The sequence below is a fragment of the Acetobacter sp. P1H12_c genome (assembly GCF_018811975.1).
Taxonomy (GTDB): Bacteria; Pseudomonadota; Alphaproteobacteria; order Acetobacterales; family Acetobacteraceae; genus Acetobacter; species Acetobacter persici.
The window spans coordinates 1-57,156 of record NZ_JACRVR010000003.1 but is presented as its reverse complement, the minus strand read 5'-3'; the positions used below and the strand labels follow the sequence as shown (position 1 = coordinate 57,156).

53 protein-coding genes and 2 tRNA genes (1 of these 55 only partly in view) are annotated in these 57,156 nt (G+C 58.6%); 39 read left to right on the top strand and 16 right to left on the bottom strand.

Annotated features, from left to right (window positions below; all coding sequences use genetic code 11):
- The 7 genes in view from sufB to KP699_RS03795 are tightly spaced (at most 17 nt apart) and all read left to right on the top strand, a layout consistent with a single transcriptional unit that may run on beyond the window.
- Positions 1-442: the final stretch of a Fe-S cluster assembly protein SufB gene (gene sufB, locus KP699_RS03825; RefSeq protein ID WP_086656116.1), read on the top strand. The gene continues 1,049 nt to the left of window position 1, outside the view; the window shows 442 of its 1,491 coding nt (coding positions 1,050-1,491); its start codon lies off the left edge, out of view; it ends in the stop codon at positions 440-442.
- 13 nt (positions 443-455) lie between these two features.
- Positions 456-1,232 carry a Fe-S cluster assembly ATPase SufC gene (sufC, locus tag KP699_RS03820; RefSeq protein WP_025827603.1) on the top strand — a complete coding sequence of 259 codons (777 nt, stop codon included), beginning with the start codon at positions 456-458 and terminating at the stop codon, positions 1,230-1,232.
- On the top strand, positions 1,229-2,506 hold the full coding sequence (sufD, locus tag KP699_RS03815) for a Fe-S cluster assembly protein SufD (RefSeq protein ID WP_215761681.1): 1,278 nt from the start codon (positions 1,229-1,231) through the stop codon (positions 2,504-2,506). The genes sufC and sufD overlap by 4 nt, the downstream gene beginning before the upstream one ends.
- Positions 2,503-3,756 carry an aminotransferase class V-fold PLP-dependent enzyme gene (locus tag KP699_RS03810; RefSeq protein ID WP_215761680.1) on the top strand — a complete coding sequence of 418 codons (1,254 nt, stop codon included), beginning with the start codon at positions 2,503-2,505 and terminating at the stop codon, positions 3,754-3,756. The genes sufD and KP699_RS03810 overlap by 4 nt, the downstream gene beginning before the upstream one ends.
- A 5-nt stretch (positions 3,757-3,761) precedes the next feature.
- On the top strand, positions 3,762-4,211 hold the full coding sequence (gene sufU, locus KP699_RS03805) for a Fe-S cluster assembly sulfur transfer protein SufU (protein WP_215761748.1): 450 nt from the start codon (positions 3,762-3,764) through the stop codon (positions 4,209-4,211).
- Positions 4,198-4,806, top strand: a complete 609-nt coding sequence (locus KP699_RS16715; protein WP_308164835.1) for an SUF system Fe-S cluster assembly protein — start codon at positions 4,198-4,200, stop codon at positions 4,804-4,806. Before sufU ends, KP699_RS16715 begins: the two co-directional genes overlap by 14 nt.
- Before the next feature lie 17 nt (positions 4,807-4,823).
- Complete coding sequence (locus KP699_RS03795) at positions 4,824-5,192, top strand: iron-sulfur cluster assembly accessory protein (protein ID WP_025827593.1); 369 nt, start codon at positions 4,824-4,826, stop codon at positions 5,190-5,192.
- Here KP699_RS03795 and KP699_RS03790 read toward each other — a convergent pair.
- From KP699_RS03790 to KP699_RS03780, 3 genes are all read right to left on the bottom strand, one after another.
- Positions 5,140-6,468: a class I SAM-dependent RNA methyltransferase gene (locus KP699_RS03790; protein ID WP_215761679.1), complete on the bottom strand. Its 1,329-nt coding sequence runs from the start codon at positions 6,466-6,468 to the stop codon at positions 5,140-5,142. The genes KP699_RS03795 and KP699_RS03790 overlap by 53 nt on opposite strands.
- Entirely contained in the window at positions 6,465-8,501 is a 2,037-nt protein-coding gene (locus KP699_RS03785; protein ID WP_215761678.1) for a DEAD/DEAH box helicase, read from the bottom strand. The genes KP699_RS03790 and KP699_RS03785 overlap by 4 nt, the downstream gene beginning before the upstream one ends.
- 167 nt (positions 8,502-8,668) lie before the next feature.
- Positions 8,669-9,124, bottom strand: a complete 456-nt coding sequence (locus tag KP699_RS03780; RefSeq protein WP_215761677.1) for a hypothetical protein — start codon at positions 9,122-9,124, stop codon at positions 8,669-8,671.
- A gap of 161 nt (positions 9,125-9,285) precedes the next feature.
- Here KP699_RS03780 and KP699_RS03775 point away from each other — a divergent pair, with 161 nt between their 5' ends.
- The 27 genes from KP699_RS03775 to KP699_RS03645 all read left to right on the top strand — a co-directional run bounded on the left by KP699_RS03775 (position 9,286) and on the right by KP699_RS03645 (position 37,745).
- Positions 9,286-10,767: an NAD(P)H-hydrate dehydratase gene (locus KP699_RS03775; protein ID WP_215761676.1), complete on the top strand. Its 1,482-nt coding sequence runs from the start codon at positions 9,286-9,288 to the stop codon at positions 10,765-10,767.
- A 31-nt stretch (positions 10,768-10,798) separates the two neighbouring features.
- Positions 10,799-10,883: transfer RNA gene (locus KP699_RS03770), tRNA-Leu, on the top strand.
- 91 nt (positions 10,884-10,974) lie between these two features.
- Positions 10,975-12,309, top strand: a complete 1,335-nt coding sequence (tig, locus tag KP699_RS03765) for a trigger factor (RefSeq protein WP_215761675.1) — start codon at positions 10,975-10,977, stop codon at positions 12,307-12,309.
- 169 nt (positions 12,310-12,478) lie between these two features.
- Complete coding sequence (locus KP699_RS03760; protein ID WP_025827015.1) at positions 12,479-13,141, top strand: ATP-dependent Clp protease proteolytic subunit; 663 nt, start codon at positions 12,479-12,481, stop codon at positions 13,139-13,141.
- A 117-nt stretch (positions 13,142-13,258) separates the two neighbouring features.
- Positions 13,259-14,527, top strand: a complete 1,269-nt coding sequence (gene clpX / locus KP699_RS03755; RefSeq protein ID WP_025827013.1) for an ATP-dependent Clp protease ATP-binding subunit ClpX — start codon at positions 13,259-13,261, stop codon at positions 14,525-14,527.
- A gap of 186 nt (positions 14,528-14,713) precedes the next feature.
- Complete coding sequence (gene lon / locus KP699_RS03750; RefSeq protein ID WP_212375367.1) at positions 14,714-17,233, top strand: endopeptidase La; 2,520 nt, start codon at positions 14,714-14,716, stop codon at positions 17,231-17,233.
- Between the two features lie 143 nt (positions 17,234-17,376).
- Complete coding sequence (locus KP699_RS03745) at positions 17,377-17,661, top strand: HU family DNA-binding protein (RefSeq protein WP_025827010.1); 285 nt, start codon at positions 17,377-17,379, stop codon at positions 17,659-17,661.
- Positions 17,662-17,757: 96 nt separating this feature from the next.
- A tRNA-Val gene (locus tag KP699_RS03740) sits at positions 17,758-17,832 on the top strand.
- A 251-nt stretch (positions 17,833-18,083) separates the two neighbouring features.
- A complete protein-coding gene (locus KP699_RS03735) occupies positions 18,084-18,449 on the top strand; it encodes an NADH-quinone oxidoreductase subunit A (RefSeq protein ID WP_215761674.1) in 366 nt (121 codons plus the stop codon).
- 11 nt (positions 18,450-18,460) lie between these two features.
- On the top strand, positions 18,461-19,024 hold the full coding sequence (locus KP699_RS03730) for an NADH-quinone oxidoreductase subunit B family protein (RefSeq protein WP_025827008.1): 564 nt from the start codon (positions 18,461-18,463) through the stop codon (positions 19,022-19,024).
- Positions 19,017-19,682: an NADH-quinone oxidoreductase subunit C gene (locus tag KP699_RS03725; protein ID WP_215761673.1), complete on the top strand. Its 666-nt coding sequence runs from the start codon at positions 19,017-19,019 to the stop codon at positions 19,680-19,682. The genes KP699_RS03730 and KP699_RS03725 overlap by 8 nt, the downstream gene beginning before the upstream one ends.
- Positions 19,679-20,962 (top strand): NADH-quinone oxidoreductase subunit D, encoded by a 1,284-nt coding sequence (locus tag KP699_RS03720; protein ID WP_212375371.1) that lies wholly within the window; start codon positions 19,679-19,681, stop codon positions 20,960-20,962. The genes KP699_RS03725 and KP699_RS03720 overlap by 4 nt, the downstream gene beginning before the upstream one ends.
- Positions 20,959-21,600, top strand: coding sequence for an NAD(P)H-dependent oxidoreductase subunit E (locus tag KP699_RS03715; protein ID WP_215761672.1), 642 nt, complete (start codon positions 20,959-20,961; stop codon positions 21,598-21,600). The genes KP699_RS03720 and KP699_RS03715 overlap by 4 nt, the downstream gene beginning before the upstream one ends.
- Positions 21,601-21,611: 11 nt before the next feature.
- Positions 21,612-22,940, top strand: coding sequence for an NADH-quinone oxidoreductase subunit NuoF (gene nuoF, locus KP699_RS03710; RefSeq protein ID WP_077931457.1), 1,329 nt, complete (start codon positions 21,612-21,614; stop codon positions 22,938-22,940).
- A gap of 5 nt (positions 22,941-22,945) precedes the next feature.
- Positions 22,946-25,045: an NADH-quinone oxidoreductase subunit NuoG gene (gene nuoG / locus KP699_RS03705; protein WP_215761671.1), complete on the top strand. Its 2,100-nt coding sequence runs from the start codon at positions 22,946-22,948 to the stop codon at positions 25,043-25,045.
- 6 nt (positions 25,046-25,051) lie between these two features.
- Positions 25,052-26,080 carry an NADH-quinone oxidoreductase subunit NuoH gene (gene nuoH, locus KP699_RS03700; protein ID WP_215761670.1) on the top strand — a complete coding sequence of 343 codons (1,029 nt, stop codon included), beginning with the start codon at positions 25,052-25,054 and terminating at the stop codon, positions 26,078-26,080.
- Complete coding sequence (gene nuoI, locus KP699_RS03695) at positions 26,080-26,568, top strand: NADH-quinone oxidoreductase subunit NuoI (RefSeq protein WP_077931460.1); 489 nt, start codon at positions 26,080-26,082, stop codon at positions 26,566-26,568. Before nuoH ends, nuoI begins: the two co-directional genes overlap by 1 nt.
- A gap of 36 nt (positions 26,569-26,604) precedes the next feature.
- A complete protein-coding gene (locus KP699_RS03690; RefSeq protein ID WP_077931461.1) occupies positions 26,605-27,321 on the top strand; it encodes an NADH-quinone oxidoreductase subunit J in 717 nt (238 codons plus the stop codon).
- Positions 27,318-27,641 carry an NADH-quinone oxidoreductase subunit NuoK gene (gene nuoK / locus KP699_RS03685; RefSeq protein ID WP_035373926.1) on the top strand — a complete coding sequence of 108 codons (324 nt, stop codon included), beginning with the start codon at positions 27,318-27,320 and terminating at the stop codon, positions 27,639-27,641. The genes KP699_RS03690 and nuoK overlap by 4 nt, the downstream gene beginning before the upstream one ends.
- A gap of 8 nt (positions 27,642-27,649) precedes the next feature.
- Positions 27,650-29,590 carry an NADH-quinone oxidoreductase subunit L gene (gene nuoL, locus KP699_RS03680; RefSeq protein ID WP_215761669.1) on the top strand — a complete coding sequence of 647 codons (1,941 nt, stop codon included), beginning with the start codon at positions 27,650-27,652 and terminating at the stop codon, positions 29,588-29,590.
- An 81-nt stretch (positions 29,591-29,671) separates the two neighbouring features.
- Complete coding sequence (gene nuoN / locus KP699_RS03675; protein WP_215761747.1) at positions 29,672-31,099, top strand: NADH-quinone oxidoreductase subunit NuoN; 1,428 nt, start codon at positions 29,672-29,674, stop codon at positions 31,097-31,099.
- Positions 31,096-31,884 (top strand): biotin--[acetyl-CoA-carboxylase] ligase, encoded by a 789-nt coding sequence (locus KP699_RS03670; protein WP_215761668.1) that lies wholly within the window; start codon positions 31,096-31,098, stop codon positions 31,882-31,884. Before nuoN ends, KP699_RS03670 begins: the two co-directional genes overlap by 4 nt.
- Positions 31,868-32,680 carry a type III pantothenate kinase gene (locus KP699_RS03665; RefSeq protein ID WP_215761667.1) on the top strand — a complete coding sequence of 271 codons (813 nt, stop codon included), beginning with the start codon at positions 31,868-31,870 and terminating at the stop codon, positions 32,678-32,680. Before KP699_RS03670 ends, KP699_RS03665 begins: the two co-directional genes overlap by 17 nt.
- A gap of 8 nt (positions 32,681-32,688) precedes the next feature.
- Positions 32,689-34,335: a ribonuclease J gene (locus KP699_RS03660; RefSeq protein WP_025826991.1), complete on the top strand. Its 1,647-nt coding sequence runs from the start codon at positions 32,689-32,691 to the stop codon at positions 34,333-34,335.
- 167 nt (positions 34,336-34,502) lie between these two features.
- Positions 34,503-35,819, top strand: a complete 1,317-nt coding sequence (gene proS / locus KP699_RS03655) for a proline--tRNA ligase (protein ID WP_215761666.1) — start codon at positions 34,503-34,505, stop codon at positions 35,817-35,819.
- A gap of 2 nt (positions 35,820-35,821) precedes the next feature.
- A complete protein-coding gene (locus KP699_RS03650; RefSeq protein WP_215761746.1) occupies positions 35,822-37,069 on the top strand; it encodes a lipoprotein-releasing ABC transporter permease subunit in 1,248 nt (415 codons plus the stop codon).
- A complete protein-coding gene (locus tag KP699_RS03645; RefSeq protein WP_215761665.1) occupies positions 37,062-37,745 on the top strand; it encodes an ABC transporter ATP-binding protein in 684 nt (227 codons plus the stop codon). The genes KP699_RS03650 and KP699_RS03645 overlap by 8 nt, the downstream gene beginning before the upstream one ends.
- 47 nt (positions 37,746-37,792) lie before the next feature.
- Here the strand turns inward: KP699_RS03645 and KP699_RS03640 are convergent, their stop codons facing one another.
- Positions 37,793-38,278: a glutathione peroxidase gene (locus KP699_RS03640; RefSeq protein WP_308164831.1), complete on the bottom strand. Its 486-nt coding sequence runs from the start codon at positions 38,276-38,278 to the stop codon at positions 37,793-37,795.
- A gap of 278 nt (positions 38,279-38,556) precedes the next feature.
- On the opposite strand from KP699_RS03640, the gene KP699_RS03635 reads away from it, so the two are divergent.
- Positions 38,557-39,354: an IclR family transcriptional regulator gene (locus KP699_RS03635; protein ID WP_025826985.1), complete on the top strand. Its 798-nt coding sequence runs from the start codon at positions 38,557-38,559 to the stop codon at positions 39,352-39,354.
- Between the two features lie 21 nt (positions 39,355-39,375).
- Positions 39,376-40,212: a DUF3108 domain-containing protein gene (locus tag KP699_RS03630; RefSeq protein WP_215761663.1), complete on the top strand. Its 837-nt coding sequence runs from the start codon at positions 39,376-39,378 to the stop codon at positions 40,210-40,212.
- Positions 40,213-40,341: 129 nt separating this feature from the next.
- Here the strand turns inward: KP699_RS03630 and glmS are convergent, their stop codons facing one another.
- On the bottom strand, positions 40,342-42,165 hold the full coding sequence (gene glmS / locus KP699_RS03625) for a glutamine--fructose-6-phosphate transaminase (isomerizing) (RefSeq protein ID WP_077931469.1): 1,824 nt from the start codon (positions 42,163-42,165) through the stop codon (positions 40,342-40,344).
- A complete protein-coding gene (gene glmU, locus KP699_RS03620; protein ID WP_215761662.1) occupies positions 42,165-43,511 on the bottom strand; it encodes a bifunctional UDP-N-acetylglucosamine diphosphorylase/glucosamine-1-phosphate N-acetyltransferase GlmU in 1,347 nt (448 codons plus the stop codon). The genes glmS and glmU overlap by 1 nt, the downstream gene beginning before the upstream one ends.
- 110 nt (positions 43,512-43,621) lie before the next feature.
- On the opposite strand from glmU, the gene KP699_RS03615 reads away from it, so the two are divergent.
- Complete coding sequence (locus KP699_RS03615; RefSeq protein ID WP_215761661.1) at positions 43,622-44,293, top strand: HAD family hydrolase; 672 nt, start codon at positions 43,622-43,624, stop codon at positions 44,291-44,293.
- Positions 44,294-44,347: 54 nt separating this feature from the next.
- Here KP699_RS03615 and KP699_RS03610 read toward each other — a convergent pair whose 3' ends face one another.
- From KP699_RS03610 to KP699_RS03585, 6 genes are read right to left on the bottom strand one after another with little or no spacing between them, the layout of a single operon-like run.
- Positions 44,348-45,433, bottom strand: a complete 1,086-nt coding sequence (locus KP699_RS03610) for a glycosyltransferase family 4 protein (RefSeq protein ID WP_215761660.1) — start codon at positions 45,431-45,433, stop codon at positions 44,348-44,350.
- Positions 45,434-45,439: 6 nt separating this feature from the next.
- Positions 45,440-46,228, bottom strand: a complete 789-nt coding sequence (locus KP699_RS03605; RefSeq protein ID WP_215761659.1) for a nucleotidyltransferase family protein — start codon at positions 46,226-46,228, stop codon at positions 45,440-45,442.
- A complete protein-coding gene (locus KP699_RS03600; protein ID WP_025826977.1) occupies positions 46,225-47,028 on the bottom strand; it encodes a sterol desaturase family protein in 804 nt (267 codons plus the stop codon). Before KP699_RS03600 ends, KP699_RS03605 begins: the two co-directional genes overlap by 4 nt.
- Positions 47,025-48,119, bottom strand: a complete 1,095-nt coding sequence (locus KP699_RS03595; protein ID WP_215761658.1) for an LptF/LptG family permease — start codon at positions 48,117-48,119, stop codon at positions 47,025-47,027. The genes KP699_RS03600 and KP699_RS03595 overlap by 4 nt, the downstream gene beginning before the upstream one ends.
- Positions 48,116-49,333, bottom strand: a complete 1,218-nt coding sequence (locus tag KP699_RS03590; protein WP_025826973.1) for an LptF/LptG family permease — start codon at positions 49,331-49,333, stop codon at positions 48,116-48,118. Before KP699_RS03590 ends, KP699_RS03595 begins: the two co-directional genes overlap by 4 nt.
- Positions 49,330-50,229 carry a metallophosphoesterase gene (locus tag KP699_RS03585; RefSeq protein WP_252346775.1) on the bottom strand — a complete coding sequence of 300 codons (900 nt, stop codon included), beginning with the start codon at positions 50,227-50,229 and terminating at the stop codon, positions 49,330-49,332. Before KP699_RS03585 ends, KP699_RS03590 begins: the two co-directional genes overlap by 4 nt.
- A 129-nt stretch (positions 50,230-50,358) precedes the next feature.
- On the opposite strand from KP699_RS03585, the gene KP699_RS03580 reads away from it, so the two are divergent.
- Together KP699_RS03580 and KP699_RS03575 are read left to right on the top strand one after the other, a co-directional pair.
- On the top strand, positions 50,359-51,339 hold the full coding sequence (locus KP699_RS03580) for a diacylglycerol kinase family protein (protein ID WP_215761657.1): 981 nt from the start codon (positions 50,359-50,361) through the stop codon (positions 51,337-51,339).
- A 1-nt stretch (position 51,340) separates the two neighbouring features.
- The gene (locus KP699_RS03575; RefSeq protein WP_252346774.1) at positions 51,341-52,327 is read left to right on the top strand and encodes a hypothetical protein; all 987 of its coding nucleotides are present in this window, start codon (positions 51,341-51,343) and stop codon (positions 52,325-52,327) included.
- Here KP699_RS03575 and spt read toward each other — a convergent pair.
- From spt to KP699_RS03555, 4 genes are read right to left on the bottom strand one after another with little or no spacing between them, the layout of a single operon-like run.
- On the bottom strand, positions 52,324-53,532 hold the full coding sequence (gene spt, locus KP699_RS03570; protein WP_215761656.1) for a serine palmitoyltransferase: 1,209 nt from the start codon (positions 53,530-53,532) through the stop codon (positions 52,324-52,326). The two genes, KP699_RS03575 and spt, sit on opposite strands and share 4 nt — an antisense overlap.
- A 6-nt stretch (positions 53,533-53,538) precedes the next feature.
- Positions 53,539-53,790, bottom strand: coding sequence for an acyl carrier protein (locus KP699_RS03565; protein ID WP_025826965.1), 252 nt, complete (start codon positions 53,788-53,790; stop codon positions 53,539-53,541).
- A 23-nt stretch (positions 53,791-53,813) separates the two neighbouring features.
- The gene (locus tag KP699_RS03560; RefSeq protein WP_025826964.1) at positions 53,814-55,589 is read right to left on the bottom strand and encodes a fatty acyl-AMP ligase; all 1,776 of its coding nucleotides are present in this window, start codon (positions 55,587-55,589) and stop codon (positions 53,814-53,816) included.
- Positions 55,589-56,719 carry a sensor domain-containing protein gene (locus KP699_RS03555; protein WP_215761655.1) on the bottom strand — a complete coding sequence of 377 codons (1,131 nt, stop codon included), beginning with the start codon at positions 56,717-56,719 and terminating at the stop codon, positions 55,589-55,591. Before KP699_RS03555 ends, KP699_RS03560 begins: the two co-directional genes overlap by 1 nt.
- Positions 56,720-57,156: the final 437 nt, after the last annotated feature.

Here is a 57,156-nt window from a genome sequence, read left to right as displayed (position 1 = left end):
CAATAACCATCAGCAGGCGGATACCGGCACCAAGATGATCCATATCGGGCGCAATACCCGTTCGACCATCATCGCCAAGACCATCAGCGCCGGGCAGTCAGACAGCACCTATCGCGGTTTGGTGCGGGTGCTGCCCAAGGCCTCCGGCGCGCGGAACTTTACACAGTGTGACAGCCTGCTGATTGGTGATCAGTGCGGCGCGCATACCGTGCCCTATATTGAAAACCGCAATATGGGCGCGCGGATTGAACATGAGGCCACCACCTCCAAAATCTCGGAAGACCAGCTGTTTTACTGCCGCCAGCGCGGGTTGTCTGAAGAGGATGCGGTGGGGCTTATCGTCAACGGCTTCTGCCGTGACGTTCTGAAAGAGTTGCCCATGGAGTTTGCCGTGGAAGCTCAGAAATTGTTGCAGATCAGCCTCGAAGGCAGCGTAGGGTAAGGGAGTGCATGACATGACCCAGTTTTTGGATATTTCCGGTCTGTGCGCCCGGATTGATGCTGACGGGCAGGAAAAGGAAATTCTCAAGGGCGTGGATCTCAGCATCCCGCCGGGTGAGGTTCACGCCATTATGGGGCCGAACGGCTCAGGGAAATCCACCCTGTCCTATGTTCTGGCCGGGCGTGAGGATTATGAAGTTACCGCTGGCAGCGTAAACTTTCAGGGCAAGGATCTGCTGGAAATGGAGCCGGAAGAGCGCGCTGCGGCGGGCCTTTTTCTGGCGTTTCAGTCGCCTATCGAACTGCCGGGCGTGAACAATGCCAACTTCCTGCGCACCGCCGTTAATGCTGTGCGCCGCGCACGCGGGCAGGACGAGCTGGATGCCGTCACTTTTCTGAAAACAGCGCGCGCCGCCGCCAAGGAACTTTCCATGGCGCCCGACATGCTGAAGCGGAACGTGAATGTCGGCTTCTCCGGTGGTGAAAAAAAGCGGAACGAAGTGTTGCAGATGACGCTCCTTGAGCCATCCTTCGCCATTCTGGATGAAACGGATAGCGGTCTGGATGTGGATGCCCTGCGTATTGTTGCGGAGGGCGTGAACCGCCTGCGGTCCCCGAGTTTCTCAGCGCTGGTCATTACTCATCATCAGCGTCTGCTGGACTATCTGGTGCCTGACCGCATCCATGTGATGGCAAAGGGCCGCATTATCCATTCTGGCGGCCCGGAACTGGCGCAGCAGATTGACCGTGAAGGCTATACCCGGTTCCTTGCGGAGGCAGAGGCGGCGTGAACGCAATCACACAAGATCGGTCAGACACGCTTGCTCCGTTCGGCACACGGCTGGATGGGGTAACAGACCCGGTGCGCAAGGCCGCGACAGGCGCTTTGCACAGAAGTGGGTTGCCTGACCGCCGCGTTGAGGAATGGCGCTATACCAGCCTCCGTTTTCTGGCGGAAACGCCGCTGGCTGCTCCGGCCGACGTTTATGACGTCGCCCAGATTCAGGCGCAGCTTGAAGAGCTTGGACTGACGGATGGCCCGCTGGCGGATCTGCCGCGTCTGGTCTTTGTCAATGGGCGCTACGCCGAGGCATTTTCGGTTCTTCCGGCCGAACTGGACGTGTCTTTTTTTGCAAAGACGCAGACCTTCGGTCCGCTTTCCTGCCCGGACCGTGATCCTCTGACAGCCCTGAACACAGCTCTGGCGGCCGATGGCGCGCAGGTGCGCGTGCCTGCTGGCAAGAAGGGGGGAGACGTTCTTCTTGTCTCTCTTGGCCAGACGGATGCTTCTGTGTCCTTCCATCCGCGTCATTCCATGACGCTGGAGGATGGCGCGGACCTGACGCTGATCAGCATTCAGGCCGGGCGTGGGCGGTACCTGCATAATCCGGTGCTGGAAGTCAGCGTCGGGGCTGAGGCAAACCTCCGGCACATCACACTTCAGACGGAAGGCAAGGAAGCCGCCTGTCTGGCGACCACCTATGCGCAGGTTGCTGAGCGCGGCACCTATAACAGCTTTGTGCTGGGTCTGGGGGGTGTGCTCTCCCGGCAGGAAATTCATGCCCGGCTTGCCGCACCGTTTGCCACGGTGCACGTCAACGGGGCTCAGATGCTGGGTGGCCGGCAGATCGGGGATGTGACCAGTGTGATCACACACGCAGCCCCGGACTGCGTCTCCCGTCAGACCGTGCGGAACGTGCTGGATGGCCATGCGCGCGGTGTGTTTCAGGGCAAGGTATATGTGGACCGAGTTGCCCAGAAGACAGACGGCTATCAGATGAATCAGGCGCTGCTGCTGTCTGAAAACGCGGAAATTGACGCCAAGCCCGAACTCGAAATTTACGCGGATGACGTCAAATGCAGCCACGGCGCAACGGTTGGCGCGCTGGATGATGACCAGCTTTTCTATCTGCGTAGCCGTGGCGTGCCGGATTCTGAGGCCCGTCAGATCCTGATTCATGCTTTTCTGGATGAAGCGCTGGGTCTGATTGAGGATGACGTAGCCCGTACGGTCTGCACACAGATGCTGGCCCGGTCTTTCCCTGTTGCAGGAGAGAACGCATGACATCAGTTTTTGCACAGGAAAAAACGCGGCAGGATCTGGACGTCGCGGTTCTCCGCAAGCAGTTTCCCATCCTGTCTCAAAAAGTGCATGATCGTCCGTTCGTGTTTCTGGACAGTGCTGCGTCCGCGCAGAAGCCGGATGCGGTGATTGATGCGATGGCGCACACCATGCGCAGTCAGTACGCCAATATTCACCGTGGCCTCTACTGGATGAGTGAGCGCACGACGGAAGCGTATGAAGCTGTGCGTGATCAGGTCGCGCACTTCCTGAACGCGCCGTCTCGTGAAGAAATCATCTTCACGCGCAACAGCACGGAGGCCATCAATCTGGTGGCCCATTCGTTCGGCGCGCTGCTCAGACCGGGGCAGGCCGTGGTGATTTCTGAAATGGAACACCATGCCAATCTGATTCCCTGGCAGATGCTGCGGGATCGCGCCAGGATTGAATTACGGGTCGCCCCGATTACGGACGCCGGGGATATTGACCTCGAGGCGTTGCAGGCCCTGCTGGCAGACGGGGCGGTGGCACTGGTTGCCATCACCCATATGTCCAACGTGCTGGGCACGGTGACACCGGCAAAAACCATTGCCGATATGGCGCATGCCGCAGGTGCGCAGGTTCTGTTTGATGGCAGCCAGTCGGTTGTGCATCGCAAGACGGATGTGCAGGCTCTGGGCGCAGATTTCTACACTTTTACCGGGCACAAGCTGTATGGGCCGACCGGCATCGGTGTGCTCTGGGCGCGTAAGGATCTGCTTGAGGCCATGCCGCCGTTTCTGGGGGGCGGGGATATGATCTCCACCGTCTCCTTTGAAAAATCCACATGGGCGAACGTGCCGCATAAGTTTGAGGCTGGCACCCCCGCGATTATCGAGACAATTGGTCTCGGAGCAGCGATCTCATGGGTCGAAGCGATCGGGTTTGAGGCTATTGCTGCGCATGAAGCCGCTCTGACAACCCATGCGCTGGCTCGTCTGGCGGATGTTCCGGGGCTGAAAGTTGTTGGGCAGCCTGAAGAGCGGGGCGGGGTGATTTCCTTCACAATGGAGGATGTGCATCCGCATGATATCGCGACGCTACTGGACCGGAACGGCATTGCCGTGCGGGCCGGGCATCATTGTGCGGAGCCGCTCATGCGCCGCCTTGGCCTGACTGCGACAGCCCGTGCCAGCTTTGGCATTTACACCCTGCCGGAAGAAATCGACACACTGGCTGATACGCTGGTGCGTATCCGGAACTTCTTTGTGTGAACAGCATGGCGGACAGCGGTGCGCTGTATGACCGACTGATTGTCGATCGTGCCCGCACGCCTTTATATGCCGGGCGGTTGGAACAGGCTGACGGTCAGGGTGAAGGGAAAAATCCGCTCTGCGGGGATAAAACACGGGTGGAACTCCGGATGGCGGATACCCATATCGGAGAGGTCAGGCATCAGACCCGCGGCTGTGCCATTTGTCTGGCCGCAGCGGACCTGATGGCCGAGCGTGTCGCGGGGCAAACCGTGTTGCAGGCACGGGACCTTAGCCAGCGGTTTTCCGCCATGCTGGTGGGCGAACCCGCCAGCGCGCCGGATACGAATACGGATAAAACTGCACTGGGGCCGCTGGAAGCCTTTGCCCCGTTGCGCGCACACCGGGCCAGAATCCGCTGTGCAGAATTGCCCTGGGTTGCTTTGAAGGAGGCGCTTTCTCATGTCGACGTCTGAAAAGGTGCATGCTCCTGAATTGCAGGAACAGGATATAGTGCCGCAGCATCCCGCAACGGATATCCTGAATGCCGATGCGCCACAGCACCGGGCGGAGACGGCACGGGTTGAAAGCTGGACACCGGACTCTGCTAATGCGGGGCTTGCCAGTGCCAGTGCCAGTGCCAGTGCCAGTGCCAGTGCCAGTGCCAGTGCCAGTGCTCCGGCTGAGGATGCTGCCGCTGCCGCTCCAGACGCAGGGGGCACCGCCACCGGCGCTGCGACAGATTCCGTCGGGGACGTTGCAACAGGTCCGGCCTCTGAAGATGCCGTGATCGAAGCCATCGCAACCGTTCATGACCCGGAGATTCCGGTCAATATTTATGAACTTGGTCTGATCTACGCGATTGATCTGTATGACGATGGCCGGGTTAAAATCGAAATGACCCTCACCGCGCCGAACTGCCCGAGCGCACAGGAACTGCCGGTGCAGGTCAAAGAGGCTGTTGAGAAAGTTTCTGGCGTTGCCTCAGCGCAGGTCGAGGTCGTGTGGGACCCGCCATGGGATATGTCCCGCATGAGCGATGAAGCCCGCCTTGCCCTGAATATGTTTTAACCGGAAAGGACGGACCGATGTCTCAGACCAGTGTTGTGCCGCCCGCAAAAAATGCCCTGCCGCCGCTGATGCGTCTTTCAGATGCGGCGGCGGAGCGCCTTCAGCATCTTTATAAAACGGCGCATGCCGGGCAGGTGCTGCGCATCAGCGTGACCACAAAAGGCTGCTCCGGCAAAGCCTATGATATGCAGTTTGTTGAAGCCCCGACAGATGGGGATGAAGTGGTATCAGACAAAGGTGTCACGCTGCTGGTGGACCGCAAGGCCACCTTGTTCCTGATTGGAACGCAGATGGACTACCACCAGACTGAGCTTGAGGAAGGCTTTGTGTTTCTCAACCCGAATGAGAAAGGCCGGTGCGGCTGCGGCGAGAGCTTTCATGTCTGAAGCCGCAAACGGCCTCCACTTCGGCTGACCACAGGAACTGGTCAATCACCGTCAAGCTGTTCAGGCGATAGCCGGCGGCGTGCAGGGCGGCGGCATCTTTGGTCAGGGCGGCCGGGTTACAGCTCACATAAATCAGATGGCGCGGCTTCCCCATAGCGATCTGCTTCATTTGCAGCCTGGCACCGGTGTGGGGCGGGTCGAGCACCACGCAGCCAGCCTGAGCAAGCTCTTTTGCCATAATGGGCTGGCGGTTCAGATCGCGGCAGGCAACTTCCAGTCGCGTTCCGCCAGAGGCGTTTTTTAAGGCCGTTGCGGCAGGCGGATAGCCCTCATAGGCCTGCACCCGTGCCCGGCTGGCCAAAGGAAAGCTGAGCGTGCCACAGCCCGCATACAGCTCAATAACCACATCGCGTTTGTTCAGCTTAGGCAAGGCATCCAGCACGGCCTGCTGAATCAGGGCCTCACTCTCTGCTGTTGCCTGAAAAAAGGCCCCGGTGGGCGGACTGACTGTGGAGCCTGCCAGAGTATGGTGCACCGTGCGGGTCTGTGCCGCCGTTTCCGGCAAGCCCTGATCACCCTGCCGCTGCCAGCAGATACGCGGAATCGCGTGTTCTGCGGATAAGCTAGCCAGTCTGGTCCGGTCTGCTGTGGAAAGTGGGCCGTCTGTGACCAGAAGGATATCAAGGCCCGATTCGAGCAGATTAATCCGCACATCTCCGGCCCGGTATAAACCTTCCAGACTTCTGAACGTCTGCCGCAGCGCAGGCAGGCAGTCCATGATGGCCGGATGGAGAACCGGGCAGGTTGTCAGATCAATAATGTCCGTGCTGCCACGGGTATGCAGGCCAAGCAGGATTTCCTTGCCATTCCTGCGCATGGCCAGATCAGCCCGGCGGCGGCTGTGTGGCGGCACCTGAAAGGCCTGCGGTTCTGGCAGATCAGAAAAACCAGCTTTTTTGAGAGCTGTCATGACCCGGTCTGTTTTCCAGACCAGTAAGGCTGCGCGGTCCATTTGCTGAAGCGTGCAGCCACCGCACGTGCCAAACAGAGAGCACGGAGGCTCTGTTCTGTCCGGTGATGGCGTGAGGATTTCTCTGGCGGTCCATTTGCCGGAGTCGGTCGGGGCGACCCGTACAACTTCACCGGGCAGGGTGTAGGGGACATGCAGTGTCTGGCCATCAGCCAGAACGGCGGCCCCGTCCCCCTGTGCACCCAGATAGGTAATGGTGACGTCGTGGAGGTCTGAAGCGTGCTGCTCCGTAGAATGAGCTGTCACGTTGAGTGCTTTGCGGCCTCTTCTTCAGACACAGACACATCTGCTGTCGGGACGGGCAGGTCGGCCAGATTGGTTGTGCGGCGCGGCAACTGCATAAAGGCAGGGGCCGCGTTGCCAAACCCAACCACATCCCCGGCGGGCATGGGGGGCACTTCATCGCGGCGCGGCAGGCGGCCAGTGGAGCGTCGGCCATCCTGCGCGGGTTGCGGTGCGGCTGCGGGCGGAGCAGATTTGGGCGATACAGCCTTCTGCTGCTGCGGAGCAGGCGTGCTGGCTGATTTTTCGGGGCGCGTCCGGCCCTGATTTTTAGGCGCAGGCTTGTCTTTGCGGCGACCGTGAGACGGACGTTTTTCGTCCGACCAGTCCAGCGTTTCAACACCTTCAGGACTGATGCGCGGGATAGGTTTGCCCGTCAGTGTCTCAATGGCTTCGGCCAGATTTTTGTCATAGGGCGTTGCCAGACTGTAAGCGTGGCCTTCCTTCCCGGCGCGGCCCGTGCGGCCGATCCGGTGAACATAATCTTCCGCGTGGAAAGGCAGATCGAAATTGAAGACGTGAGACAGGCCGCCAATATCAATGCCGCGTGCCGCCACATCGGAGCAGACCAGAATTTTCAGATCGCCATTCTTGAATTTTTCAAGGGTCGCAAACCGGACAGACTGTGGCAGGTCACCATGCAGGGCCCCCACGGAAAAACCGTGCTTCTGCAGGGACTGCATCAGCACATCCACATCGCGCTTACGGTTACAGAACACGATGGCGTTCTGCAGTGTCGGGTCACGCAGCAATTTCCGCAGCGTGTCGCGCTTGCTGTGTTCATCCACAATCACCAGACCGGTGGTGATGGTGGTCGCCACGGAAGAGGCACGACTGACCGTAATTTCCTTGGGGGATTGCAGGAAAGCATCAGCCAGTTGCCGGATGGCGGGCGCCATGGTGGCAGAGAAGAACAGGGTCTGGCGGTTGGCAGGCAGCAGGCCGACAATTTTTTCAATGTCGGGGATAAAGCCCATGTCCAGCATACGGTCGGCTTCATCAATCACCAGAATGCGCGTCTGGGTAAGAAGCAGACCACCGCGCTCAAACAGGTCCAGCAGGCGGCCCGGTGTGGCAATCAGAACGTCTACGCCGCGGTTCAGCACTTCTTTCTGGTCCGCCATGCTTTCTCCGCCAATCAGCAGCGCATGGGTCAGTTTGAGGTGCTTGCCGTAATTCACAAAGTTCTCGGCAACCTGAAGAGCCAGTTCCCGTGTGGGTTCCAGAATTAGGGAGCGTGGCATGCGCGCTCTGGCGCGTGAGCCAGAGAGAATTTCCAGCATGGGGAGCGTGAAGGACGCTGTTTTCCCCGTGCCTGTCTGAGCAACTCCCAGCACGTCTTTTGCCATCAGAATGGCAGGAATAGCCTGTTCCTGAATGGGGGTGGGATGCGTGTACCCCATTTCCGTCACAGCGCGGAGAAGAGGCTCGGAGAGCTCCAGATCAGCAAATGTCGTTTTAGGCTCAGAGGCCTTTTCAGCCTCAACGCCTGCTTCGCGACTCGCGCTCTCGGCTGCCGTGGTTTCCGTCGGTGCCTGAACATCTGCTGTTGCCGATGCTGTGGGGGCTGCCGTTTCCGGCTCCGGGGCTACAGCAGGAGCAGCTAGTTCTGCCTGTGCCGGAACGGCCTCAGACTGCTCAGTTTCGGTCGGCTCTGGCGCTGTTTTAGCAACAGCTTTCGGTGCGGCCTTTTTGGCAGGGGTCGCGCGACGGCGCGTGCGTTTGGGCTTGGGTGTTTCTTCAGCCACGACGTCCGCTTCGGCGGCCTGATCTGCCGGAGGTTCGGTCGGTTCAGGTGCCGCAGCGACCGGAGCCGGTTCAGCGGCTTTCCGGCGGCGGCGCACAGGCTTTTTGGGCGCCTCTGCCTGTTCGGCAGGAGCAGCATCAAGCGCGTCCGCACCCGTTTCCGTTGCGGCTGTGTCTACAGCCGTGGCAGCTGTTTTCGTACGGCTGCGCGTGGTGGTCTTGCGGGGGCGGGTGGGCGTTTTGGCTATCAATATGCTCTCGGAGATACTTCAGTCGTTATAGCATGGACCGACAGGCCCTGAATTTTCCATGCTCCGGACGCCGGAGGAGGAAGAGAAGCTGAAGCCGGTCAGGCGCTTGCTGCGATTAAAGGCATTTGCCTCCGGAAGCAAGCTTTCCCCGCCTTTTGTAGTCTATTTTACAGGAATGGATGGCCAAGCGAGGCAGCCAGAATGGCAATCAGGCCAAGCGCCATGATGACGAGAGTCTGGTTACGGATCGAGTCGAACAGGGCTGGCTGCGGACGCAGGGCGCGCCGTGCTTTCTGGAAGGGGCCTGTGAGCACCCGTACATACAGAACAGCCATGACAATACCGAGGAGCTGCATGAGGTTGGTGGTCCACGGCGCCTGCGCAAAACCGCCTTCATGGAGGATCATCAGCCAGCCGGTGATCAGGGCCGTGGGGATGACATGCATCAGAACCCGGAAAAAACGGCCCAGAGATTGCAGTTGCACGGAGTTGCGCTGCGTGGGGTCCAGCAGGGAGAGGCTCTGGCGCATGATGATGGCCGCATAAGCGGTGCCACCAACCCAGAACACGATGCTAATGATATGGAAAGCGAGGATGACGCTCCAGAGAATGGAATGAGGCATGCAGACTCCGCTTGGAAAAAATCGAATTCAAAAAAGGTGTGCGAACGGCAGCCTGTCTCTGCGTCGCACAATGCTGGATGCCTGATTGCCAAGGGGATGCGCCGGGTGCAAGTCAGTATTCGTCTGGTAGTCACGCGGCTCCCCGTATCAGGAGGATATTCATGCCCGCTTCTCCGCATGCAGGTCTTGCTCTTTATACACCAGAACAGATGGCGCAGGTGGATCACCTTGCCTCCGCGATCGTCCCGGTCGCGACACTGATGGAGAATGCCGGGCGTGCAGTCGCGCGGGCAGTGCGGCGCTTCATGCGGCCTTGCCGTGTTCTTGTCCTGTGCGGGCCGGGGAATAACGGGGGGGATGGATTTGTCGCGGCTCGTTTTCTCGCGGAGGCGGGCTGGCCGGTCGCCGTGGCGGAGCTGACCGCGCCGCGTGCGGGATCTCCTGCGGCGGAGGCGTCTGCCCGGTTTGAGGGAGTTTGCGTGCCGTTTGCTCTGGCGGAAGTAGAGCGCGCGGATCTGGTGATTGATGCGGTGTTTGGCGCAGGCTTAAGCCGTGACGTGACCGGGTTGGCGGCTGATCTGCTCAAAGCGGCCCGTAAAGTAGTGGCTATTGATACGCCGTCCGGAATTGACGGTGCGACAGGGCAGGTGCGGGGGTATGCGCCGCACGCCGCGATGACAGTCACATTTTGTCGCTTTAAGCCCGGGCACCTTCTTTATCCGGGGCGGGGTTTTATGGGGCGGCTTGTTCTGGCGGATATCGGCATGCCCGAGCAGGCGCTGGCGCAGGTTCCGTGTGGACTCTGGCAGAACGCGCCGGGATTATGGAACCTGCCGGAGCCGGGGCCGGAGAGCCACAAATACACACGGGGTGTGGTGAGTCTCTGTGCCGGACAGTCCATGCCGGGGGCTGCCCGGCTCTGTGCAGGCGGGGCACGGGCCGCGGGGGCGGGGCTGGTCCGCATTGCCGCGGGGCAGGATGCCCCCGCCTACCGGCTGGGCGCGCCGGGACTGGTGATTGACGATGGGCCGCTGGAAAGCCTGCTTTCCGATAAACGCCGCGCCGTATGGGTCTGTGGTCCGGGCCTGACTGAGAGTGAGGTGGCGGAGACTCTTCCGGCTCTTCTGAGCGCGCAGAAATGTGTGCTGGCGGATGCAGGCGCACTTTCGGCTGCGGCAGGGCGGCCTGAAAGTCTGAAAGGGGTTGCGGTTATCACGCCGCATAGTGGTGAATTCACAAAGCTGTTTGGCGCGCCGGGGGCAAATCCGCCAGACTCCGTACGCAAAGCGGCCATCCGGATTAACGCTGTTGTGGTGCTCAAGGGGGCCTCGACCCTGATTGCAGCGCCAGACGGACGACTGGCGATCAATGACCACGCGAGTCCCGCGCTGGGTACGGCCGGGTCGGGTGATACGCTCTCTGGCGTCATTGCGGCTCTTCTGGCTGCGGACATGCCTGCGTGGGAGGCCGCCTGTGCCGGGGTCTGGCTGCATGGTGAGGCCGGAATTCAGGCCGGAAGCTGGCCAATTGCGGAGGATCTGGACCGTTATCTTGGCCCTGCGCGGGAAAAAGCGACCCGATTGCAGCAGGAATATGGAGAGATGTGCAGACGGTCTCTTGCCGGAAGCACCACTCTGGGCTAAGTCCTCGCAACTTGCGACGGGGTTTTACCGTGCGGGCGTGGTGGAATTGGTAGACACGCCAGATTTAGGTTCTGGTGGCGCAAGTCGTGGGGGTTCAAGTCCCTCCGCCCGTACCATTTTTCATGGTGTTCCCGTCCAGTTCCGCAGCAGCCTTTCGGCACATTGCAGCGGGGAATTTGAGTTTGTACCGAAAGGAAGGCCTGGCCGATGCAGGTTACTGAGACCCTCTCCGAAGGGCTGAAGCGTGGTTTCACCATTACCGTTCCGGCAGCAGAGCTTGCACAGAAGCGCGATGCTCGCCTGAAAGAGGTTGCTGCCAATCTGACACTCCCCGGTTTCCGTCCGGGTAAGGTGCCTGTTTCTCTGGCGCGCCAGCGTCATGGTGAAGCCGTGCGCGCAGAAGTGCTGGAACAGGCTGTGTCCGAAGCACTGCGTTCCGTTCTGGAAGAGCGTGGTCTGCGTCCGGCTGGCCAGCCGCAGGTTGAGCTGGTCTCCGGTCAGGAAGACGACGGTAAGGATCTGGAATTCAAGATTGAAACCGAAATTCTGCCGGAAATCACCGTGCCGGATCTGTCCGACCTCTCCCTGACGCGCCTGAAGGCAGTCGCCAGTGATGAAGCCGTCGATAAGATCGTGGCCGATGTCGCCAAACGTCAGCGCACCTTTGAAACGGTCGAAGAAGAACGTCCGGCTGTGCAGGGTGACGTTGTTTCCGTTGATTTCGTTGGTAAGCGCGATGGTGTGCCGTTTGACGGTGGCACGGCGCAGGACGTCAATGTCGAAATCGGTGGCGAAGGCTTCATCCCCGGCTTTGCCGAGCAGATTGAGGGTATGAAGGCCGGTGAAGAAAAAATCATCACCGTCACGTTCCCGGAAAACTACGGCGCGGAAGAACTGGCTGGCAAGGAAGCAACCTTTGACATCACCGTCAAAGCGCTGAAAAAGCCGGTTGATGCCCCGATTGATGATGAACTGGCAAAGCAGCTTGGCTTTGAAACGCTGGATCAGCTGCGTGACCTCGTCCGCAAGCAGATTGAAGGCGAATATGAGCAGCTGACCCGTCTGCGTATCAAACGTGACCTGCTGGACGCTCTGGCTACGAAAACCGATTTCCAGGCTCCTCAGGGTATGGTCGATGCGGAATTCGAACAGATCTGGCAGCGCGTTGAAGCCGACCGCAAAGCTGGTCAGCTCGACGATGAAGACAAGGATAAAGACGAAGGCACCCTGCGTGCCGACTATCGCAAGATTGCCGAACGCCGCGTGAAGCTTGGTCTCCTTCTGGCTGAAATCGGGCGTAAGAACGCGATCACGGTAACGCAGGATGAGCTGGGCCGCGCCATGCGCGCCGAAGCCATGCGCTATCAGGGTCAGGAAAAGGAAGTCTTCGCCTTCTTCCAGAATAACCCGCAGGCCATTGAATCCCTTCGCGGTCCGATCTTCGAGAACAAGGTTGTCGATTATCTGATTGAACTCGCGAAAGTGGAGGACAAGGAAGTTACTCCGGAAGAGTTATCGGATATTCCTCCGGCTGATATCTGAGAAAATCGTGTCCCGCCGGTGTGAACCGGCGGGACACTCTTTTTCAGGGCAGATTTTCTTTTCCGGGGTGGCATCTTGCCACTTTATCTCTATCTTGATGGAGAGTGCCTGAAGTGGTTTGCGTCTTCGGACGGAAGCCGGTGAGGGATGGTGCAGGTTTTTTACGGGAATGACTGACATGAGGGATCGTGATCCCGTTGAGGTTTTCAGCAACGCTTTGGTGCCGATGGTGGTCGAGCAGACCTCCCGGGGCGAGCGGGCATTTGATATCTATTCCCGCCTGCTTCAGGAACGGATCATTTTTCTGACAGGCCCGGTCTATGATCAGGTTGCGTCTGTGATCTCCGCCCAGCTTCTTTATCTGGAAAGCGTAAACCCGACGAAAGAAATCTCTTTCTACATCAACAGCCCGGGTGGCGTTGTGTCCGCAGGTCTCGCGATTTACGACACGATGCAGTATATCCGCAGCCCGGTCAGCACGGTCTGCATCGGTCAGGCGGCCTCCATGGGGTCTCTGCTGCTGGCGGGTGGTGAAGCCGGGCGTCGTTTTGCTCTGCCCAATGCCCGCGTGATGGTGCATCAGCCGTCCGGTGGTGCGCAGGGGCAGGCCAGTGATATCGAAATTCAGGCTAAAGAAATCCTGATTATCCGGCAGCGGCTGAATGAGATCTACCGTGAGCATACCGGCCAGACGCTTGAAGATATTGAGCAGAAGCTGGAGCGTGACACGTATATGTCCGCCGAGGAAGCAAAGTCTTTCGGGATTGTTGACAAAGTGATCAGCCACCACAAGGCCACAGAAACTGGAAAGAAGGATAAAAGCCATCCTTAATCTGGTGTACACTAAAGTCCCTGTTCATCAGGGGTGGTCTGCCCGCAGTAAGGCAGATAGAGTTGGTAACCCGGTTCTTGGTTTTCTGAGGTCCGGGACGTTCAGGGGAGTGGGCTGATGAACGCAAAGTCCGGTGATTCCAAAAACACGCTCTATTGCTCTTTCTGCGGGAAATCGCAGCACGAGGTGCGCAAGCTCATTGCCGGCCCGACCGTGTTTATCTGCGATGAGTGTGTTGAGCTTTGCATGGATATTATCCGTGAAGAGCACAAAACGACACTGGTGAAGTCGCGCGAAGGTGTGCCGACTCCCCGTGAAATCTGTAAGGTTCTGGATGATTATGTCATCGGGCAGTTTGAGGCCAAAAAGGTCCTTTCTGTCGCGGTCCATAACCATTACAAGCGGCTCACGCAGGCAACCACCAAAGGCAATGATGTTGAACTGGCAAAGTCCAACATTCTGCTGGTAGGCCCCACGGGTTCCGGTAAGACGTTGCTCGCACAGACGCTGGCGCGTATTCTGGACGTGCCCTTCACAATGGCAGATGCCACCACCCTGACCGAAGCCGGTTATGTGGGTGAGGATGTGGAAAACATCATCCTCAAGCTGTTGCAGGCGTCTGACTATAATGTTGAGCGGGCGCAGCGCGGCATTGTCTATATCGATGAAATCGACAAGATTTCCCGCAAGTCTGACAACCCGTCCATCACCCGTGATGTGAGCGGGGAGGGTGTTCAGCAGGCTCTGCTGAAGCTGATGGAAGGTACTGTGGCCTCCGTGCCGCCGCAGGGTGGGCGCAAGCATCCGCAGCAGGAATTCCTGCAGGTGGATACCACAAATATGCTGTTCATCTGTGGTGGGGCTTTTGCCGGTCTGGATAAAATCATCACCGCCCGTGGCAAAGGGACAGGCATCGGCTTTGGTGCGGATGTGCGGTCTCCGGATGAGCGGAAAACCGGTGAAATTCTCCATGATGTTGAACCGGAAGATCTGATGAAATTCGGGCTGATCCCCGAATTTATCGGCCGTCTGCCGGTCCTTGCAACATTGGGGGATCTGGATGAGGCCGCTCTGATCCGTATTCTGACTGAGCCGAAAAACGCTCTGGTCAAGCAGTACCAGCGCCTGTTCCAGATGGAAGATGTGCAGTTGTCCTTTACGGATGATGCACTGAAAGCCATTGCGGACCGCGCCATCACCCGTAAGACGGGGGCCCGTGGTCTGCGGTCCATTATGGAAAGCATCCTGATGTCCACCATGTTTGACCTCCCCGGTCTTGATAATGTGGAGGAAGTGGTGGTGAACCGTGACGTAGCCGAGGAAAAGACAAGCCCGGTTTATGTGTACGGCAAAGGGAAAAAAGTTCCGGCGGAACAGTCAGCCTAAGAACTGCAAAATAACTGCCAGCGGGGATAAGTCCCTGCTGGCCGGGTTTTCTGGTTAACCCATTGCAGAATGGGGCGTTCGTAACGACATGGTAGAGAGTGGGAGCCTGTTGGCAGGTTCTCGCGGGTCTGGGTACGCCACGGTACGGGTGCCCGGCCTGGATCGTCCTTGAAGGAGGTCATGGTTATGGCTGATAATGAAAAACCAGCAGTAAAACGTAAGCGTAAATCCCCGGCAAAAACACCAGCGGCGGTTGCTCCGGCCGAAAATGCGGTTGTTGCTGTGGAAAGCGCACCTGCTGATAAAAACGTGGCACAGCAGGGCAGCGGCCGTATTGCCGTGTTACCGCTCCGCGATATTGTTGTTTTCCCCCACATGATTGTTCCTCTGTTTGTCGGGCGTGAAAAGTCCGTCAAAGCGCTGGAATCCGTGACGCGGGAAGACCGGCAAATTCTCCTGATCGCGCAGAAAGATGCTGCGCAGGATGATCCGGGCGTGGACGATGTGTACCGGTTTGGCACCGTCTCCACCATTTTGCAGTTGCTCAAACTGCCGGACGGTACTGTCAAAGTGCTGGTGGAAGGTGTGCGCCGTGCGCGCGTTAAAGCCCTGCATGATATTGACGGGCATTTTGAGGCAGAAATTGAGGATGTCGTCGAAGAACCTGCTGTTGGCGCGGAAGCCGAGGCACTGGGTCGATCGATCGTATCTCAGTTTGAGCAGTATATAAAGCTCAACAAAAAAATCGCCTCGGAAGTTCTGGTGTCTCTTAACCAGATTAGTGATCTGTCGAAGCTGGTGGATACGGTTGCCAGCCATCTCAATCTGAAAATTTCCGAAAAGCAGGAAATTCTGGAAGCGCCGTCCGTCGCGGAGCAGCTTGAGAAGGTTTTCGCGCATATTGAAGCGGAAATCGGCGTGTTGCAGGTTGAGAAGAAAATCCGCAACCGCGTAAAGCGCCAGATGGAGAAAACCCAGCGGGAATATTATCTGAATGAGCAGCTGAAGGCCATTCAGAAGGAACTGGGCGAGGGCGAAGACGGTAAGGACGAAACTGCCGAGATTGAAGAGCGGATTGCCAAAACCAAGCTTTCAAAAGAAGCGCGTGAAAAGGCAGTTGCGGAGCTTAAAAAGCTGCGTGGCATGAGTGCCATGTCGGCTGAATCGACGGTGGTGCGGAATTATCTGGACTGGCTGCTTGGTATCCCGTGGAAAAAGCGCACCAAGGTCAAGAATGATCTGGCTGCGGCGGAAGCGGTGCTGGATTCTGATCACTATGCTCTGGAGAAAGTCAAAGAGCGTATTCTTGAGTATCTGGCCGTCCAGAGCCGTTCCCAGAAGCTGAAAGGGCCGATTCTGTGCCTCGTAGGGCCGCCGGGCGTGGGGAAAACCTCTTTGGCACGATCCATCGCTAAAGCGACGGGCCGCCATTACGTCCGCATGTCTCTGGGTGGCGTTCGGGATGAAGCTGAAATCCGGGGGCATCGCCGCACCTATATCGGCTCCATGCCGGGCAAGGTCATTCAGGGCATGAAAAAGGCCAAGGTGTCCAACCCGCTGTTCCTGCTGGATGAAATTGACAAGCTTGGTGCCGACTGGCGTGGTGACCCGTCTTCCGCCCTGCTGGAAGTGCTGGACCCCGAACAGAACAGCACGTTTGCAGATCATTATCTGGAAGTGGATTATGATCTGTCGGACGTCATGTTCGTCACCACGGCAAACAGCCTCAACATGCCCCAGCCACTGCTGGACCGTATGGAGGTCATTCGTCTGTCCGGATACACGGAAGATGAAAAGGTTGAGATTGCCCGCCGTCACCTGATCTCCAAGCAGGCCGAGGCGCATAGCCTCAAGCCGGAAGAATGGTCGATCAGTGATGAAGCCCTGCGGGATCTGATCCGCTATTACACACGTGAAGCCGGGGTGCGTAACCTTGAACGTGAAATTGCGAATCTTGCCCGTAAGGTGGTGAAAGAGCTTGTGACGGGTAAGGCGAAGAAAGTCGCTATTACCGTGCGCAATCTTGAAAAGCTGGCTGGCGTTAAACGCTTCCGCTACGGGGAAACCGAAGCGGAAGATATGGTCGGCATTGTTACCGGTCTGGCCTGGACAGAGGTCGGGGGGGAAATCCTCACGATTGAGAGCGTTATGGTGCCCGGCAAGGGCGCTGTGGTGCAGACAGGTAAACTTGGTGATGTGATGAAGGAAAGTGTCTCTGCGGCATTCTCCTACGTCCGCAGCAAGTCTACGACTTTCGGGATCGTGCCGACTCTGTTTGATAAGCACAGTTTCCATGTGCATGTGCCTGAAGGTGCGACTCCTAAAGACGGTCCTTCAGCCGGTATTGCCATGGCAACGGCGCTGGTCAGCGTCATGACGGGCATTCCCGTCCGGCGTGATGTCGCCATGACGGGTGAGATCACGCTGCGGGGGCGTGTGCTGCCGATTGGTGGTTTGAAAGAGAAACTGCTGGCAGCCCTGCGCGCCGGGATCAAGACTGTTTTCCTGCCCAAGGAAAATGAGAAAGACCTCGCGGAAATCCCTGATTCTGTAAAGAACAATCTGGAAATCATTCCTGTATCCCATGTGGATGAGGTGATTGGCCGCGCACTGGTGCGCAAACCGCAGGCCATTCACTGGGAAGATGTCTCGGAAGCTGTTCCGACCCCGGAAGGAGCTGGCGCGGCCCCGGTGCTGCCGCACTGAGGGAAATTTTTACTATGTGGCCGAAGTTTACCGTTGCTCAGTTGACGTGGCGGAAAACGGCTGCATAGTGCGAGCGGGAAGCGGAGAGGCGGACGTAAAGCCGCCCGCCGCTCCAGTCACGATAAACTAGAGAGAGGCGTAATATGGAGAAGCCGCTTAACAAGCAGGAACTCGTAGCGGCAGTAGCCGACGAGGCAGCTCTGCCCAAGGCGAAGGCTGGAGAAGTGGTTGACGCCGTATTCGGTGCAATCGAAAAGGCGCTTTCCAAGAAGCAGGAAGTTCGTCTGGTTGGTTTTGGCACGTTTGTCACGGCCTCACGTAAGGCTGCCAAAGGGCGCAACCCCCGTACGGGTGAGGAAATTGATATTCCTGCCTCTACGTCTGTGCGCTTCAAGCCCGGCAAGGCTCTGAAGGATGCCGTAAGCTAAAAGTCCCCCGGACTGATAGTTTTTTGGTTTCGGCCGGTAAAACTTCCACAGGAAGGGTTGCCGGCCGCTTCTGTTTGTGACACATACGCATCCAGCGGGCGATTAGCTCAGAGGTAGAGCGTCTCGTTTACACCGAGAGGGCCGGCGGTTCGACCCCGTCATCGCCCACCATGATTTCTTTCAATGTTGTCATGGTTCCCGCGCAGAGCACCAGGATGTGAGATGCTCTCGTTTTTATGAATTCCCCTTAAAAATCTGTAGTTTTCTGCCATGTTTCTCCTGTTTTGGCGCTATTTGGCCGAGTAATCACGGGAAAGTGCCCGTTATTACTGGTGCTGGGGCATGGTTGTTCTAAGGGCTTGGGTCTACTCTCCCTGACATGACGTTTGATCTTCATGATCTTCCTCATGCAAGGAATACAGATGCAGTCTGTTCTTGGTGATTACGCACCCGTTTTGGTATTCGGCGCAATTTCAGTCGTGATTGCGGCCGCAATGCTTGGCATGGCCCTGTTATGTGGCCATCAGAAACCGTATCCGGAAAAAGTAACGGCTTATGAATGTGGGTTCGAGGCCTTTGATGACACGCGCCGTCGTTTTGACGTGCGGTTTTATCTTGTCGCGATCCTCTTCATTATTTTCGATCTTGAGGTCGCGTTTCTTTTCCCGTGGGCTGTCAGCCTGCCCCGCATAGGGCTGTTCGGGTTTCTGTCCATGCTCGGGTTCCTGAGCGTTCTGGGAATTGGCTTTCTGTATGAGTGGCGCAAAGGCGCGCTGGACTGGGATTGAGGGAGCCGCCGATGTCTATAAATCCGCAAGACGAAACCATTCTGTGGAATCGCGATGCTCTGCCCCCCGGTCCGGAACAGGATGCCGTGGTGCGGGGTATTACCGGCGCCATTGCCGAGAAGGGCTTTGTGGTCGCCAATCTCGACAAGCTGGTCAATTGGGGCCGTACGGGCAGCCTGTGGCCGATGTCCTTTGGGCTGGCCTGCTGCGCTGTGGAGATGATCCACGCTTACATGCCGCGCTATGATCTGGACCGTATGGGCATTATCCCGCGCGGGTCACCGCGTCAGTCGGATGTGATGATTGTTGCGGGCACGCTGACCAATAAAATGGCCCCTGTGTTGCGTCGGCTTTACGAGCAGATGGCGGAACCGCGCTGGGTGATCTCCATGGGGTCCTGCGCCAACGGGGGAGGGTATTACCATTACTCCTACTCCGTAGTGCGCGGGTGTGACCGGATTGTGCCTGTGGACGTGTACGTGCCCGGCTGCCCCCCGACTGCAGAGGCGCTGATTTACGGCATTATGCTGCTCCAGAAGAAAATTCGCCGGACAGGGACCATTCTCCGTGGCTGAGGTCAGTCTGCCCGCACCGCAGCAGACCGGCCTTCAGGGGCGGCTCGGGGCTCTGGCGTTCTCTTTCGCAACCTCATGGCCGGGCATTTCTTCCGCCGGGCTGGAGGGAGGAGAACTGGTGGTGCGCACCACACGGGATCAGCTTCTGCCGCTCATGACCTTCCTGCGGGATGCGCCGCACTGCCGGTTTGAGCAGATGATGGATCTGTGCGGGGTAGATTACCCAAGTCGGGCTGAGCGTTTTGATGTGGTTTATAACCTCCTCTCCGTCACCCATAACCAGCGCATCCGTGTGATCATCACGACGGATGCAGCCACGCCTGTCGCGTCTGTCGCTGGCCTGTGGCCTTCGGCATGCTGGTGGGAGCGGGAGTGTTATGACCTGTTCGGCGTGCAGTTCTCGGGCAATCCGGACATGCGCCGTATTCTGACGGATGACGGATTTGAAGACTTTCCGCTCCGCAAGGACTTCCCGCTGACCGGTTATGAGGAAGTCCGTTACGATGTGGAACGGCGGGAAGTGGTGAAAGAACCGGTCTCTCTCTCGCAGGATTTCCGGAATTTTGATTTCGTTTCCCCGTGGGAAGGCATGCTGACCTTGCCGGGGGACGAGAAGGCCCACGAGGTCCGGCAACATATCAAGAGGTCACGCGGATGACAGACGCGGACAGAAATACTCTGCTGCAGGATGCGGAAAACATTTTGCGGACGGATATTCCGGAAAGCCTGCTGCCCACGCAGCAGGTGGAAGAACGGGAACGCAAGACGCTGGAAATTGATTCCCATGCGTTGAATTTCGGACCTCAGCATCCGTCCGCCCATGGTGTGCTGCGCCTTGTGCTGGAAATGGAAGGCGAGCTTGTGGCACGCACTGTGCCGCATATCGGGCTTTTGCATCGTGGCACGGAAAAACTGATAGAATATAAAACCTATCAGAAAGCTCTGCCGTATTTTGATCGGCTCGATTATGTCTCCCCGATGTGTGAGGAGCAGGCTTTTGCTCTGGCAACAGAAAAACTGCTGGGGATAGAAGCTCCGGAGCGCGCCCGCTGGCTGCGGGTTATGTTTGCAGAAATTACGCGTGTTCTTAACCATATTTTGAATATTACGGCGCTCGGTCTGGATTGCGGTGCCGTGACCCCGGCTTTGTGGGGATATGAAGAGCGCGAAAAGCTGCTGGAGTTTTACGAGGCCGCGTCCGGCGCACGGTTCCACGCCAATTATGTCCGCCCCGGTGGTGTGGCGCGGGATATTCCCGCAGGTCTGGAAGATAAAATTGGTGCATGGGCTAAAGAGTTTCCTGCGTGGATTGATGAACTGGAAACTCTGCTGACCGAAAACCGGATCTGGAAGCAACGCACCGTCGGGATTGGTGTTTTTACGGCGGAGCAGGCTCTGGCCTGGGGGTTCAGTGGTCCATGCCTGCGGGCGTCCGGTGTGCCGTGGGATCTGCGCCGCACCCAGCCTTATGACAACTACCATAAGGTGAATTTCAACGTCCCGGTTGCCCGGCATGGAGACTGCTATGACCGCTATCTCGTCCGGATTGCGGAAATGCGGGAGAGTGTCAGCATTATTGAGCAGTGTCTCAGCCAGATCCGGCCCGGTGCAGTAAAAGTGCAGGATCCCAAATTCAGCCCGCCACCGCGTGCGGAAATGAAGCGCTCCATGGAGGCGCTCATTCATCACTTTAAACTGTTCAGTGAAGGTTATCATGTGCCGCCGGGGGCGACCTATACCGCAGTGGAAAGCCCTAAAGGTGAGTTTGGCGTGTATCTGGTGGCCGATGGCAGCAACAGGCCGTATCGCTGCAAAATCCGCCCCACCGGCTTTGCACATTTGCAGGCGCTGGATGAAATGACCCGCCGTTCCATGCTGGCCGATATGGTGGCAGTTCTCGGGTCTCTCGATCTTGTCTTCGGGGAGATTGACCGATGACCACACAGCAGACACCGCAGGAACAGCCCGATACGTTTGTATTTGACAGCGCATCTGAGGCTGAGATCGGGACAGTCCTTGCCAAGTATCCGGCAGAGCGGAAAGCCAGCGCAGTGATGCCGCTGCTCTATATTGCTCAGCGGCAGATGGGGCGTGAGACAGGGAGCGCATGGGTACCTGTGGCCGCAATGGACGACATTGCGCGTCGGCTGGAAATGGCGGCGATCCGCGTTTATGAGGTCGCGTCCTTTTACACCATGTTCAACACAAAGCCTGTTGGGCGCTACCATTTGCAGGTGTGCACCACAACGCCGTGCTGGCTACGTGGGTCTGATGATGTTGTTGCAGCCTGCAAACGGGCGACTGGCATTGGCGGCTTTGGGGAGACCAGTGCGGATGGGCAGTTTACCCTCACTCAGGTTGAATGTCTTGGAGCCTGCTCCAACGCGCCAATCCTGCAGGTGGATGATGATTTCTATGAAGATATGGACGGCCCGCGCACAGTCGCGCTGATTGAAGCCCTGCGGCGGGGCCAACGTCCGCCTGCCGGGCCGACAATCAACCGGTGCGGTTCCGCGCCGGAAGGTGGCCGGAAGACACTGATGGACTCAGTCCATTCCATTGCTGAAAACAAGTAGGAGAAACGGGCATGTTGCAGGACAAGGACCGGATCTTCACAAATCTCTACGGTCAGAATGACTGGCGGCTGGAGGGCGCACGCAGCCGGGGTGACTGGCAGAACACAGCCGAAATTCTGGCAAAAGGGCGTGATGCCATTATTGCGGAAATGAAGGCTTCCGGCCTGCGCGGTCGCGGCGGGGCAGGCTTCCCTACAGGGTTGAAATGGTCCTTCATGCCCAAACAGTCTGACGGGCGGCCGCATTATCTGGTGATCAATGGGGACGAATCAGAACCCGGAACCTGTAAAGATCGTGAAGTTTTAAGGCATGAACCGCACAAGCTGATTGAAAGTGCTCTGATCGCCTCCTTCGCGATGGGCGCGCATGCCGCGTATATTTATGTCCGCGGTGAGTTTTTTAATGAAGCTGCTCATTTGCAGAGTGCTGTGGACGAAGCCTACGCGGCCGGACTGATTGGTAAAAATGCTTCCGGGTCCGGGTGGGATTTTGATTTCTTCATTCATCGTGGTGCGGGGGCTTATATCTGTGGGGAAGAGACCGCCCTTCTGGAAAGTCTGGAAGGGAAGAAGGGCCAGCCCCGTATGAAGCCCCCGTTCCCCGCCGGAGCGGGCCTGTATGGCTGCCCGACGACCGTGAATAACGTGGAAAGTATTGCGGTGACGTCCACCATTCTGCGCCGCGGGGCGGCGTGGTTTGCCGGGTTGGGTCGGCCGAATAATGCGGGCAGCAAGCTGATGGCTATTTCCGGCCATGTAAACACGCCCTGTGTTTTTGAAGAAGAACTCGGCGTGCCGCTGAAAGAGATTATTGAAAAACATGGTGGTGGTGTGCGGGGCGGCTGGGATAATCTTCTGGCGGTTATTCCCGGCGGATGCTCGGTGCCCGTTTTGCCAAAATCTGTGTGCGAAACTGTCCTTATGGATTATGACAGCCTGCGTGCTGAACGCTCCGGTCTGGGCACCGGCTGCATGATCGTGATGGATAAATCGACTGATATTATCGAGGCGATTGCGCGTTTCTCACGCTTTTTCAAACATGAAAGCTGCGGGCAATGCACGCCCTGCCGGGAAGGAACCGGCTGGATGATGCGCATGATGGACCGCATGGTGCAGGGCCGGGCTGAACTGGATGAAATCGACCTGCTGGAACAGGTCACGCGGCAGGTGGAGGGGCATACCATCTGCGCGCTAGGGGATGCTGCGGCATGGCCTATTCAAGGGCTGATCCGCCATTTCCGGCCGGAAATGGAAGAACGCATCCGCCACTATAAAGCAACGCATGGTGGCACGGGGCTGGTTCAGGTTCCTGCATCTGGCGTTCCAGTGGCTGCGGAGTAAGGGCGATGGTAAGGGTGATTGTTGATGGCACGCCTGTAGATGTGCCGCCCGGTTTTAGCGCGTTGCAGGCCTGTGAGGCCGCAGGCAAGGAAATCCCGCGTTTTTGCTACCATGAGCGGCTTTCTGTAGCAGGCAACTGCCGGATGTGTCTTGTGCAGGTGGTGCGTGCGCCAAAGCCGGTTGCGTCCTGCGGTTTTCCGGTTTCCGAAGGGATGGAAATTCTGACGGATACGGAAGTGGTGCGTCGTGCCCGCAGGGCTGTGATGGAATTTCTGCTGATTAATCACCCTCTCGACTGCCCGATCTGTGATCAGGGTGGCGAGTGTGATTTGCAGGATCAGGCTTATGGCTATGGTTCTGGCATGTCCCGGTATCAGGAAGCCAAGCGGGCGGTAACGGATAAAGATCTCGGCCCGCTGGTTAAAACCGTCATGACGCGCTGCATTCAGTGCACGCGCTGTGTGCGGTTCACGACGGAAGTTGCAGGTACCCCAGAACTGGGGATGGTCTCACGCGGGGAAAATGCCGAGATAACCACCTATGTGGAAAAGGCACTGACTTCGGAACTTTCCGGCAATCTGATTGATATCTGCCCCGTAGGCGCGCTTACGGCCAAACCTTCCGCGTTCCATGCCCGGTCCTGGGAATACAAAAAAACTGACAGCATTGATGTGATGGATGCGGTCGGCACCAATATCCAGATTCAGGCGCGTGGCGGTGAAGTCATGCGGATTGTGCCGCGCGTGAACGATGAAGTGAATGAAGAATGGCTGTCTGATAAAGGCCGTTTTTCAGTCGATGGCCTCAAGCGCAGGCGGCTTGACCGCCCGTGGGTGCGGGTACACGGCAAGCTGATGGAAGCCTCCTGGCAGGATGCCTTTGTTGCGCTGGCGCGGCGGCTGGATGGTGTGGCCGGGTATCAGATCGGGGCCATCGCGGGTGATCTGTGTGACGCGGAAAGCCTGTGCGCTCTGAAAGATCTGATGGCGTCTCTGGGTTCCCCCAATCTCGACTGCCGTCAGGATAATGCGTGGTATGATCTGAGCACGCGGGAAGGCTATCTGTTTAACAGCGGCATTCTCGGGATTGAGGAGGCCGATGCGCTTCTGCTGGTCGGTACGCATCCACGGCATGAGGCTCCCGTGCTGAATGCCCGCATTCGCAAACGTTTTCTGGATGCCGGGCGTGGTGGTTTCCCTATCGCCATGATTGGTGCCCCGCTGACGGACCCGACTTATCCGACCGAACTGCTGGGTGAGGGGCCAGAAGTGCTGGACAAGCTGCTTGATGGCAGCCACCCTTTTGCGGACATACTGAAAACCGCAAAACGGCCCATGATTATCCTTGGTCATGGTGCTCTGACGCGGCCTGATGCTGCGGCTCTCTACGCATCCTGCCAAAAGCTGGCTGAACAGAGCGGCGTGATTGCTGAGGGCTGGAACGGGCTGAACTGTCTGCACACGGCGGCGTCACGCGTTGGGGCTCTTGATCTTGGCTTTTTGCCCGGCACACGGGGGCGGACAGCCAGTGGGATGCTGCGGGGCGGGGTGGATGTACTCTGGCTGCTGGGGGCGGATGAGTTTCCGGTTGATAAAATCGGCGCGGAGACGTTCGTGGTTTATCAGGGGCATCATGGAGACGCCGCCGCCGCACGGGCTGATATTATCCTGCCCGGCGCGGCCTATACGGAAAAGCCGGGCACGTATGTGAATACAGAGGGGCGTGTCCAGCGGAGCTTCCGCGCTGTGTTCCCACCGGGCGAGGCGCGGGAAGACTGGCGAATTCTGCGGGCGTTTTCAGAAGTGATTGGCAAAACCCTGCCATATGACACGCTGGAGGCCGTGCGGGAGCGTATGGCGGAGATCAATCCGGTGTTTCGTAACATTGGCGCGGCACATCAGCCGAACCCGCAGATAACGGGCCAGAGCACTCCTGTTTTCCAGACGGAAGAGGTTCCGGGCACGCAGCAGGACGGACAGGACGCGCATCCTTTCAGGCCGGTGGTGCAGGATTATTACCAGACCAACGCCATCAGCCGGGCCAGCCCGACAATGGCGGAGTGTTCCCGCACTTACGGGCCTGCGCGTGCAGTAGCGGCGGAGTAAAGGCAGATGGCGCAGTTTTTTTATCATACACTGGCGGGGCAGATTATTCTGATGCTGCTGGAAACGCTGGCCGTTCTGGTGCCGTTGCTGATTGCTGTGGCGTATCTGACGCTCATGGAACGCAAGGTGATGGCGGCCATGCAGCGCCGCCGGGGGCCGAACGTGAACGGCCCCTTCGGGATGCTTCAGGCTTTTGCCGATGCTATCAAGATGATTACGAAGGAGACAGTGATTCCCGCCGGGGCCAACCGGGCACTGTTTCTGTTCGCACCGTTTCTCACATTTTCTCTCGCCATGCTGGCCTGGGCAGTAATCCCGACCGGAAACGGGCTGGCTGTGGCGGATGTCAATGTCGGAATTTTGTATCTTCTCGCCATTTCCTCCCTCGGGGTTTACGGCATTCTGATTGCCGGGTGGGCTTCCAATTCCCGCTACGCCTTTCTGGGGGGGCTGCGGTCTGCGGCGCAGATGGTCTCTTATGAAGTCTCGATCGGGCTTGTCATCGTCTCGGTCCTTCTGGCTGTGGGGAGCCTGAATCTGAATGATATTGTGCTGGCGCAGCGCCATATCTGGTTCTGCGTGCCGATGTTCCCGATGTTTATTGTCTTCTTCATCTCGGCTCTGGCGGAAACCAATCGTGCGCCATTTGACCTGCCGGAAGGGGAGAGTGAACTCGTGGCCGGGTTCTTTGTGGAATATTCCTCTCTGGCCTTCGGCCTCTTCTTCCTTGGGGAATATGCAAACATGATCCTGATGTCAGGCATGATCAGCATTCTGTTCCTTGGGGGCTGGCTGCCGCCGCTCGGACTGGCACCGTTTACATGGGTGCCCGGTCCGCTCTGGCTGATTTTCAAAATTCTTTTCTGTCTTTTTGTTTTTATCTGGATCCGGGCGACTTTCCCGCGGTTCCGGTATGACCAGCTGATGCGTCTGGGCTGGAAGGTTTTCCTGCCGCTCTCACTGGTCTGGATGATTGCAACGGCAGGTTTCCTGATGGCGACAGGTCTGTTGCCGCAGGTGGGAGGCGTAAACTGATGGGCGCTCTGACACGCACATTCCGCTCGTTTTTGCTGACAGAACTTGTGGGCGGTATGGCCGCAACATTCCGGATGATGTTTCAGCCAAAAGTCACGCTGAACTACCCGTATGAAAAAGGCCCGCTTTCTCCGCGTTTTCGTGGAGAACATGCGCTGCGGCGTTATCCGAATGGGGAAGAACGCTGCATTGCCTGCAAGCTGTGTGAGGCAACATGTCCGGCGGAGGCAATTACCATTGAGGCCGAGGAACGTGATGATGGCTCCCGCCGCACCACGCGCTACGATATTGACATGACAAAATGTATCTATTGCGGTCTGTGCGAGGAAGCCTGCCCGGTTGATGCGATTGTCGAAGGGCCGAATTACGAATTTGCCACAGAAACACGGGAAGAGTTGCTGTACGACAAGGATAAGCTCCTTGCGAATGGAGACCGGTGGGAAGCCTTGCTGGCCCGTCGGCTGGAATACGATGCCCCGTATCGTTAATCCCGTGCAGCCCCGGCAGGGGCAGGAGGCTTGCTGATGCTGGCGCAGGTTGTTTTTTACGTTTTTGCCGCTGTGTTGCTGCTATCTGGGACCATGGTCATCAGTGTGCGCAATCCGGTTCATGCCGTGTTGTTTCTCATTCTGGCATTTTTCAATGCAGCCGGTCTGTTTTTGATAGCCGGGGCCGAGTTTCTGGCGATGCTGCTTGTCATCGTGTACGTCGGTGCGGTGGCGGTGCTGTTCCTGTTTGTCGTCATGATGCTGGACGTTGATTTCACGCAACTGCGTGAAGGCTTGCAGCGCAATGCCCCAATTGGAGCCTGTGTGGGCGCCATTCTGTTTGCGGAACTGGTGATGGCCTTCAGCAACTGGACGATGGCCCCGGCTGGTGCTGTTGCATCGGTACAGGCGGCTCCCGGTTTGACCAACACCGCCGCGTTAGGCACGCTGATCTATACGCATTATGTGCTGCTGTTTCAGGCCTGCGGGCTTGTGCTGCTGGTCGCTATGATCGGGGCCATCGTACTGACGCTGCGCCAGACAGGGAGCGGACGGCGCCAGAATATTGAAAAACAGCATGCACGCACACGTGAAGACACGCTGGAGCTGGTGCAACTGCCACTTGGCGAAAACGTGTTGGAGCAGGGTGGTTTCCTGCGCCCCGGAAGCTCGTATTACGAGATTGCTGTTCCCGGGTCCTATGGTTCTGCCGAGCAGCATAAAGAGGCGGAAAAAGAGGAGACTGGCGCATGACACCAGCAATCGCTCCTGTCGGGCTTGGGCCTTATCTTGTGGTCAGCGCCGCGCTGCTGGTGCTGGGGGTGTTGGGTATTTTTCTCAACCGGAAAAATATCATCATCATCCTGATGTCCATGGAACTCATTCTTCTGGCGGCAAATCTGAATTTTGTCGCGTTTTCCTCAGCCCATGCGGATCTGTCCGGGCAGGTGATGGTGCTGTTCGTGCTGACCATTGCCGCAGCAGAAGCCGCCATCGGTCTGGCAATTGTCACGGTCTATTTCCGTAACCGTGGGTCGATCCAGGTCGAAGACGTTACGATGATGAAGGGATGAGCGGACTCATGCAGACCGATCTTCACCTGTTTGCCGCCGCCGTCACCCTGCCTCTGGCCGGTGCGGTCGTGGCGGGGCTGGGTGGCCGCCTGATGGGCGATACACTGGCGAAAGTCGTAACCCTTGCGTGCATGAGCGTTGCCGCTCTGTGCGGTGTGGGGGCTTTATATGGCGGCTGGACCACCGGGTTCGGGCCTTTTTCCGTGCCTCTGGCCGACTGGATTAACGCCGGTGGCTTCCATGCCACATGGACGCTGCGGTTTGACACGCTTTCCGTGACCATGACGGCCATGGCGCTCTGTGTCTCGCTGCTGGTTCACTGCTACAGCCTTGGCTATATGAGCCATGAGACCATGCCGGTTTACCGGTTTTTTGCGTATCTCTCGCTCTTTACTTTTGCCATGCTCATGCTGGTATCTTCCTCTGATCTCATCCAGCTCTTTTTCGGGTGGGAAGGCGTGGGGCTCGCCAGTTATCTGCTCATTGGCTACTGGTATGACCGGCCTTCCGCCACGGCCGCAGCCATCAAGGCCTTTGTCGTCAACCGCGTGGCGGATCTGTTCTTCCTCGTCGGGATCGGGCTGATTTACGTCCTCTTTCATTCCGTGCGGTATGAAGAGATTTTTGCCGCTGTGCCGCAGGTTGCCGGGGCGCCTTATACGCTCTTCGGGCAGTCCTTCCGGATGGCGGAGGTTATCAGCTTTCTGCTGTTTGTCGGCGCTATGGGGAAATCGGCGCAACTGTTCCTGCACACATGGCTGCCAGACGCGATGGAAGGGCCAACTCCCGTTTCCGCGCTGATCCACGCGGCGACGATGGTGACAGCCGGTGTGTTTCTGATGGCGCGGATGTCCCCTCTGCTTGAGGCGGCGCCCAACACCCGCCTGTTTGTAATTTTCATTGGTGCCACAACCTGTTTTTTTGCAGCAACAGTCGGCATGGTGCAGCCGGATATCAAACGCAGCATTGCGTATTCCACCTGCTCACAGCTTGGCTATATGTTTGCAGCCGTTGGTGTCGGCGCCTATCAGGCTTCCGTTTTCCACCTGACAACACATGCTTTTTTCAAAGCACTCCTGTTCCTGGGGGCCGGGTCGGTAATCCATGCGTTGCATGATGAACAGAATATGTTCCGCATGGGCGGCTTGTGGAAAAAACTGCCGCTGACATACGCAGTCATGTGGATTGGTAGCCTTGCTCTGGCCGGTGTTTTCCCTTTTGCAGGTTACTGGTCAAAAGATGCTATTCTGAACGCCCTGTGGGCGGCTGATAGTGGCATGAGTCATTACGCGTGGGTTCTGGGTGTCATTACGGCTTTCCTGACCGCCTTTTATAGCTGGCGGCTGATTTTTCTGGTGTTTCATGGCGCCCCTGCCGATGCGCACGCCCGGGATGCTGCACATGAAAGTCCGCTTTCCATGGCTCTGCCGCTGGTGGTGCTGGCCATTGGTGCCGTCGTGAGTGGTATTGCGCTAGCCCCGTACTATATCGGCACGCAGCAGGCGGCTTTCTGGCAGGGCAGCATTTTCAATGCTCCTGATAACAGCATCATGGAAACTTTCGAACATGTTCCCGGCCTGATTGCTCTTCTGCCATCTGTGGTCGGGTTGCTGGGCATTGCTGTGGCGTATCTGTTTTATGTAGCGCGCCCGGATATGCCTGAAGCACTCGCGCGCTCCTGCGGCCCGCTCTACCGGTTTCTGCTCAACAAATGGTATTTTGATGAACTGTATGACCGGATTTTTGTCCGGCCCTACGGTGCCATCGCCCGTATTCTCTGGAAAGACGGAGAGGAAGGTGCTGTGGAAGGCCTCCCGCGGGATCTGGTGCAGGCTGCTGCCAATGGTGCTTCTGATGCTGTGCGTCTGCAAACCGGGTCTATCGCGCTGTATGCATTCACCATGCTGGCGGGGTTGGTTGTGGTGCTGACTGTTGCACTCTGTGGGTGAGGGAGGGGCTGAGATGACCCTTGCTGTCTTATCTGTTTTCTCCTGCTCTGAACGGAGTGCTGCGGCATGAGCGTGACATCGGTGAACTGGACGCTGGCTTTGCCGGAAATTGCTCTTGGGCTGGCCGGGCTGATTATTCTCGTCTTTGGCGTGCTCCAGCGCGAGGGGAAGGGGATTGTTTCCTGCACCCTGCTGACTGTGGCGGCCTTTATCGGGTGCGGCGTGCTTGTGGCCGTCTCGCCTGACGGCGTGGCTTATGCCGGGACTTTTGTGAATGACGGCTTTGCCCGCTTCATGAAAATGCTCGCTTTGCTGGGCGGGGTTGCTGCTCTTGTGCTGACACTCAGCTACCGCACGGAAGAGCGTGAGCCGCTGCCGTTTGAAACAGCAGTGCTGATCCTGTTCTCCACCCTCGGTGCGCTGATCATGGCGTCCTCCGCTAATCTGATGACGTTGTTTGTCGGGCTGGAACTCTCCTCTCTCTCCATTTACATCCTCTGTGCGCTGGAGCGGGATGATGTCACGTCGTCCGAAGCCGGGCTGAAATATTTTGTTCTCGGGTCTCTCGCCTCTGGCCTGCTGCTGTATGGCATGTCTCTGGTGTATGGCTACGCGGGCACCATGGCCTATACGGGCCTGATTGCGGCCATTCAGCAGACAAGCGCGCTGCCCGCGGGGCTGATGGTCGGGCTGGTGTTTATTCTGGTCGGGCTCAGCTTCAAGCTTTCAGTCGTGCCGTTCCATATGTGGACGCCCGATGTTTATCAGGGTGCGCCAACACCCATTACGGCCTACATGGCCGGAGCGCCCAAATTTGCAGCCTTTGCGCTCTTCCTGCGTGTGATGAGCGGACCGTTTGGTGCTATGGCTCCTCGCTGGCAAATGCTGATTGAAGTCCTGTCCATCCTCTCGATGGTGTATGGCGCGTTCGCTGCCATCCCGCAGACCAACATCAAACGGCTGATGGCGTATTCATCCATTGGCCATATGGGGTATGCCCTCATGGGGCTGGCGGCAGCATCCGCCAGCGGTGTGCGCGCAACCCTGATTTATCTGGCGGCGTATCTGGTGATGAACGCCGGGGTGTTTGCCGTTATTACCGCCATGCGTCGGAAGGGGCGGGAAGTCACGTCCATTGCTGACCTCGCCGGTCTGGGTCGGACGGACCCCGGTCTGGCGGCTGTGCTGGCAATCTTCATGTTCAGCATGGTTGGCGCGCCGCCTCTGGCTGGTTTTTTTGGGAAATTGATGGTTTTTGCCGCCGCATGGCAATCTGGCCTTTACGTTCTGGTCGTGATCGGGGCAGTCTCGAGCATTGTTGGCGCATATTATTATCTGCGGGTGGTGAAGGTGATGTATTTTGATGCCTCTGCGGAGGGGCTGGACCGGCCAGCGCGCAGCCTGCTGTTTGTTTCTGGCAGTATGGGGCTGGCGACGGTGTTCTTCATTCTCGCACTTGGCCCGCTGATGGCCATGGCCCGGCAGGCTGCTCTGGCCCTTGGCGGATGAGTGAGCAGACAACGGACTGCCGGACTGACGGGTATGGGGACTGGCGGCTTGAATGTTACGAGGAACTGACATCAACGTCTGATATCTGTCTGGAGCGCGCCCGTAAGGGAGAGGCTCCGGGTCTGGCGTTACTGGCTTTGCGCCAGACAAAAGGGCGGGGCAGCCGGGGGCGCAACTGGGCCAACGCCGGGCAGAGCCTCGCTTTTTCTGCTCTGCTGGACGCGGGGCAGGCAGGGCAGGACGCGCTGGGCGGCTGGCCTTTTGTGGCCTCTCTGGCTTTTTTTGAAGGACTGGCGACCAGTGTTCCCGCAGCGCGGGAGCGGCTGATGATCAAATGGCCGAACGATATCCTGCTCGACGGCCAGAAACTCGGCGGTATTCTGATAGAGCGTGAAGGTCCGATGCTGGTGATTGGCATGGGGGCCAACCTTCAGCAGCCACCACAGGAAGCACAGATTGGCCGGACAGCAGCCTCGCTGGGGCAGTGCGGGCCAGTGCCACCACCAGCCGATGTGGCAAAGGCCATCCTTGCACAACTGGCGCACTGGTGTACCGTGTGGCGGCAGGATGGCTTTGCTGTTTTGTGTGCGGAATGGCGGAAACGTGCACATCCTGTTGGCACGCCTCTTGTCGTAAGCGGCGGGACTACTTATGAAAAGGGCCAGTTTGCAGGGCTTGCCGCTGATGGACGGCTGCTGCTTGAGACGGAACAGGGCATGAAAACGATCGCAACAGGGGATATCCTGCTGGCAGAACAGGGGGCTGACGTTGCTTCTCGTCATTGATGCAGGCAACACCAATGTTGTGTTTGCCGTGCATGATGGTGAAAAATGGCGGGGCGTGTGGCGCATTACCATGCAGGCCCAGCGTACGTCTGACGAATATGCCGTCTGGCTGCTGGCCCTGCTGAAAATGCAGGGGATTGCGGCGGATGATATTGAAGGCGCTGTGATTGGCACCGTGGTGCCGGCGGCGCTCTACCATCTGCGTACTTTGTGCCGCCAGTGGTTTTCGGTGGAGCCTCTGCTGGCCTCTGCCCGGCTGGACTGGGGATTTTCCATTAAAATGGATAATCCGGATGAAGTTGGCGTGGACCGCCTGTTAAACGGGCTTGCCGCACACCATCTGTATGGTGGACCGCTGACGGTGATTGATTTTGGCACGGCCACCACCTTTGATGTAGTGGATGCAGAAGGCAGCTATTGTGGCGGGGTGATTGCACCGGGTATCAATCTTTCGGTTGAAGCTCTGCATCAGGCTGCCGCCCGGCTGCCGAGAATAGGAATTGGACGCCCGGCGGTGGATTCCGTCATCGGGCGGAATACGGTTACGGCCATGCGGTCAGGCGTGTTCTGGGGTTATGTGGGTTTGATCGAGGGGATCGTCGAGAGGATCAGGCAGGAAGTCGGGCAGACCATGAAGGTGCTCGCAACTGGCGGTCTGGCTCCGCTCTTCTCGGAAGGCACGACAGTGTTTGATCACGTGGATTCAATGCTGACCCTTAACGGGCTGCGGATATTGGCGGGGCGGAATCCCTTGCCGCGTCTCACAATCGAAAAAGACTTTTTGACAGAAGGATAAGACAACTTATGACAGAACAGAACGGCGATCTCGTCTTTCTGCCCCTGGGCGGAACGGGCGAGATCGGCATGAATCTGAATCTCTATCGCCTTGGGGAAACCTGGCTGGCGATAGATTGCGGTATTGGCTTTAGCGGGAACGATACGCCGGAAGCCGAAATTCTGGTGCCGGACCCGACCTTTATTGCCGAGCGTAAGGATAAGCTCGCAGGGCTCGTGATCACCCATGCGCATGAAGACCATATTGGCGCTGTGGCCCATGTCTGGCCGCTGTTGCAGTGCCCTGTGTATGTGACACCCTTTGCCGGGGCGGTGCTGCGCCGCAAGCTGGGTGAAGCGCGTCTGCTCCAGCAGGTGCCTATCCACGTGATTCCGTGCGGTGGGGACTTCAAGGTCGGGCCGTTTGATCTGGAATTCATCCCCGTGACCCACTCCGTGCCGGAAGCGCAGGCTGTTGTGCTGCGTACGCCCGATGGTGTGATTGTGCATACGGGTGACTGGAAGCTGGACCCGGACCCGCTGGTTGGCCCGCCGACAGACGTCAAACGTCTGAAGGAAGTGGGGGATGAAGGCGTTCTGGCGCTGGTGTGTGACAGCACCAACGTCATGAGTTCCGGCCCCTCCCGCTCGGAAGCGGAAGTGCGTCGCAGCATGACGGACCTGATCAGCGGGCTGAAAGGGCGCATTGCGGTCACCTGCTTTGCCTCTAACGTGGCGCGTGTGGAAACCATTGCCATGGCCGCACAGGCTGCGGGCCGTACTGTGGTTCTGGTTGGCCGTTCCCTGCGCAATCTGGATGTGGCTGCGCGTGAGTGCGGCTATCTGTCCGGTGTGCTGCCGTTCCTGACGGAACAGGACGTGAATGACGTGCCGGATGATCAGATTGTCATGATCATCACCGGAAGTCAGGGTGAGCCACGCTCCGCTCTGTCCCGTATCTCTCTGGATATGCACCCGAATGTCTCCCTCGGTGAGGGCGATACGGTAATTTATTCCAGCCGTATGATTCCGGGGAATGAACGCGCCATTATGGCCGTGCAGGATAACCTGTCCCGCCGCGGTGTGCGCGTGATTACGGATAAAGACGCTTTTGTGCACGTGTCCGGTCACGCCACCGGGGATGATGTCCGCACCATGTATGATCTGGTCCGGCCGAAATATGCCGTGCCTGTGCATGGTGAATGGCGCCACCTGACAGCCCATGCGGCTCTGGCTCAGGAAAAGGATATCGCGCCGATCCTGCTGGAAGATGGCGATATTCTGCGCCTTGCTCCGGGTAAGGTGGAAGTGGTTGATACAGCGCCCAGCGGCCGTCTGGCTCTGGATGCTGGTCGTCTGCTGCCCATGAACGGTGGCGTTCTGGCCGCCCGACGCAAGATGCTGTTCAACGGCGTGGTGATTGCCAGCTTCGCGGTGGATGATGAAGGCTTCGTGATTGGTGAGCCCAAAGTCAGCGCCCCCGGTCTGCTGGACCCGGATGATCTGGAAAGTGTGCGCGTACGCGAAGAGTTCGCGAACGCGATTGACGTCATTCCGGATGAACTGCGGAATGATGACCAGTCCTTCCGCGATGCGGCCAAAACCGCCCTGCGCCGCGCACTGGGCCGTAAATTGCAGAAGCGTCCGCTGGTGGATGTTCACGTTCTGCGCGTCTGAGGCGCAGAACCATCCCCTGCTTCGGGCAGGGTCGATCCGGCGGCTTAAAGGAGGCCCGCATGATGCGGGTTTTCTTTGTCGCCGCACTGTTTTAGAGCAGATAACAGACTAAAATTTCAGAGTGAGGCCGCCCGTGGTCTCACCTGCCAGACAAGGCTGAGTGCATCATGCGTCTTTCGCGTAGTTTTCTTCCCACGCTTAAGGAAAACCCGGCAGAGGCGCAGATCGTCTCGCATCGCCTTATGCTGCGGGCTGGTCTTATCCGGCAGACGGCGTCCGGCATTTACGCATGGCTGCCTGCTGGCCTGAAGGTGCTGCGTAATATCAGCCAGATCGTGCGGGAAGAGCAGGATCGTATTGGTGCGCAGGAAGTGCTGATGCCCACCCTTCAGTCCGCTGATCTGTGGAAGCGGTCTGGCCGCTATGATGCCTATGGCCCGGAAATGCTGCGTATTCAGGACCGCCATAAGCGGGAACTGCTGTACGGGCCGACCAATGAGGAAATGATTACCGACCTGTTCGGGCAGGCAGTGAAGTCCTACAAGGACCTCCCGCAGGTGCTGTACCATATTCAGTGGAAATTCCGTGATGAAGTGCGTCCGCGTTTTGGCGTGATGCGCGGGCGTGAATTCCTGATGAAAGACGCCTACAGCTTTGATCTAGACTATGACTCTGCCGTTGCGACCTACCGCCGGATGCTGCTGGCCTATTTGCGCACGTTCCAGCGTCTGGGCGTGCGGGCCGTGCCGATGCGCGCCGATACCGGCCCGATTGGCGGGGAACTGAGCCACGAATTCCTGATTCTCGCCCCCACGGGGGAAAGCGGCGTGTTTTATGATGCCGCTCTTGAGGAGCAGGACTGGCTGGATGAACCCGTCAATGTGGAAGACCCGAAGGCGCTGGAAGCCTTCTACAGCCGCGTCACCACGCCTTACGCAGCAACCGATGAAATGCACGATACCGCTGCATGGGATGCCGTGCCGGAAGATCGGCGGCGGGAAGGGCGCGGCGTTGAAGTGGGCCATATTTTCCACTTCGGCACCAAATATACCCAGTCCATGGATGTGACCGTCAGCGGCCCGGAGGGCACGCCTGTCTACCCGGAAATGGGGTCCTACGGTATTGGTGTCTCCCGTCTGGCAGGTGCCATTATCGAAGCCAGTCATGATGAAGCCGGGATTATCTGGCCAGATGCCGTAGCACCGTTCCGCGCTGTGATCATCAACCTGAAAGTGGGTGATGAAACCTGTGATGCGCTGTGTGAGCGGATCTACAACACCAACAGCGAAGCCTTTCTGTATGACGACCGGACGGATCGCGCCGGTGCGAAATTCGCGGATGCGGATCTGATGGGGCACCCCTGGCAGATCGTGGTGGGGCCGCGCAGCGCCAAGGAAGGCCGCGTGGAACTCAAGCGTCGCGTGACAGGTGAGCGCAAGGATGTGAGCGTGGAAGACGCTCTGGCTCTGGTTCTGGCAGACTGATGATGTTTGGTCCCTTCGAGCGGGCCGTGGCAGGCCGCTACCTTCGGGCACGGCGCGGAGAACGCTTTGTTTCCGTTATTGCCATTTTCTCGCTTGTGGGGATTGCCCTCGGGGTGGCCACGCTCATCATCGTCATGGCGGTGATGAACGGGTTTCAGGCTGACCTGATGGGCCGCATCCTTGGGCTGAATGGTGATCTGAGCATTTACGGCGCGGGCCGCACGATTTCTCACTATGAGGATGTGGCCGAGCGCGTGCGTAAGGTGCCCGGTGTAATCAGCGCGACCCCGCTTATTGAAGGGCAGGTGCTGCTCAGCGCCGGGTCTTACAGTTCCGGCGGGGTGGTGCATGGCATGACCCGGCAGGGGCTGCTGGACCTGAAAGGTGTCAGTTCCTCTCTGGTTGCGGGCACACTGGATGATTTCGGCAGTGATGATTCGATTGCTATTGGCGTAACGCTTGCAGACCGCGCCGGGCTGTCTATTGGCTCCCGTCTCACGCTGGTCTCACCGAATGGGGCCGCAACGGCCTTTGGCACCGTGCCCCGTGTACGGGCGTACCGGGTTGTCGCCATTTTTGATGCGGGCGTGAACGACTATAATTCCAGCTACGTTTTCCTGCCGATGCATGCGGCGCAGATCTATTTCCAGATGCCGGACAAGGTCACGCAGATTCAGGTCATGGCGAAGGACGAGCAGAACATCCGCCCGGTGACGATGCGGATTGTGAATGCCGTCGGGGAACCGGGCCTGCGTGTGCTGGACTGGACCAACGCCAATAATGCCCTGTTTGGTGCGGTGCAGGTGGAACAGAATGTGATGTTCCTGATCCTGACTCTGATCATCCTTGTGGCTGCCTTTAACGTCATTTCCTCCCTGATCATGATGGTGAAGGACAAGACGGGCGATATTGCCGTGCTACGTACCATCGGGGCCAGCCGCGGGGCCATTATGCGCATCTTCCTGATGTGCGGGGCGTCAGTCGGCGTTACGGGCACCGTGGCCGGTACTCTGCTGGGAGTGGTCTTCTGCAAGAATATCGAGCGTATCCGTCAGGCCTTGCAGAAGCTGACCGGGACCAATCTCTTCAACCCGGAAGTGTATTACCTTGAACATCTTCCGGCCAAGCTGGTCTGGGGGCAGGTTGGTGAAGTGATTCTGATTGCTCTGAGCCTCTCCCTGCTGGCAACGCTATATCCGTCATGGCGTGCGGCAAAAACTGATCCTGTGGAGGCATTGCGCCATGAGTAATGTCGCCCTCAGCCTGCGTGGCGTAAAGAAGACCTACCGGAGCGGGGAAGACGGCGTTCTGCCTGTTTTGCAGGGCGTGGACTTCACCCTGCATGCAGGGGAGATTGTGGCCCTCGTTGCGCCCTCTGGTACAGGCAAATCCACGCTGCTGCATCTGGCTGGCCTGCTGGATACGCCCGATGAAGGTGAGATTGAAATCTGCGGTCAGCGCACGGATGGCTTGCCAGAAGTCGGCCGGACCGTGCTGCGGCGTGACCAGATTGGCTTTGTCTATCAGTTTCATCATCTTCTGGCCGAGTTTACAGCGCGTGAAAACGTGATGCTCCCGCAGATGATTGCAGGCGTGCGGAAGGCGGATGCCCGCCAGAAAGCTGAAAAGCTGCTGGGACTGTTTGGGCTGGGGCATCGGGTGTCTCACCTGCCGGGTAAACTTTCCGGCGGGGAGCAACAGCGGGTGGCCATAGCGCGCGCACTGGCCAACAATCCGGCTGTGCTGCTGGCGGATGAACCGACTGGCAATCTGGACGTGCGGACAGCCGATGCCGTCTTCTCAGAATTGATGTCGGCCGTGCGCGGGCAGGGGCTTGCTGCTCTGGTCGCGACCCATAATGAAGAACTGCTGAGCCGCATGGACCGCGTGGTGACATTGCGGGATGGGCTGATCGTCCCGAGGTAAATACCGTCAGGAATGTCAGCCCGAAATTAGAGAGGGAGCGTGCCTGATCAGGGATTCAGGATCACGCGCTCAATCGCTTTGGTCACGCGGGCAGAGGTTGGCGCGGTCACGCTGGAAAACCACGCTACGGGCGCGCCGGTCCGGTTTGTCAGATATTTATAGAAATTCCAGCGCGGACGGGCCAGAAAACCACATTCCTTGTCCAGCCACCGGAACAGGGGAATAGTCTGCGGACCTTTCACCACAGAGCGCGCTGCCATAGGGAAGCTGACACCATAATTGCGGTGGCAGAAAGAGGCGATTTCCGAGGATGTTCCGGGTTCCTGTGCCCCAAAATTGTTGCTGGGGATGCCGATCACGACCAGACCCATGCTACGGAACTGGTACCACAGGGCTTGCAGGCCTTCATATTGCGGGGTGAAACCGCACTTGGACGCTGTGTTGACAATCAGGACGGGGCGGCCACGGTAGTCCGCCAGATTGATGTCGCCGCCTTCAAGGGCAGGGAGTGTAAAATCATAGATTGTGGTCACGGTCAGACACTCATCTCTCATGTGCGAACAGGGCGCGTTGCAAACCTGTGTAGCGTAAGACAGAAGGCGGTGCGAGTGCGAAGGGGAGATGGGTCTGTAAGGTCTGGTCCGGGGGGAAGCCTGCTGCCCTGTTCCGGGTTCTTGTCAGGCTTCCACCAGAATAGTCTCTGTCAGAGGATCGAGTTCTGATTTTTATTGTTCATTATATTGAACTCGATCCCGTATTTGGAATATGAGGGTAAGGGCCCTCTTTGTCAACAAGGAAAATAAGAAACGACATGTCCAAGCCTCATGACTCCGTGCCCGCCCTGCGCCGCGCCGTGCGTATTCTGGATCTGGTGAAAAGCACGGAGCGGCCCCCGCTTGCCGCGGATATCGCGCGTCAGCTCGACCTGCCGCGCAGCACCGTGCACGGGCTGGTCGCGGTGATGGTCGAGTTGGGGTTGCTGGAAAAGACGGTCACACAAGGGTACCGGCTGGGCGCACGCCTGCTGGACTGGGGCGGCGGGGTGACGGAACAGCGGGATCTGGTGACGGAATTCTACCAGACTCTGGAAAGTGCTTCAGACCTTGCGGCCTTCACGGTCACGCTGACGGTGCTGGAAGATACGGATGTGGTCTATATGGCCTGCCGCAACAGCGCGACGGTGCTCGGGGCGTCTTTCCGCGTCGGGATGCGTCTGCCTGCCATTTTTACGGCCACAGGAAATGCCATGCTGGCCGAGATGGATGATAATGCGTTCCGTGAATGGCTGACCCTGCATCCGGCCTCCACATGGCCCGAACCTCTGACCCCTAACGGGATTCGGTCCGTCACGACGCTGGTGCGTGAAATTGCGGAAATCAGAGAGCGTGGCTACGCGGTGGATGATGAACAGGTGCATGATGGCCTGTGGTGCTTCGGGGCCGGGGTGAAGGACCATTCCGGGCGCATGGTGGCCGGGGTCGGGCTCAGCCTGCCGCAGACGGAGTTGGGGCGCTATGAGGTCAGCCAGCTTGGGCATATGGCTCTGGCGCTGGCACAGGCACTTTCCCGCAGGCTGGGGTATCGTGCTGCACACGCCGATTCTGTCTGATCTCGTTTGAAAAGGAATATTATGCAGCATTCACGTCTGCTGTCCGGTGGGACCGCTTTTCTCAGGTCTCTTGTGCCGGGCCTGTGTGCCGGTTTTCTGCTGGCCGGAGGCTCAGGACCTGCGGCCCGGGCTGAAGGCGTTCTGCCACAGACTCAAGTGCAGTATCGTGTCTATGCGCACGGCTTTAAGGTGATGGATATTCAGGCATCCTATCGCCTGAGTGAGACGCAGTATGGTGTTGCGGCGCATATCAAAACAGGCGGATTTTTCGGCCTGTTCATGAAGACCAATTTGCAGACCAGCGCGCAGGGGCATTTTAACGGGGAGGCCGTCGAGCCCTCAGCCTATGATAGTGTGGGCTGGTCCCGCGGCAGGAATCGGCATGTCTCTCTGACATATCGGGACCAGATGCCCGAAGTCACAACACTCGACCCTGCGGAGACAGACCGCGAGTCTGTGCCGGATGCAGATAAAAAAGGGGCGATTGATACCCTCGCTGTGCTGATGGATCTGCTGCATCAGGTCCGTACGACCCAGAGTTGTGACGGGAAGGCCAAGGTATTCGATGGGATGCGCCTGAGCACGCTCTCCATGCATTCCGGAGGGTTACAGCGGATTCCCTCAGGCGGACCGCTGGAATGGGGGGATGATGCGCTGCGGTGTGATTTTGTGGCGCAGCAGACAGAAGGCTTCAAGTTCAATAGCGAGAACAGCAAGCTCCGGAACCCTCAGCCGGGCCGGGCCTGGTTTGAAAAGGTGGGAGACGCGGGCTTTGTGGCTGTCCGGGTGGAAATTGATCACCCGAAAATGGGCCGCATCACCATCATTCTGGATGGTCCGCCTCAGCAGACGACTTAAACGGAAAAAAGCGTGCGGCGTGCATGCTGAGAGGATTCTCAGCGTATTACGCACAGCACGCTTTTCAGACGTAAAATTCTGCCGCCAGCCCCGGACACTGGAACCGGGGACTGGCTCTCGACGTGGGTATTATTCGACCGTGACGGACTTTGCGAGGTTCCGTGGCTGGTCCACATCCGTGCCTTTCAGCACGGCAACCTCATAGGCCAGCATCTGCACCGGAATGGTTTGCAGGATGGGGGCTACAAAATCATGCACATGAGGCAGCACGACCATTTCTTCCGCAATAGCGGAAACACGGTCTGCGCCTTTTGTATCGGTAAAGACCAGCAGACGACCGCCGCGTGCTTTCGCCTCCTGGAGGTTGGAGAGCGTTTTATCAAATAGCGGCGTGTAGGGAGCGCTGGCAACAATCGGCACAGTGCGGTCAATAAGGGAAATCGGCCCGTGCTTCATCTCGCCAGCTGCGTAGGCTTCCGCATGGATATAGGTGATTTCCTTGAGCTTCAGAGCCCCTTCCATCGCAACGGGGAACATGCTGCCGCGCCCCAGATAGAGCACGTCCCGCGCTTCCACGACAATCTGCGCCATGCGGCGGATTGCAGGGCCTTGCGTGAACACTTCCGCGGCACGGCTTGGCAGATCCAGCAGGGCGGAAACCAGAGCGTCTTCCCCGGCTTCATCCAGCGTGCCACGGGCCCGTGCCGCCGCAATGCTCAGACAAGCCAGAACGGTAAGCTGGGCTGTAAAGGCTTTGGTGGAGGCTACGGATATTTCCGGCCCGGCCACAGTGCCCAGCACAACATCGCTCTCACGCGCCATGGTGCTGTGCTCCACATTGAGCACAGAGAGAATATGGACGGCTTTTTCCCGCAGGCTGCGTAGAGCGGCCAGCGTATCCGCTGTCTCACCGGACTGGGAGATCAGCAGGCCGAGGGAACCTGCCGTCAGCGGCGGGTTGCGGTAGCGCATCTCGCTGGCGACATCGATATCCACCGGCAGGCGGGCAATATCTTCTAGCCAGTAGCGGCCAATCATGCCCGCATAAAACGCTGAACCACAGGCGGTAATGACGGCACGGGGCACGGAGGCCAGATCAAACGGCATTTCTGGCAGCATGACACGGCGGCTGGCCGGGTCCACCATGCGCTGGAGCGTCTGGCCGATCACCAGCGGATGCTCGTGCAGCTCTTTTTCCATATAATGGCGGTAGCCATCTTTCCCGATGGAGCCTGCGGCCAGTGCCGTCGTCTGCTCCTTGCGGGTGACGGGCGTGCCATCAAAGGTGATGAACTCAGCCCCGGCCGGGGTGATCACCACGCAATCTCCGTCTTCCATGTAGGTGATGCGGCGGGTCAGCGGGGCGAGGGCAAGGGAGTCAGAACCCAGGAACATTTCCCCGTCGCCATAACCGACAGCCAGCGGGGCACTATGGCACGCCCCAATCATGAGGCCTTCATGGCCTGCAAAAATCATGGCCACGGCGTAAGCGCCTTCAAGGCGTTTTAACGTGTTAAGGGCTGCTTCCCTCGGCGCGTAACCCTGCGTGAGATAAAAATCCACCATCAGGGCAATGGTTTCGCTGTCCGTTTCCGTCTGGAAAACCTGCCCGACGGCTTCAAGCTCACGCCGTAGTGTTTCAAAATTTTCGATAATGCCATTATGCACAATGGCAACGCGTTCCGTGCCATGCGGATGCGCGTTGCAGGCTGTGGGCGCGCCGTGCGTAGCCCAGCGCGTGTGGCCGATGCCGGTAGTACCTGCCAGCGGATTGTCTTCCAGCAGGCGGCCCAGATTATCCAGCTTACCCGCTGCCCGGCGGCGTTCAACCCGTCCATCCACCAACGTTGCGATCCCCGCGGAGTCATAGCCCCGATATTCCAGCCGGCGCAGACCTTCAAACACAATCGGGGTTGCGTGTCGCAGGCCGACAACGCCGCATATGCCACACATCAGCCGTTTTCCTTTCTGGCCTTCAGGGTTTCCTTGAAGCGTCTGCCCAGTTCAGGCTTGTTCTCCTGCCGGGGGCGGCCAAAGGCCATGGCGTCCTCCGGCACGTCTTTGGTAATCACGCTGCCAGCCGCCACCAGCGCATTGGTGCCGATGCTGACGGGGGCAACCAGAATGGCGTTGGAGCCTACAAAAACGCGGTCCCCAATGGTTGTTTTGTGTTTGAAGAAGCCATCGTAATTGCAGGTGATGGTCCCTGCGCCAATGTTGGAACGCGCGCCGATGGACGCATCTCCCAGATAGGTCAGATGGTTGGCTTTTGCGCCGTCACCCAGCGTGGTGTTTTTCACTTCCACAAAATTGCCGACGCGGGCTCCGGTCCCGATGCTGGTGCCGGCACGCAGGCGGGCATACGGGCCAATAATGGCGTCTTCCTGCACGGTGCAGCCTTCCAGATGGCTGAAGGACCGGATTTCTGCACCGCTTTCCACCGTCACACCCGGACCAAAGACAACATGCGGCTCTACCAGAACGTCAGGTGCGAGTGTTGTGTCGGCACAGAAGAACACCGTCTCCGGCGCAACCAGCGTCACACCGTTTTCCATGGCCTTCTGGCGCAGGCGCGCTTGCAGAGCGGCTTCCGCCTCGGCCAGTTCCATGCGGGAATTGATGCCGCGCAGTTCATCTTCAGCCGCTTCCACAGCATGGACGCGCACGCCATCGGCCACAGCGCAATCCACTACATCTGTCAGGTAGAATTCACCCTTGGCGTTGTCATTTTTCACACTGTGCAGCCAGCGGCGGAAGGTTGCGGCGTCCGCGCACAGCACTCCGGCGTTGCACAGATCTACAGCCCGTTCTTCTGGCGTGGCGTCTGCCCATTCCACAATCCGCTCTACAAGGCCGTCCTGCGCAATCACCCGGCCATAACGGCCCGGTTCTGCCGGGCGCATGGCCAGCAGGGCCAGCCCGACTTCCGGTGCATGGCGCGCTTCCAGCAGGCGTGTGAGGGTTTCAGAGGAAATCAGGGGGTTATCCGCATACAGCACAGCCACATCCCCATCGCCAAAATAGGCTTCTGCCTGCAACGCGGCATGTGCCGTGCCCAGCCGTTCATGCTGGATCACAACCGGGTAGGGTGCGGCGAGTTCCGCCACATCGCCCATTTCCGGGCCGATGACGACGACCAGCCGGTCAAAAACCTCTGATGCACTGGCAATCAGGTGGGCCAGCATGGGCCTGCCTGCCAGACGCTGCATGGCCTTTGGGCGGGAGGATTTCATACGGGTGCCAAGTCCGGCAGCAAGCAGGACGGCAGTGGCGGGACGGGATGCGGAAGGAGACGTCATGATCCCTTTGCGGTAAGCCAAGCTCAGGCAGGTGTCAAACGTCTGGCCGGGGAATAATGTTATGGGTGTATCATAAAACTTTTCGAAAATTTACAGAAGGATAAGAGCGTATGACGCAGTCAGGACTGGCCGTGTTTGATATGGACGGCACCTTGCTGGACTCCCTGCCGGATATTGCCGACTGTGTGCGGGAAATCCTCGCCTCTCATGGTCTGCCTCCGGTTTCGGATGCTGCGGTGCGCGGCATGATTGGCAATGGCGTGTACGCACTGGTGGAGAGCCTGATTCGTCTCACGGATCCAGATGGACGCGCCGGACTGAACGCCGAACAGACCGTGAGCCAGTTTCTCAGCCTTTACACGCCCCGCGCAACACGGCTTTCCCGTCTGTTTCCCGGCACGGAGGAGGCGCTGGAGACATTACGGAAACATGGCTGGACGCTTGCGGTTTGTACAAACAAGCCGGAAGCGGCTGCCCGGCATATTCTTGACGCCTTCAATCTGACTCCGCTGTTTGCCAGCATTGGTGCCGGGGATAGTTTTCCAGCGAGAAAGCCTGACCCGGCGCATCTGCTGGGGACAATCGCGCTGGCCGGAGGGCAGCCCGCCTCTACCGTCATGATTGGAGACATGATGCCCGATCTGCTCGCGGCGCGGGGCAGCAACGTCCGCTCTCTGTTTGCTGCGTGGGGGTATGGTGACCCTGCTTTTACCCGTGAAGCCGATGCAAGTGCCGTGGGTATGGCGGAAGTGCCCGGAAAGGTTATGGCTTTGCTGGGGTAAAAGGCTGCCGGACGCGCCTGCCGTCTATGCAGGGCCGCCGGGTGTGTCAGTCCGTCAGGCTGTCAGCGCGGCAAATCGGCTCAGGACAGCTTCCCCGGCATGGATAAAAGCTTCCTCACTAAAATGGGTCAGCACATAGGTTCGTCCGGCCTGACCCATGTCCGCCAGCCGCTCGGGCTGAGCCAGGGCGATTGCGAGGGCTGTTGCCAGCGCATCCGGGTCTTTTGGAGGGACGGTCCAGCCGGTAACGCCGTTCTGGATGGAATGGGTGAGTTCCCCGACGGCAGAGGCAATCACAGGGAGGCCTGCCTGCATGGCCTCATGCGCCGCCATGCAGAATCCTTCCCAGTGGGAGGGCTGAAGGTAGAGATGTTGTTGTGCCAGAAACGGCCCGGTCTGGTCACAAAAGCCGGGCAGGGAGACGTGGTTCTGCAACCCGTGCTGCCGGATAAGGGCTTCCAGCGCCGGGCGTTCTTCCCCTTCGCCTGCCAGTGTCAGATGGAAAGGGGGAATGCGTCCGGCCTGCCGGAGGCGGGCCAGCGCAAGGCAGAGCGTATCAAAGCCTTTTACGGGATGCAGGCGGCCCAGAGAGCCAAGACGCACAGGCTCTCCCTGTTGCCATGGGCGGGCCTGAGGACCATCGGCGCGGGCATGAAAAATTGGCCAGCACATCAGGCGGTCCGCCGGGATGTGGAGTTGCTGCCGGGTGATATCCGTCACGTACTGCGAATCCCCGACCCAGAGGTAGGAGGCGTTGCGCCTCAGCCGGAGCAAGGTGCCGTTAGGGGGGCGCAGCCGTGCAGAATGTTGCCAGCTTGCGACCGGGATGCCCCGCATCTGCCCGATGATCTGCCCCAGCAGAGTCGCCCGGGTCAGAGATGTCCATAAATGCGTGGGCTGCCAGAGGTCCATCTGGCGTTTCAGCCAGAGCAGGGCCGCCAGATGGTCCTTTCGGCCCCCTTCGCGCACCCGCACCTCCAGCCCGGCATCCTGCATGGGTTTGATGGCTCTGCCATCCCGCCGGGTCAGCGCAAAAACAGCAACCTCATGCCCTGCGTTGCGCAGCACGCGGGTAATGGCAGGCACAGGGAAGGCGGCCCCGCCGCCTTCGGTCGAATTGATAAGGTAAGCAATGCGCATGGCAGATCAGGGGTTCGCTCTGGCGTCCGCGGCAATCAGCTTTTCCGTCAGGTCCAGATCAGCCGGTTTATCAACGTCTACGGCGGCCCGACCGTCTGAAAGCGGAATCAGTTCAGCCGTTGTGCCCGTTAGCGCACCAATGCGGTTGCACAGGGCCGCGCGTGTGAGTTTTTTGCACAGGGCGCGCAGCAAAACGCCGGGGCCAAGGAGCCAGGCTATCCGCAACGGATGTTTGCGGTTTTTTTCAACATGCTGCCAGAGTTCCGCAACCGCTAAGGACGCGGGTGTGTGGAAGAGGAACAGATTGCACCCGGAAAACGCCATATCGGCCAGCCGGATGAAGGTGCGGCGCGTGCCGGGCACATCCCGCAGCACGGCAGCTTCAGGCGCTACGGCCGCCGCGACATCCGTATCAGGGCCGCATTTGTCCAGAAATTCGCTGATCCATGCAGGGCGGAGCAGGGCATTGTCCGCCGTGGTGACAAGCAGGGGGGTGCCCATCTGTGTCAGACCCGCCAGCACACTGGCGCTGGGGCCGTGCGGGCTTGCGGGGAGAATATCAATATCGGGCGGGATTATCCCGGCCAGCACAGCCGGGTTATCAATGCAGACAACAATCCGCCCGATCCCCGGTGTGGCCTGAAGTGCCGAGATCACCCGCAGGATCATCGGCGTGCCGCCTACGGGCAGAATGGCTTTGTGGGAAACACCGGCGGCCTGCGCCATGGGGTCCGGCGCACCGGGGCGCGTGCCTGCCAGAATAAGGGCGGACAGAGGCCCGTGTGCCGTTGTCATGCAGCGTGCTGGGACGTATCGCGCATCAGTTTGGCTTCCGGGCGGGCACCGTCGGGCCGGTCCCGCGGGGGAGAGCCTGTCAGATCCATCACCCACGGAAAACGCTGCGCTTCTTTGACATCATAACCGAGATTGAACACCGTCGGGCTGCGCGGGCGCGCTTTGGCGTCCAGATAGTAGCTGCCAAACACGCGGTCCACCACAAAGCTGGTAATGCCGAAATTACCGTCTTCATCATGGAAGTGGTGCAGAACATGGCGCGCCTTCATACGCTGGATCCATGCGGAGCGCGGCTTGTAGTTCAGATGCTGGATGCAGTGGAAGAATTCATAAATGCAGGTGATGGCTACCCCGGTGCCAAAAGCCGTGGCCGCAGCGCCCCAGCCGCCAATCAGATACCCGATGGGTATGGTGATGACGGCAATGGTCGGCAGGGTGGTGACGGGCGCACCAAACAGAACGTCCAGCAGATGCGGGTCCTGATGGTGGTCAAAATGGATGCGCTTCCACAGCGAGGCCGTCCATTTCATTTTGTAGAGAACGCGCCCGTGCAGCACGTAGCGATGCAGCAGGTACCACGCCAGCGGATACACCAGTATGACGGCCAGAATGGAAACCAGCGTCGGCCCCCACCCGGCAAAAAACCAGGTTGCCGCCGCAACGCTGGCAATAACCAGTGCGAAATATAACAGAATGGTCGGGTAGGTCAGATAAGCGATCCACAACTGGCGGAGGTTCATCTTGCCAAGATCAAAACTCCGGCCCGTGCGGATGGTCGCGTTATTCAGAGTGCCGCTCATTTTGCTTCGTTCCTCAGGAGCGCGGTGACTGCCCCCAGAGTGAAAATAATCAACCCAGGGATGGTCGCAACAGGTGGGGGCAGAAGTCCGGCGTTGCCCATGGCCCGTAACAGCCCTTGCGCGATAATAAACAGCAGGCCAGCCCCGAGACACCAGACCGGGACCCAGCTTCGTGTGCCTGTCCGGGGTGGAATATAGATTACCGGCATGGCAAGCAACAACAATACCATCATGGCGGCCGGGCGCAGGAAGCGTTCCAGCAGGCCAGCCTGAAGGAAGCCGGGACTGGAATCGGACGGCAGCCGCCCGCGCAGCATGCCGATAATGGTGCCGGAGGACAGAGGCGGGTTTTCAGCCGAAAGACGGATAAAGTCCCACGGATGCAGCGTGGTCTGCCATGAGGTATCGTCCTCCACCGGGAGTCTGGCGGTCTTATCCCCATCAACCTGAACACGGCGGATGGTGCGCAACTGCCAGCCATGCGCATGGGTATAATCCGCGCGGTCCGCATGCAGGGCTTCCTGCAGCATGCCATCTGGGGTGTGGGTATAGAGATCAAGCCCCGAGAGCATGTTCCCGCCATCCGCAACATACTTTACATGGCCAATGCGCCCGCCTTCATGGAACCAGAAGGCATGACCGTTTTCCGGGTGCGGGTCCGTCCGGTTCCACCACGCCGCCAGAGCCTGTTCTGACCGGGGGGTGACCTGATCATCCAGCATCACGCCCATCACACCAATCAGCAGCGTGGCTGGCAGAAGCCGCTTGTACAGGCCCCACATGGAAAGGCCCGAGGCCTGAAGAATGGCCATCTCGCTGGCAAGGGTCATCTGGGAGAGCATGACAAGCGCGCCAATCAGCACGCTGAGCGGCAAAGCACCTGCCATCAGGAAGGGCAGCCGCATCCCCGCATAGGTCAGGATACCCGAAATACCCAGATGCCGCTGCAGGATGGGGGTCGTCTGTTCAAGCAGAGCCAGAATTTCCATCAGCCCGACCAGAATGGCGCAGCTGAACAGGACACGGTTGAACAGCACGCCAGAGAGATAGCGCAGCAGAACATGGGTCGGGGCGTGTGATTTTGTTTTCACGGCGCGGCCTTCTGACTGTCGGCCAGTCTGGCGCGTTTTTTGCTCATCCACTGGGCTTTAAGTGTCTGGAATGTGCCGGACTTGTGCAGCAGCAGCAAAGAACTCATCGCGACAAAAATGAGGGCTGGCCCCCAGATAATCAGCAGAGAGGCTTTTTTGGTGGCGACCATACTGTGCCCGAACTGGAGCATGTGATCGAACCCGACCATGATGATAAAAGCCAGCACAAGACCAGCGCTGCTACGCTGCCGCTTGCGCATAATGGCAAGGGCGGCGGCAAGAGCCGGAATAAATGGAATGGTGAGGCTGCGGGCCAGCCGGAAATGCACTTCCGAGCGCATATGCGGGCGGGAGATCGACGGGTCCTGATGCAGCAGTCTGCTGACAAGTTCAGGGGAGGTCAGTTCCCGCTCGTCCTCACCACGCTCACGGAAGGGGGTGATGTGGTTGGCGCGGGTCAGCAGCCGTGTGGCGTGCTCAAAGGTGGTCAGGGTGGGCACGCCTTTGCCGGTGTCGGTCAGGATTGTGCCGTTCTCCAGCGCAATTTCCACGGCGGAACTGTCTGACGCCAGCCGGATATGGCCGTGGCGGGCGGTAATGTCGCGTTCCTGATTGTCCGAGGTATCCCGGATAAACACGCCATGCAGATCGGAGCCGCCCTGCGTCACCTTGTCCGCCACAATGGTCAGGGTAGAGGACGGGCTGGCAAACATGTTGGATTGCAGCCGGGGGGCCCAGCCGGTGTGGCTGGCCATATAAAATGTCGCCCGGAAGTCATAGCGCGCATGGGGCTGCACAAAGCCGTATAGCAGAAAGGTCACGAGACTCAGCGCAGCGCCCAGCAGAATGTAGGGCCGCGTGATGCGTGTCAGAGAAATGCCGCTGCTGGTGATGGCATCAATTTCCTCATTCTGGCTCATGCGCCGGATGATGGAAAACACGCCCACGCAGAGGGCCGCCGGAATGGCCAGCCCCAGATAATGCGGCAGGAGTGTTGTCAGCAGTTCAACAAAAACGCCCAGATGGTTATTGCCCGCGGCCAGCAGGTTGAACAGCACCAGCAGGCGCTCAAGCAGCAAAGCCGCCATCACGACGGACAGGGCGACCATAAAGGGCGGGATAACCTGCGCAATCAGATAGCGGTCCAGAGTGCCTGGAGTGAAGAACGCTTGCAGTCGGCGCAACAGGGGCGTGTTCGGCATGGAAGGTGTCATAGCCGGATTGATGCGGAAAGGCGATGGGGTGTGAACGTGTGCGTGGGGCCATCCCGCATGATGCCATCCGTTCCAAGTTCCCGCCGCAGAACGGTAATTGCCCAGTGCCCGGCCTGCGGATGGACGGCAATGGCGTTCCATCCGGCTGCGGTGTCCGGGCTGCCCGCACTATGCGAGGCGGAGGTCGTGCCGACAACCGGAATTTCCGTGTGCGGAATGCAGGCGAGAGTCGCGCGGTGCGAGTGTCCATGCAGCACCAGTTCGGCGCCTGCATCGCGCAGAACAGACTGCAACAGGTCCATATCGTCCAGCCCCTTCCGGCGGCTGACCAGATTGGCCACCGGGGGGTGATGAATCAGTACGACGCGGCACAATCCGTCCTGCCCTGCCTTAAGAAGGACCGCATGGAGCCGTTCAGCCTGCGCAGCCCCGACTTTGCCGGACGCAAAAAATGGGCGTGTAGGGACGGCGGAGTTCACCCCGATCAGGGCAATATGGTCTTTGACCAGCAGGGACGGGAATGACGTCCCGGTTTTAAGCCAGTCTGTCCACAAAGCCGCTTTTCCGGCCGCGTTCTGGCGGATCAGGGCATCATGGTTGCCGGGCACCAGCAGGGTGGGGGGGAGTGCCTGCTCTTGCATCCATTGCCGGGCGCGCCGGAATTCCGAACGCAGACCAAGATTGGTGAGATCCCCCGTCAGAGCGACCAGTTCCGGTTGAAACCGCCGGATATCGTCCATCACCCGTGCCAGAGGGGCGGCCTTGTGCAGATGGCGGCGTTTTAATGTCCAGGACAGAAGGCTGAGGAGACGTTTGAAGCGAATTTCATCCAGAGCCGGGTATTCCGCCAGTGGCAGATGGGGGTCGGACAGGTGCGCAATCTGAAAAGAGGGCAAGGAAGAAAGTCTCCGGCGCAGGGGGCCTGACAGGACAGTATGTGACAAGTGTGCTGACTCTAATTATACCACCGCCATAAGCCGGGGCAAAAGCGCTGGCACCGTATCTGCAAAAGCAAGAGTTTCCGAGTGCCTGATCGTTTTGCCTTGATTCACAATTCCCGCAGCAGACGCAATCTCAAGGCGGATGGTCGTTATCTGGACTGCGCCCGGCGCATTCTGGGGCCGCTCTTCTTTTCCCCGGACTCTCAGGACGCACTGCATGACGTCATAGAAGATCTGGCGCGGCAGAACGTGGGGTGTCTGGTGATTGACGGAGGGGATGGCACGGTCGGCAATGTGCTGAGTGCGCTCTACGCATCGTCTTACCCTAAAGACAGATTACCCATGATTGCGGTGCTGCCGTCCGGCAATACGAATCTGATTGCCGCGGATGTGGGGTTTGGCCTGCGGGGGGAGGAAGCCCTGCAACGGCTTCAGGACAGGGCTCAGTCCGGTCGTCTGGTGTCAGACGTCAAGCAGCGTCAGCCGCTGGTTGTCTCATGGCCGGGGCAGGACCGTGCCGCGGTTCTGGGTTTTTTCGGCGGCCTTGGCGCTTTTACGCGCGGCATAGAAATTGCCCACTCGCCTGCCATTCTTAAAAATTATGCGCATGATACCGCCGTATTCATCACGCTGGCGGAAACGCTGCGGCAGATTATCACCCCCCGTCTGCGGCAGAGCTGGCTGGACGGCACCCCCGTTGGGTTAAGTCTAAACGGAGGGGACGCAGAGGCTCACAACCGCTTCCTGTTTCTGTGCACCGGCTTGCAATGCCTGCCGCACGGGCTCTGGCCTTTCTGGAGAGCGGAAGGGCTGGCGGATGAAGGCATCAGTTATCTGGACGTCGCGGCCAACCCCCAGAAGCTGCTGCGCGCACTCTGGAGTCTGCTGCGCGGGCGTAGCCCGGCATGGCTGAGGGCCGATCCGTCTTACGTCAGTGGGTCGGTGCAGCGTCTTGTGCTGAACACAGAGCAATCCTTTGTGCTGGATGGTGAGGTTCTGGAAACAGGCCCCGCACATAGTCTGGAAATTTCCGCAGGACCGATTCTCTCTTTCCTACAGGCATAAAATGGCCAAGCAGCAGCGTCCTGAAGAACCTCTGTCCGGCCAGCAGGCCAGCGCAGTCCGGTTCCTCGATGAACAGATCCTGCGTGAGCTGACAACGCGCGTCAGCCCCGCCGTTCTGGATTTTGTGGAGCAGATGGTCGGCACGGCCGAGCCGCTCGGCGTGCTGTTCTACGGCTCCGGTCTGCGGGGCGGCATACAGGATGATACGCTGCTCGATTTTTATGTGATTGTTAAAAAACAGTCTGACTGGCCACGCGGGCGGCTGGCCTGCCTCGCGAATGCGCTTTTGCCCCCCAATGTCGAATATCATGAACTGACTGTTAAGGGACGGCCTTTACGCGCCAAGGTTGCCATTCTGTCCCTTGCCCAGTTCCGCAGACTGACCGGCTTCAGCGCTATGGACACAACGGTCTGGGCCCGTTTTTCTCAGCCTGTGCGGCTGGTCTGGCAACGGGACGCCGCTGCGGCCCAGACATTACGCCGCTGCGTCATGCGCGCCACCGTGACCGCCGCCCGCTGGACAGCCTTTCTCGGGCCGGAAAAAGGGCAGCGTGAGGATTTCTGGAATGCGCTTTATCGCCAGACTTATCAGACAGAGCTTCGGGTAGAAAAGGCGGGGCGCGGTGCCGGGATCGTCGCCAGCTATCAGGAACGATATAGGGATCTGCTGCTGCCGTGCTGGCAGGCTGCGGGACTGGGTTACGAAACGGACGGGGGGGAAGTCCGGCCGCGTCTCTCTTCCGCCCAGAAATTCCGGGAAGAGCAGGCGTGGCAGGTGCGGCGCAGAATGGGGCGTCCGCTCAACATCCTGCGGCTGATCAAGGCGGCTTATACCTTTACAGGCGGTGCCCGCTATGCCGCGTGGAAAATCGAGCGACATAGCGGGATCAGGGTGCCGCTGACACCCTTTGCAGAAAAGCACCCCCTGCTGGCCGCGCCGCCCTTGCTCTGGCGGTTGTGGCGCAAGGGGGCGTTTAAACGCCCTTAGGCGGCTGCCGGAAGTGCTTTGGCGTCCAGAGCGGCCTGCTTAAAGATCTCAATTGCTTTATCAATCTGCTCAGCCGTGTGTGTTGCCATGACAGAGCAGCGCAGCAGCGGGCGAGAGTCTGGTGTAGCAGGCGGCAGGCTGAGATTGACGTAAACCCCAAGGTCCAGCAGGCGGTTCCACATAACAATGGCCTGCCCGATTTCTTCCAGCGTGACGGCAATCACCGGGCTGACCTGCTTGCTGGCATTCAGGCCAAGTCCGTGGAACCCGGCATGTAGCCGTGCCGCGTTGTCCTTCAGCTGCGTGCGCAGTTCCGGGTGTTCAGCCATATCTTCAAGCGCTGCCATGGTCGCGGCAATGACTTCCGGCGGCAGGGATGCGGTGAACATATACGGGCGGCAGTTCAGCCGGACCAGTTCCAGTTCCGGATGATCGGAGACGCAATATCCGCCAACCGTGCCGAGGCTCTTGGAGAAGGTGCCGACAATAAAGTCCACATCCGCTTCCACCCCGGCCTGTTCTGCAATGCCCAGACCGCGTTCGCCCATCACCCCGAAGGAGTGGGCTTCATCCACCAGCAGATAGGCTCCGGTTTCACGCTTGACGGCGACCATCTCGGCAATCGGCGGGACGTTGCCGGTCATGGAATAAATACCTTCCACAACAATCAGCTTGGCACCCGGCGTACCGTCCAGACGCTTCAGGCGTTTATAGAGATCATCCGCATCATTATGCCGGAAGCGGATAACCTGCGCGGGGCTCAGGCGGCTGCCATCATAAATGCTGGCGTGGCTGTCTGCGTCCAGAATCAGATAGTCGTCCTTGCCGGCCAGCGTGGAGATCATGCCCAGATTGGCCTGATACCCGGTGGAGAAAACCATGGCGTCACGGCGGCCAAAATAATCGGCAATGCGACGTTCAAGCTGCCGGTGGAGGGACTGCGTGCCGTTGGCAATGCGGGAGCCGGTTGTGCCGACACCACAGGTCGCGGCGGCGTCCTGCGCAGCCTTGATGGCGCGTGGGGACTGGCTTAGCCCCAGATAGTTGTTCGTGCCAAAAAGCAGGGTCTCACGGCCTTCGATAATGCCAACCGTGGAAGAAACCGGCTTTTCAATGACGACAGAAAACGGGTTGCGTCCGCCTGCTTCTAGCAGAGACCCAAGGGCTCCGGCCGTGCCGTCAAATTTTGAAAAAAGAGACGTCATGCGCGCTCAGCCTTTGTTTTTCAGATCAACCACGCAGGCGGCAAGGTCGTTAATGGTCCGGATATCAGCCAGCTTGTCGAGCGGCACGGACACATCCATGCTGTCTTCCACTTCCATGACAAAATTCATGACAGCCAGAGAATCAAAAGCCAGATCGTCCATGATCTTGCAGTTACCGTCGATGTCGCGCGGCACTTTCGGATTGGCGAGAAGTTTCTGGATGATCAGCGCAGAAACGCTTTCAACAGTTTCGCTCATTTTAAAATCCTTAATTTCCCGCCTTAGCAGGCAGAAGCTGCTTCAGGTTGCGGTTCAAACATGCCGGTCTGGAACATCTTGCGGGCTTTGGCGCGTGTCAGTTTACCGGATGAGGTTTGCGGCAGGGCATGCGGCGGCACAAGAACCACGGAAACATCCACGCCATGCAGGCGCCGGAACAGGCTGGTGGCTTCGGCCTGCAGGGCTTCACGCGCTTCCGGGGACGTTGCGCGGCACTGGATAAGCGCCACAATTTCCTCATGGTCTCCTTTTTCCATGGAGAACACGGCAACATCGCGGCTGCGCAGGGTCGGGATATGGCTTTCGGCCGACCATTCCAGATCCTGCGGCCAGATATTCCGGCCATTGATGATAATCAGATCTTTGGCACGGCCTGTGACCACAATCTGACCATTCAGCATGTAACCAAGGTCACCTGTGTTCAGCCAGCCATCCTGATCCAGCACCTGTGCCGTATCGGCGGGCTTGCGGAAGTAGCCATTCATCAGGCTCGGGCCACGGACAAAAATCGTACCGGTCTGGCGGTCTTCCAGAACACGTCCTTCCGGGTCACGCACTTCCATCTCATGCCCGGGCAGAACTCTGCCGCAGACAACAAAGGTTCTGGTGGGGGTGGAAGGATCAGTTGCCGCACGCGCCACCCCTTCGCTTTCCAGCGCCGGGAGATCAATCGTATCGGTTTCAATACCAGTATCAAGCGGCACAAAGCTGATGGCCAGAGTGGCTTCCGCCATGCCGTAACTGGCGACAAAGGCTTTGGGGTTAAAGCCAACAGCTTCAAACCGCTCAGAAAATTCTTTGAGGATATGCGGGCGGATCATATCGCCGCCAATCCCGGCGACACGCCAGCAGGACAGGTCCAGTTCGGCGGAGGCGGGGCGGCGTGCGCAGAGTTCGTATCCGAAAGACGGGCTGTAAGCGATTGTCCCGCGGTTGCGGCTGATCAGGTCCAGCCAGACATGGGGCCTGCGGGCAAATTCACGGGTCGGGAGCAGATCAACCGTTAACTGGCAGGTCATGGGTGTCAGGAAGAACCCGACCAGTCCCATGTCATGATAAAGTGGGAGCCAGGAGACGCAGCGGTCGCCGGTTTCATGCACGCACAGGCCATCATGCGCGATGGCGGCCACATTTGCCATGCCAGAACGCTGGCTGACGCACACACCCATCGGGGAGCGGGTGCTGCCGGACGAGAACTGAAGGTAGGACAAAGCTTCCGGATGAATGGTTGGCAGAACCATATCCGGCACCGGGCGTTCCATCAGTTCAGTGGGGGAGCCAGCAAAAGCCAGTCCCATGCCGCTGACGATATCGTCCGTCCAGCCTTCAATAATCTGCGGAATAATCACCGCGCTGGCCCCTGCGCTGGTAATCATACCGCGCAGCGTGGTCAGATAAGTCTCTTTCCCGGCAAAGGCGACGGGCAGGGGCAGGGGGGCTGCAACCAGACCAGCATACTGGCAGCCAAAGAAGATACGGGCAAAGTCACCATCGCTTTCCGCGACAATCGCTACGCGATCGCCCGGCTGCAGGCCCATTCCAAGAAGGCGCAGCCCGGTTTCAATCGCCTGCTCACGCAGTTTGCGATACGGCAGGGCTTCCAGCAGAACGCCTTTGCCGGAATAGATATTAAAGCCAGCCTCACCCTGTGCCGCATAGTCCAGCGCTTCGGGGAATGTTGCAAAATCGCCATAACGGCGCTGCTGACCAGAACCGGTGGGAACCGGTTGCAGAGCCTCTTCGTTAGAAGGTGAAGATGCAGGATTTAAAACGTTCATCAGCTGGCCATTCGAAGAAAATCAACAATTGCGTCGGCCCCTACCGGCGCGGTTGGTTCGTCTCCCGTGAGATCGAACGTGTCGCGTATATAGTCTTTTTGGAGATTTACGAAAGCATGATGTGAAGAAAATGCGGCATCAATGTCTTCCGAGAACGTCTCAAGCTGGTTCAGAACAGGGCCTAAAGTCCAGAACCGATAGTTCTCATCCCCTTGCCAGGCAACGTCATGTGCGTTCAGGAAAACACACGGACGAGGGTGGATTAAAAATTCTGCAATCTGGGAACTGGCGTCGCCCAGATAGAGGTCCGCAGCAGAGGTATAGGTCATATCAATGCTGCGGGTGCTGCCAGTATCGACAATCATGTGGGGGTGGCCGCCAAAAGCACGCTTTAGCTGAGCAGCCTCAGTCCGCCGGTTATCGAACAGCCGGTAATGGGGGGCAAAGATCAGGTTGTAGCGATCCTGATTGGCAAAATGACTTAGGATATTCAGACCCATATTGGGCCAGGACGAAAGGCGGGCATTAAAATGCGGGTTATAAAGAATGGTCGGCCGGTTGTTATTAAAGAGGCGTGAGCTCGTGCTGCGCATCCGGCGCACCATGTCGAACTTTGCGTAGACACCCGTATGATAATGGCCGGGCCGGATGGCGCCCTGAGCCAGAAGGCGTTGCTCAACCTTCTTGCCCGCCATCAGAACGTAGTCAAAGTTTTTGACATCCCGCGCAAAGCCAATGGCCCGGTCACCCGCCCCGTGGCGGGTCCAGATCAGGCGGGGATGACGGACGCCAAGCTTCCTTAAATAGAGTGAGGTACGCTCCGGGACGACGATGCCCTGAAACGTAGAGAAATATTTCTTGTTGAAGAAAAGGCTCGCAAAGCGGGAAAAAACGGTGTGCCCGTGCCGTTCAACGCGCTCCCGGATCAGGTTCGGGAGGTGCAGAAGCTCGAAGCTGGCGCGCGATTCCGGATAGTAGGAGGCGAGGGACTGCGCATAATCCAGATGTGCCTGTGTGGCGCAGGCAATGTGGACTTCTGCCTCAGGGTGTCTGCTGGCAATTTCCATTGCAATCGGCAGAGAATGCAAGGTTTGGTGCGGCTGTGCGATGTAAGGGAAAAGAACGCGCATCAGTAGAATAACACCTCTTGAGTTGAGGCATGATCCGCCGTGTCTGCTTGCATCATCGGGTGCCTCATCAGCCTGTTTCTATGCGGCAGGATAACCTGCTCACATGCACAAATCGTGGCAGCCTCAATATAGTCAAGGCCGCCCGGAGCGGGGCTGAGCCGCCATCACAGGTTTTTCGTGATCACACAAGCGCGGAGATCAGCGTGCGCGAGACCCTCAAACGGCCTCATCTAATATGCGCCTCATATGCAAGGGGCAGGGTGGTGGGTTTGTGTGGCTGAGGGTGGCAAGGCTCAGCATCTCAGGTGCTCAAAGTATGATTGCTGTCATCTGAGCCGACCTTTTGCGGATGTCGGAGGGGTGGAGCAGGTCCATCAGCTTACTCAGGCAACAGCAGTTATGCCGCTAACGCATTGAGAACTGGCGGGGAACTGGGG

Excerpts from the sequence above, each read along its gene's own strand:
- sufC (WP_025827603.1), top strand. The coding sequence starts at position 456 with ATGACCCAGTTTTTGGATATTTCCGGTCTGTGCGCCCGGATTGATGCT.
- KP699_RS03810 (WP_215761680.1), top strand. The coding sequence starts at position 2,503 with ATGACATCAGTTTTTGCACAGGAAAAAACGCGGCAGGATCTGGACGTC.
- sufU (WP_215761748.1), top strand. The coding sequence starts at position 3,762 with ATGGCGGACAGCGGTGCGCTGTATGACCGACTGATTGTCGATCGTGCC.
- KP699_RS16715 (WP_308164835.1), top strand. The coding sequence starts at position 4,198 with ATGTCGACGTCTGAAAAGGTGCATGCTCCTGAATTGCAGGAACAGGAT.
- KP699_RS03795 (WP_025827593.1), top strand. The coding sequence starts at position 4,824 with ATGTCTCAGACCAGTGTTGTGCCGCCCGCAAAAAATGCCCTGCCGCCG.
- KP699_RS03780 (WP_215761677.1), bottom strand. The coding sequence starts at position 9,124 with ATGCCTCATTCCATTCTCTGGAGCGTCATCCTCGCTTTCCATATCATT.
- KP699_RS03775 (WP_215761676.1), top strand. The coding sequence starts at position 9,286 with ATGCCCGCTTCTCCGCATGCAGGTCTTGCTCTTTATACACCAGAACAG.
- tig (WP_215761675.1), top strand. The coding sequence starts at position 10,975 with ATGCAGGTTACTGAGACCCTCTCCGAAGGGCTGAAGCGTGGTTTCACC.
- KP699_RS03760 (WP_025827015.1), top strand. The coding sequence starts at position 12,479 with ATGACTGACATGAGGGATCGTGATCCCGTTGAGGTTTTCAGCAACGCT.
- clpX (WP_025827013.1), top strand. The coding sequence starts at position 13,259 with ATGAACGCAAAGTCCGGTGATTCCAAAAACACGCTCTATTGCTCTTTC.
- lon (WP_212375367.1), top strand. The coding sequence starts at position 14,714 with ATGGCTGATAATGAAAAACCAGCAGTAAAACGTAAGCGTAAATCCCCG.
- KP699_RS03745 (WP_025827010.1), top strand. The coding sequence starts at position 17,377 with ATGGAGAAGCCGCTTAACAAGCAGGAACTCGTAGCGGCAGTAGCCGAC.
- KP699_RS03735 (WP_215761674.1), top strand. The coding sequence starts at position 18,084 with ATGCAGTCTGTTCTTGGTGATTACGCACCCGTTTTGGTATTCGGCGCA.
- KP699_RS03730 (WP_025827008.1), top strand. The coding sequence starts at position 18,461 with ATGTCTATAAATCCGCAAGACGAAACCATTCTGTGGAATCGCGATGCT.
- KP699_RS03720 (WP_212375371.1), top strand. The coding sequence starts at position 19,679 with ATGACAGACGCGGACAGAAATACTCTGCTGCAGGATGCGGAAAACATT.
- KP699_RS03715 (WP_215761672.1), top strand. The coding sequence starts at position 20,959 with ATGACCACACAGCAGACACCGCAGGAACAGCCCGATACGTTTGTATTT.
- nuoF (WP_077931457.1), top strand. The coding sequence starts at position 21,612 with ATGTTGCAGGACAAGGACCGGATCTTCACAAATCTCTACGGTCAGAAT.
- nuoG (WP_215761671.1), top strand. The coding sequence starts at position 22,946 with ATGGTAAGGGTGATTGTTGATGGCACGCCTGTAGATGTGCCGCCCGGT.
- nuoH (WP_215761670.1), top strand. The coding sequence starts at position 25,052 with ATGGCGCAGTTTTTTTATCATACACTGGCGGGGCAGATTATTCTGATG.
- nuoI (WP_077931460.1), top strand. The coding sequence starts at position 26,080 with ATGGGCGCTCTGACACGCACATTCCGCTCGTTTTTGCTGACAGAACTT.
- KP699_RS03690 (WP_077931461.1), top strand. The coding sequence starts at position 26,605 with ATGCTGGCGCAGGTTGTTTTTTACGTTTTTGCCGCTGTGTTGCTGCTA.
- nuoK (WP_035373926.1), top strand. The coding sequence starts at position 27,318 with ATGACACCAGCAATCGCTCCTGTCGGGCTTGGGCCTTATCTTGTGGTC.
- nuoL (WP_215761669.1), top strand. The coding sequence starts at position 27,650 with ATGCAGACCGATCTTCACCTGTTTGCCGCCGCCGTCACCCTGCCTCTG.
- KP699_RS03670 (WP_215761668.1), top strand. The coding sequence starts at position 31,096 with ATGAGTGAGCAGACAACGGACTGCCGGACTGACGGGTATGGGGACTGG.
- KP699_RS03660 (WP_025826991.1), top strand. The coding sequence starts at position 32,689 with ATGACAGAACAGAACGGCGATCTCGTCTTTCTGCCCCTGGGCGGAACG.
- proS (WP_215761666.1), top strand. The coding sequence starts at position 34,503 with ATGCGTCTTTCGCGTAGTTTTCTTCCCACGCTTAAGGAAAACCCGGCA.
- KP699_RS03650 (WP_215761746.1), top strand. The coding sequence starts at position 35,822 with ATGTTTGGTCCCTTCGAGCGGGCCGTGGCAGGCCGCTACCTTCGGGCA.
- KP699_RS03645 (WP_215761665.1), top strand. The coding sequence starts at position 37,062 with ATGAGTAATGTCGCCCTCAGCCTGCGTGGCGTAAAGAAGACCTACCGG.
- KP699_RS03635 (WP_025826985.1), top strand. The coding sequence starts at position 38,557 with ATGTCCAAGCCTCATGACTCCGTGCCCGCCCTGCGCCGCGCCGTGCGT.
- KP699_RS03630 (WP_215761663.1), top strand. The coding sequence starts at position 39,376 with ATGCAGCATTCACGTCTGCTGTCCGGTGGGACCGCTTTTCTCAGGTCT.
- glmS (WP_077931469.1), bottom strand. The coding sequence starts at position 42,165 with ATGTGTGGCATATGCGGCGTTGTCGGCCTGCGACACGCAACCCCGATT.
- glmU (WP_215761662.1), bottom strand. The coding sequence starts at position 43,511 with ATGACGTCTCCTTCCGCATCCCGTCCCGCCACTGCCGTCCTGCTTGCT.
- KP699_RS03615 (WP_215761661.1), top strand. The coding sequence starts at position 43,622 with ATGACGCAGTCAGGACTGGCCGTGTTTGATATGGACGGCACCTTGCTG.
- KP699_RS03610 (WP_215761660.1), bottom strand. The coding sequence starts at position 45,433 with ATGCGCATTGCTTACCTTATCAATTCGACCGAAGGCGGCGGGGCCGCC.
- KP699_RS03605 (WP_215761659.1), bottom strand. The coding sequence starts at position 46,228 with ATGACAACGGCACACGGGCCTCTGTCCGCCCTTATTCTGGCAGGCACG.
- KP699_RS03600 (WP_025826977.1), bottom strand. The coding sequence starts at position 47,028 with ATGAGCGGCACTCTGAATAACGCGACCATCCGCACGGGCCGGAGTTTT.
- KP699_RS03590 (WP_025826973.1), bottom strand. The coding sequence starts at position 49,333 with ATGACACCTTCCATGCCGAACACGCCCCTGTTGCGCCGACTGCAAGCG.
- KP699_RS03575 (WP_252346774.1), top strand. The coding sequence starts at position 51,341 with ATGGCCAAGCAGCAGCGTCCTGAAGAACCTCTGTCCGGCCAGCAGGCC.
- spt (WP_215761656.1), bottom strand. The coding sequence starts at position 53,532 with ATGACGTCTCTTTTTTCAAAATTTGACGGCACGGCCGGAGCCCTTGGG.
- KP699_RS03565 (WP_025826965.1), bottom strand. The coding sequence starts at position 53,790 with ATGAGCGAAACTGTTGAAAGCGTTTCTGCGCTGATCATCCAGAAACTT.
- KP699_RS03560 (WP_025826964.1), bottom strand. The coding sequence starts at position 55,589 with ATGAACGTTTTAAATCCTGCATCTTCACCTTCTAACGAAGAGGCTCTG.
- KP699_RS03555 (WP_215761655.1), bottom strand. The coding sequence starts at position 56,719 with ATGCGCGTTCTTTTCCCTTACATCGCACAGCCGCACCAAACCTTGCAT.